Consider the following 44,861-nt stretch of genomic DNA (forward strand, 5'->3'; position numbering starts at 1 on the left):
GCAACTAATTCCTCCAGCACAAAATTCGTTAATTGAGCATTTTTAATCACACAGAAGTGGTTATATTTTTTTCATCATTTAAAACATACGGCAAATAATGACGTATCATTTCCCCGGATCCATAGTTTTTAGCTTCCAGCAACCAGGTAATCTTCTTCCAATCTAAAATACCTTCATCCGTTTTCCGGGGAGTTTTATAATGAAAATCTTCCCCCATATGAACTAAAAACACATGCATCCCGTCGTTAAAAGCAGCATTATCCACGTTCCAGGTAATTATTCCTTTATCAAGAATGGCGTATCCGCTAATATCAATATCTGTTTCTTCTTTTACTTCATGAATGACGCATTCCAGAGCAGTTTCCTTCTCTTCCATCTTGCCGCCCACGCCGTTCCATAGCCCTTGTGTCGGCTTATACTCTCTGTTTAACATAAGCAATTCATCGTTTCTTTGAATAAAGCATAATGTCTGATTATACATTTTAATCCGCTCTTCCATTTACGATTGTATTCATCGCTGCTTTTGATTAAGAAAAAATTGAACACCTGCCTTATCAACAAAGCTTAATTGATCTTCTTTCAATAAAATAGCTAACTCGTCAATGTTTATCCATGTTATATTATCTGTATCATCACCTTTATTGAGAAGCTCCCCAGCAGCTTTACATTTAAAATATACTCCAAATGAATCTACTGGCCCTTCTATAGTCTGGTATACTGCATAAGGAGCCATACATTCGACGGTGAATCCTTCATCTGTAGCCGTTTCTACTCTATCAGTTGGATCTATTACTTCTTTCAGCTTAAGACCTGTTTCCTCTTTTATCTCTCTTTCTAAGCAATCCAGCAAAGTCTCGAACTGCTCCAGTCTTCCACCGGGCAGTTCTATTGGAGTGCTGTGTTCATTTGCTCTGACCCGACGCTGAACTAGTATTTCTTCTCCTTGTTCAGTTTCCCTTATAATAAAAGCCCTAACATTTGTATGAATCATTATTTTCCTCCCTATCTGCTATAACCATTTTTTCATTTATTCCTATCGTCCCAAACTAAATTCTTATCTAATCGATAAAAACAGGTATACCTATCTTTCAACCATTCTAACAGTGGGTTGACTACAGCCGGATTTTTTATATAGTTCTCGATTTCTCTAATAGGAACCCATTTAACGTCTGTAATTTCACCATCTGGATCGTTTATTTTAAGAACTTCTCCTTTCTTAACTGATACATTGCAAACTGTCACGAAACTATGGGCAGCATGCTCCTTGATAAAACTTTCATGAATATAAGCTATTTCAAAATGTGTGACGTTTAACCCTGTTTCTTCCCGAACCTCTCTGGATAGCGCTTTTTCAATGGTTTCTCCTTGTTCTATCTGACCACCAGGCAGACTCCAAATATAATTCACATAAGCATCTTTATTCTGTACTAAAAGAACTTTTTCATTTTCTAATATAATTGAGGACACGATTCGATATAATTTAAAATGATTGAAGTCTTTCACCCCATTCCACCTAACATTTATTATATTTGAAATATTCGTCCACTTTCATGTTATTTATTATTGTATCCAATAATAAATAGCATTTCTAATTGGATAGACCCTATAATGAAAGCCCTTTCTCTATTCTCACTAGTTTCCAATCATTTAGCAACTTCTGTTAAACTCCTTACTTTTTCTCTCTTATACATCAGTCTTCTTTTCTATAAATATAAAATATCTCTAGGCTTATAGCTTCATTTTAGGTGATTCTCCATATTCCGCTTAAAACCCCACTTGACCAATTGGATTTCTTGTATTATTGTATAATCCAAGTAATCAGTCAATTTAGAATCAAAGTATTTTTATACTAATTCAAACAATTATTGATCTGACAAACTATTAAGTAAGATAGGTGTACAAGAATACATAACGAAAGGAGGAAGATATTGTGGAAAGAGTTTTAAGTCGAGAAGAGATAAGTAATTCAATAACAAATTCTCCTTTCCATCGTTTTTTAGGTCTTGAATTAGCTGATACAACAGATGAATCGCTTACCCTTAAGCTTTCATTTAAAGACTCATTTATAGCTGGAGATAAAGTAGATTATATTCATGGCGGTATTCTGGCAAGTATTATTGATGTCGCTGGATATTTTGTACTTTTTCAAGTCTTAAATATACCAGCCCCAACACTTGATCTTCATATCAATTACTTGAGGGCTGCTAAAAAAGAAAACTTATATGCGGAAGCAACTATTGTTAAATTAGGAAGATCCGTCAGTACTGCAGACATTGTGGTTACAAACGAAGATGGAAAAAAAATAGCTGTCGGCAGAGGGCTTTATAGTACAAATCAATCATAAAGGAGGAACCAGCAAATGGATAATTATAATTTCGCCCAAATTATTCATCGTTCAGCAGATCGCGCTCCTTCTAAGACAGCACTTATTACAAATGAAAAGACATTAACTTATTTGCAATTAAAAGAACGCGTTAATCAGGCTGGTAATTTTTTTAAATCATTAAATATTCAAGCTGGTGACCGAGTAGCTGTCATGTTTCCAAATGATCATCGTTTTTTAGAAATTAACTTTGGGTTAATGGCCATTGGTGCAATCCCTGTTCCAATGAATATCAATCTTGGGGCTGATACGCTGGGTTATATATTAAATGACAGCGGAAGTAAACTGCTTATTTATCATCATTCTTTGGAGTCAAAAGCTCGTTTGCTTCATGAAGAAAATGATTTGAATCACTATATTATTGCCGGCGAGAATGTAGAAGGAACTGTCTCTAATTTATATTACGATAAGGAAATAAAGGCGCAGTCAACAACCCTGACTATTTATCACGCTGGTTCTGATGAACTCTGCTATTTGCCGTATACATCCGGATCAACAGGAAATCCCAAAGGCTGTAAGCTAACACACAAAGGCCAGTACTGGAATGTTCAATCTACTGCAGAGGTTAGAAATCAAACTTCTGAAGATCGATCGCTGGTTGCAGTACCCCTTTTTCACAAAAATGCGATGGCCGAAATTAAAAGAACCTTTTACCTGGGAGCATCAACGGTTGTTTTACCAAAAGTCGATATTGTCGCTATGCTACAATCCATTCAAAAGCATCAGTGTACATTTATGACAGGGGTTCCGGCAGTCTATCGTTCCATTGTCAACCACTTGAGAGACAGCTCTACGACGTATGATCTGTCTTCCTTACGATTTGTATTATGCGGTTCCTCTGATGTACCAAAGGAATTGCTGGATGAGATCCATAAGCGAATGGGTACAGAAGTTTATGAAGGTTATGGACTTACAGAAGGCGGACCGATTGTGCTTGCTTCCAGGAAAGGATTTTCAAAATTAGGTTCAGCAGGCCTTCCTGTCCCGGGGTGCAGTATCAAAATAATGAGCGAAGAAGAAAAACCTCTTCCCGCCGGAGAAATTGGAGAATTATGGGTGAACAATCCTGGTATTGCAGATGGTTATTGGAATTTACCTGAAGTTTCAAAAAAACGTTTTACAGCGGATGGCTGGCTGAAAACAGGTGATTCTGCCTATCAGGATGAAGACGGATTTGTTTATATCATTGGCCGGAAAGATGACATGATTAATATAGGCGGCGAAAATGCCTATCCAAAAGAGATAGAAAACATTTTACTTAAGCATGAAAAAATCAAAGATGTTTGTGTACTTGCTATTTCCCATGAGCAAAAAGGGCAAGTTCCCGTAGCGTTTGTCGTACCAAGCACTGCCCTTGAAGAAGAAGAGATAAAATCTTTCTTTATCGATAATGGTCCAGCATATGCTCATCCAAGACATGTCTTTTTCCTTGATGAACTACCATTAACAGGACCAGGAAAAATAAACCGAACTGAGTTAAAAAATAAATTAAAGGCACTATTTGCGGAAAGGAAAATCGAAAAATGAAAGCAGCTTTAATTACAAAACATGGTGATATTGAAAATGTAATTGTTGGAGACTACCCAACACCGGAGGCAGGAGAAAATGAAGTCCGAGTAAAGGTAGAAGCAGTAGCTCTTAACCATCTTGATATTTTTGTCAGAAGAGGAATTCCTGGAAGAACATTAGAACTTCCCCATATTTCAGGAGGAGATATTACGGGAGTTGTTGATGAAATTGGGTCAAATGTAACCAATGTAAAACCAGGAGACAGAGTTTTGATAGACCCTGCTATCCCGGGTCATGGAGCTTTAGGCGAAGATTTAACAGGAGGACTTGCCGAATATATCTCGGTACCTGCAAGTAATTGCCTGCCGCTGCCGGATGAAATCTCTTTTGAAAAAGGAGCCGCACTTCCAATCGCATACGGAACTGCATGGAGAATGTTAATTACAAAAGGAAAGCTGCAAGCTAATGAAACAATTGTTATCTTAGGTGCCAGCGGCGGAGTTGGAAATGCCGCTGTATTAATCGCAAAATTAGCAGGCGCCAATGTTATTGTTGCTGCAGGTTCTGAGGAAAAACTTCAAAAGTTAAAAGAATTAGGTGCCGATCATCTCATTAATTATAATGAAGTTGACTTCGGAAAAGAAGTTTGGATGTTAACCAATAAACAGGGAGCAGATGTGATCGTTGATTATACTGGTAAAGCTACTTGGCCAAAAAGTATTCTCGCTACGAAAAAAGGAGGAAGAATACTAACATGCGGAGCTACAACCGGTTTTGATGCTGTGACAGATTTACGTTACGTCTGGACACGTGAAATCACTATTCAAGGATCCAATGGCTGGGAGCAAAAAGATTTAGAAACACTATTAGATTTAGTGAAAAAAGGAAAGCTTGACCCAATTATTGACCAGGTCCTCCCTATTGAAGATATCCAGAAAGCACATCAGTTGATTGAACAACGGGAGATATTCGGAAAAATCATTATTAAACCTTAGTAAAAGATTTTGAGGGAAAGATCCGAGGTGAGATTCAATTGCGTAACTGGAAAATTAGAGTTTTACAAGCTTTAACGATTATCTTTTTTATAGTACTTTGTGAATTTGTTGTTCAACGTGGAATAATTTCGGATCTTTACTTAGCAGCACCTTCGAATGTCGTTGTGACTTTATATGAGCTAATCATAAGCGGCGAATTAACAGGACACTTTTTAACGACTGTTCTTGAATTTGCAATTGGTTTTGGCGCAGCTATATTGCTGGGGGTAGGACTCGGATTTGCGATGGGTCTATCTAAACCTTTAGAAGGATATTTCACACCGTTATTATCCGCTTTAATGGCTGTGCCGACAGTAACCATTATCCCCTTATTGATTTTATGGCTGGGGATGGGGCTTTTAAATAAGATTGTTGTTGTCTTTTTATTCACATTTTTCCTAATTGTATTTAATACGATTACTGGTGTGAAGGCTACCCTTCCTAACCATATTAAAGTTGCCAGAGTATTTGAAGCATCCCGTGCACAACTTATCACAAAAGTTATTATCCCTTCTGCGGCCCCGTCTATTTTTGCAGGGCTACGGGTAGCTGCTGCGACTGGACTTGTCGGGGTTCTGTTTGCTGAAATGCTCGCTTCTCGTGAAGGGCTCGGCTATTTATTGAACATGGCTACACAGTTCTATGATACTGGTCAACTTTTTGCAATTATTTTAGTTGTTACAGCTTTATCCGTTTTAATTATTGAATTAATCAATCTGATCGAACGGATATTTTTCACAAAATGGAAATCGTTATAATCGGAGGGTTCGACAGCATATGGAAAATTTCAAAAAGAAATCTATATTAACAGTAGTTTTACTGAGTTTATTGACATTAGGATTAGCAGCCTGCTCCGATTCAGATTCAAGTGAGGATAATGACGGTTTAGACCAGGTCACCTATTCCGCTTTTGATGGACTTAATGGAATGGCAGTCCGTTTTGGAGGAGAAAAAGGTTTCTTTGAGGATGAAGGAATTGACATTGAATTTGTCGTTGCAGAAGATGAAGTTTCTGCATTAACAAGCGGCGATGTAGATATTGCCGATGGTTCTACAACCCGTGTTATCGTCGGCGCCGGTCGTGGAGCACCAATAAAAATGATTGCTTCCATGTACCGTACACAAGGTCCTTTCTATTTACAGGCAGGTAATGATATTGATTCTGTTGAAGATCTTAGAGGACAAGATATTGGAGTAGGTATTGTAGGATCAGGAATGGACGTTTATGCAAGATATATTTTAGAAGAGCATGGAATAGATCCTGATAATGATGTGAACCTGATTGATAACGGAACGTATCAACAGGGATATGCCACACTGCAAAATGAACAAGTAGATGCAACCATGATTCACGAACCATTCGTAACAATGGGAGAAGAAAGTGGAGAATCGCATTTACTGGCTCAAGGTTGGGATTACTTGCCAGACTTCCATACAGGTGTTATTGCCGCTTCGGATTCTTTTATTGAGGAAAGTCCTGAAGTTATTGAACGCTTTTTAGAGGCTTATCATACAACCCAGGAATATGCGAAAAACAACCAGGAAGAATATATTGACTATGTTGTAGAGCATATGGATATTGACCCGGAAGTGCTCGAGCAAGCATTGGATCGTGAAGATGAATTATGGACAAATGACATGCCGCTTGATGTTGAGCGTTTGGTAGAAACACAGAATATCCAATTAGATCTCGGATTCCAGGAAGAAGAATATGATATTGAATCCATGATTGATACAAGTTTTGTTCCAGAGGAGTAGATTTAATAATGAGTAAAGTATTCGATATCCAACATGTTTCTAAGGTGTTTGACAATGAAACAGTGGCGCTAAAAGAGATTGATTTATCCATTGAAGAAAATGAATTCGTTTGTTTTCTTGGACCAAGCGGATGTGGGAAAAGTACACTTTTAGAACTCTTATCAGGGCTCGAAAAACCTTCAGAAGGAAAGATTTCTTTTAAAGAAGAAGCGCTGAACAGCCCCAATAAAAAAATTGGGTTTGTTTTCCAGGATGCTTCTCTTTATCCATGGAGAACTACCATGAAAAATGTGGAATTTGGAATGGAGTTAAATGGTGTCTCCAAAAAGGAACGCAGAAAAAGAGCTCAGCATTATCTCTCTCTTGTAGGTCTGGAAGGATTCGAAAAAAAATATCCTCATCAATTGTCCGGCGGGATGCGTCAGCGTGCAGGGATTGCCCGGGCATTCGCCAACCAGCCGGATGTACTGCTAATGGATGAACCCTTTGGTGCACTTGACCATCTGACACGGATACAATTACAAAAAGACTTACTCGAGATGTGGACAAAAGAGAAAAAAACAGTCGTATTTGTCACCCATGATATTGGAGAGGCAATCTTCCTGGCAGACCGTATTGTTTTGTTTTCACCTAGACCAGGAAAAATAAAAGAAATCATCACTCTAAAGCAGGAACGGCCGAGGGATACACAAGATCCAGAGCTTATTCATAAGCAAAATGAAATATACGCCAGTCTTCAGGGGTATGAAGAAAATAAAGGAATTGAATACAATATCTAAAAAAATAATTACTTCACGCCCAAGGAGGCTAAATAATGAGTATATTTTCAAAAGATGCATTAGCAGATAAATCGATTATCGTAACTGGTGCTTCTGGAGGAATAGGCAAAGCAGTTGTTCATACATTAGTAAATATGGGAGCAAATGTTACAGCAAGTGGACGTAACGTGGATAAACTGGATTATCTAAAAGAAATAGAAACTGGTTCTATTCAATTTGTTCAGGCTGATATTCGAAAGCCTGATGAACGTGAACATCTCGTTGAAAAAGCATTGGAAGCAAACGGCTCTCTATATGGATTAGTAAATGCGGCAGCAGCTTCAGGATCTTTTGGCGGTGATCATTTAGAGACCATTGAAGAAGACCAGCTTACAAATATCATGGAGACTAACTGGTCAGCAACTGTCTTACTCACTCAATTGGCATATAAAAAAATAGCCTTACAACGTGAAGGTGCTATTATAAATATTTCTTCCCTTTCCGGTATCCGCGGAGTGAAAGGAAATATTCCTTATTCCAGCAGTAAGTTTGCTTTAATTGGCTTTACTCAATCACTCGCTGTTGAAGCCATTGAGCATGGGGTAAGAGTAAATGCGATATGCCCGGGATATGTTGACACAGAAATGGGTTACCATGCTATCCTTTCCCAAGCTAATGCTGCCGGCAGGTCCTACGAAGAACAATTGAAGCTTATTGAAGAGCAAATTCCATCTGGCCATATAACACAGCCGGCGGAAGTTGCTAATATAACTGCTTTTTTATTAACAGATGCTACCCGCAACATCGTCGGAGAATCTGTGAAAATGAGCGGTGGGGTTTATATGTAACAGCCCCACACCCGCTATAAAACGAAACTTCACTCAGTGGGAGTTTTCGACGCACAACTCTTTACGATGGGACGAGTAACCGCAAAAGCTCTTCGGTGGGACGAGTAATCCCAGTCCCAGGACGTGCTAGTGTAGACGTTGCGACAATGGTTTTCGATGGGACGAGTAATCGCAGTCCCAGCCCCAACCCCAGGAGGTCGCGAACTTAGTCTGCCGTTCTTCTCCCACTGAGTTAGCCTAAGTGATTCAGGGAGGTAGCTCACCTGATCTCCCGCCTAAATAAGTTTATTTTTACGCTTTATTTTGAGACGGGAGTTTTACGGACGGTTCTCCGTGATAAACTTAAAAATCATCCTTGCGTTACATCACCTGAGATGCAGCAAGGATGATTTTTTTATATTCATCGCTATCCAATTATCTGCTTTCCATCTTTATTTCTTAGATAACATGACGTACGAAATTATTTGTCACGCTTTATGATTTCTTTTTCTAGCAAAATAGAGAAATATTAATTGACCTATCAGCACAAAGATAAAAAATGCCCCTAACACAATAAATGCAATTAATCTTAACTCTGGGGTCTGTACTACTCCGGCTCCATCCACATTTCGAACACTAATCACAATGGAAGCCGCTGCAAATAATAGTAACCAAATTATATTTGTGATCCACCACAGTTTCATCATCCATATCACCTATTCCATTTCATACTTAAATCTGCCCTGTAACTATGTAAAATAACCCGTTCCCTTTTATTTGTAAAGTTCTTTAGAAGAAACCCACTCCATAAATTGTGCGTATGGGTAATAGGTTGTTCCGTTCAGCTCTACCTTGGGAGCATCCGGATATTTTCTTAATAAGTCTTCTATCTCATCTTTATTTAAATTAACATAAAACTCCAGATCACTCTTTTTGATAAAGGTATTATAGTGTTTATTGGTTTCTGGCCGGCTAAAATGCTGCAGACCTTTTCCGATAAAACGAAACTTCACTCAGTGGGAGTTTTCGTTCTTCTCCCACTGAGTGTTAGTTGAGTGATTCAGGGAGGTAGCGTCCGTTATCTCCCGCCTAAATATATTTATTTTTACGCTTTATTTTGAGGCGGGAGGTTTACGGACGGTTCTCCGTGATAAAATATCCCATCGATGCTAACCCGATAGCCAGCATAAAGAAACCAAAACCTAAACCTGACAGCTCTATTTCCATTTCATTCTCTCCCAACTTTTTTTCAAATCTACTGTGATTCTCCCTGGTCTTGCAAACAAGCATCGATCAGCGGAAAGGCATCTTCATTTAAGAACAACTTTATTAATAGGATTTTTGTTTGTTCCCCGCCGCTTAAAACATGGAAGTTCCTGTCTAAAACTTCCGCAGGCAATTCCATATAAGACAACTCCAGTTCTAGTTCCCAACGCTCTATCATCGGGTTTTCTTTCCGTAATATTTCTTCTGCAGTAAGCTCGATACCTGTTTCGGGATATACTGGGAAGTACTTAAAAGTAAGTGAAGACTGTATGGTGCCTTTATAATCCAGTTCACCTAACAGGATTTTGAGTAAAGTTGTTTTTCCACGACCATTTCTTCCCAGCAATCCTAACTTCCAATTTTCATTGATATTCACTGTTATGTTTTCGAATAAAGGGTGTATCATAGACGGATATTTAAATGTCATATTGCTGATAAGAATATTTCCTGCCATATCAGTCACCTCTTTCAAAGCCTTTATTACGCTTCAACTGCAGGTTATTTTTAAGAAATTGAAGCGGCTATAGTTCTTGCGGTTTACATCTGTTCCCCTGTTTTCAAATAGAGAACAATACGTTCTGCGCTCACTGTCTCCGCCCTCGATGTATGTATTCTATTTATTCTGCAAAAATCCTGCAATTTGACTGTTAACCAGTAAAAACTAACTATCTTCTACTGAAATATTCTCATCTAAGCACAGGCGATGTTCTTTTTTCTGTCTATTCATTTTTCTTCTCCATTATTTCGCCACCTACCGCAAATATCCTCCATTATTTAAATCCAACGTAGCTCCGGTATAATGTTTGGATCTATCTGATAGTAAGAATATGACTGTTTCAGCAACGTCTTTAGCAGTTACGGGCGTATCAATCAATTCGTTATGTAAGTATTCTGCTTTTCTCCACGAAGGAATTACCTCCATCATCGAGGTATCTACCATTGTCGGAGCCACAGCATTCACTCGAATATATGGAGAAAAATTCATTGCACAGCTTTTTGTCAACCCTAATATAGCAGCTTTCGAAGTTCCGTAAATGGCATCTGAGCTTCCTTCCATCCCTGCCACAGAAGACATATTGACAATTACTCCCGGCTGCTTATTCTGAAGCAGCTTTTCTCCAAACAGCTTGGAAAAATAGATCGCTCCTTTTACATTAACATCCAGCACCTTATCCATTTCATCAATTTGATAGTCTCCTATATTTTTTGCTAAATAAATGCCAGCATTATTCACCAGCCCATCAAACCGGGAATGTTCTTTATCTACATATTGAAAAAATGCAGATACTTCTTCATAATTGCTTATGTCTAAAGGATAGGTAACTAATCTGTCCGGGGAAGCAATTGTCTGCTGTAAATGGACCAGCCCCTCTTTATTTACGTCACATGCTATGACGGTCGCTTCTTCCTCTATACATTTTTGAACAACTTCTTTTCCAATTCCAGAAGCGGCACCTGTTATAATTATCGTCTTATTTTGAAGCATGTTAAATCTCCTTTGAAAGTATATAATTTTCTGATATATAATCGGATGGTTCTCTTTTCAACATTCCTTATTCCATTCCTACTCTTACAAGACGATTATATCCTATTTAGATTATGTCAATAACCCACCTCCATAAACCTCTTAATGACCAGAAAATAAGACGGATTGGAAATATTAAAACTTCAGGAATCCAGAATAAGATATCTATTAATAAATCGCCCTTTGTATAATGCTCCTTTCTCTTCCTGCTTTTTCTTGTTTTTGATTTCTTCTTTCTCCACCAGTCATTCATCCGGTTTATTCCCCTCTCTTTTCTCACTATCTTTATTTACGAATACTGGATGGTAAAAGTTTCAATTATTCCATTATTTGAAAGGGAAATGATTATCAAAGAAAAATAGATTGGTATCTTCTCATTTTCCCCCTTGCAATTCCTACTAAATGCAATAAAATTATTAACGAGTAGAAAAATCAAGTTAACTATGTCGGAGGGATAAAATGAGTGAGTTGAAACAGATGGATTACTCTAATCTGCAAAGTCTTCATCGTAAAGCAAAGGAAGACTTTGATGCGATTAAACAAGAAAATCTATCTTTAGATATGTCCAGAGGAAAACCTAGCGCGGAGCAACTTGAATTATCTTTAGGCCTATTAAATACGGTTAATGCTGAAAATATTGGTGATAACTTTTCTGTCTTAAATTATGGTTTGGTAGATGGCATACCTGAAGCAAAAGCGTTATTTAAAGAAATATTAGAAGTAAATACAGAGGAAATTTTAATTGGGGGAAACGCCAGTCTCAATTTAATGCATGATATTATTTCCAAAGCCTTAATTAAAGGCGTTCTTGATAGTGAAACACCTTGGGGCAAACAAGATAAAATTAAATTTATCTGTCCTGTTCCAGGCTATGATCGGCATTTTAAGATTTGTGAACAGTACGATATTGAAATGATTTCTGTTGATATGCTTGAAGACGGGCCGGATATGGACAAAGTGGAAGAACTCGTTCGTGATGATGCATCCATCAAAGGAATATGGTGTGTTCCAAAATATAGTAATCCTGACGGCATTACATGTAGTGATGAAGTAGTGGAACGCCTAGCTAAAATGGAAACAAAAGCACAGGATTTTAAAATATTCTGGGATAATGCTTATGTCATTCATGACCTGACTGACAATCCTCCAAGCTTAAAAAATATTTTGGAAGAATGTAAAAAACACGGTAATCCGAACAGAGTGTTTATGTTTGCATCTACTTCGAAAATTACTTTCCCAGGGTCCGGTGTTGCTGTAGTAGCAGCAAGTAAGGAAAATATTGATTTTATTAAAAGTCAATTGAGTGTACAGACAATTGGTCCCGATAAAGTAAACCAGCTCCGTCATGTCCGCTTTTTTAAAAACTATGATAACATCCTGGAGCATATGAAAAAGCACGCTGAAATTATGAAGCCCAAATTTGATGCGGTTTTAAACATCCTGGATTCCAAATTAGGTTCTTATGGTATTGCTACATGGACGGAACCTGAAGGCGGCTATTTTATTAGCCTGAATACATTAGATGGTTGTGCTGCAGAAGTAGTCAGCCTGGCTGCAGAGGCCGGTGTGAAACTGACAGGTGCCGGAGCAGCCTTTCCATATGGAAAAGATCCAAGGGACAAAAACATTCGTATTGCACCATCCTTCCCATCCTTAGCAGAAGTGGAAAAAGCAATAGAGGTTTTAAGTATCTGCATTATTCTGGTAAGTGTAAATAAATTATTGTAAAATCCGTAAAATGGCATTTGACGAGTCACTCGTCAAATGCCATTTTATAATATAAACCTTTATCGCCGGCTGCTCTTCCTGATCATTTTGCCGGTAAATAGCTACAGTATATATAAGAAAGCAATATGACTTTATTCTGTTGGACTGTATGCCTTCTTTGGGGCTAATGTTGTGCTTTCTTTTTGCATTTTTGCTATTAACTTCGCACAATTGGTCTTATATTGTACAATGCACTATTCAAATTGTTAGCTTTATAATCCGAGTCTGGCACCTACTTCTGCATACTCTATATCTTTTCTTTCTGCATTCCAATTATCCCCTGTTTGTCCGTCCCATATCGCTCCTGTTTCAACAAAACCGACAGACGCAAACAACTTCCGGACGGCTTCGTTTACCATCCAATACGATGTAGCAACTGCATCGGCATTTCCTTGTGGAAACGACTTTATGTAATCAATAACTTTCATCATTGCTTGTTTGCCAAATCCTTTGCCTTGATGCTTTTTATCAATCATAAAGCGATTAAGTCCATAAGTAGATTTATCTCCATATTTTTCACATAAAAATGCACTTTCCGCCAGTTCGAAAAATCCAATATCGACATATCCTATGACTTCATCATTGTTGCATATAGCGAAGATCATCGGAGGTTTTTCGTCGTTGAGTATCTTTACATAGGCTTTAGCCAAACAATATATGCTGGAATCCACATTTCTTTTCTGCTCGTCTGTTATGCTTAACTTCAACACTGCCTCAAAATTATCGTGGGTAATTTTTCTTAATTCAATCATTTTTCTTCCCTACTTCCGAAAAATATATTCGCTGCATCTGCCCGTAACGCCGTTCCCGCCCTCAAGGGTAAGGACGAAGCGCAGCAGCCGGACAGCGTTCCCCGTCCTCCGTGCCTTAACGACACCAGTATAGCATAATAACCCGGATGTTCCCACATAAAACGAAACTTCATTCAGTGGGAGTTTTTCGACGCACAACTCTTTACGATGGGACGAGTAATCGCAGTCCCAGTCCCAGGATGTGCTAGTGCAGACGTTACGACAACGGTTTTCGATGGGGTGAGTAATCGCAACCCCAGGACGTCGCGAACTTAGTCTGCTTCCTTCATTCTCCCACTGAATTAGCCTAAGTGATTCAGGGAGGTAGCGTCCGTTATCTCCCGCCTAAATATATTTATTTTTACGCTTTATTTTGTGGCGGGAGTTCTACGGGCGGTTCTCCGTGATAAATATTCCAAGCCCTCTGCGGTCTGCTCGCCGCCGAGGGGCTTTTCATATAGAAAGCCAAAAATACGAAGGAGGTTTTTTCATAGCAGACAAGCAAAACGATTTGAAGCTGATTCGCATGAACGAGGTGGAAGCCACCGAGATACGCTGGCTGTGGTATCCCTATATCCCCTTTGGGAAAATCGGTATAAATTACAATAGTGTGTTCCGAGGACTTGTAAAGAAGTACAACAAGGATAATGATAATGAAACAGCATTGCCAAAGGTAGTGACATCACATATCCTAAGACATACATTCTGCACCGATAAAGCCAATGAAGGCATAAATCCAAAAGCATTGCAATACATCATGGGACACTCCAACATTACAATGACTCTCAACTATTACCCACACGCAACATTCGATTCTGCAAGTGCAAAAATGGAACGATTGGAAAAAAGAAAGCAACAAGAATAGTGGATACAAAAAATATAAAAGGCATGATAATATACATTTTGTCCTACAGTGGATGCTTTAAGAATGTGCTGCTCTTCTTGGTTTGAAAATACATCAACAGACTTAATAAACCAATTACAGCAACCAGAAACAAAAAAGCGATGACCATCGATCCATTTGTTTCTGTTCCAGAAGATATCGGGATGGTGACCTCTGTCCTGAACATATCTGCCAGGAATGCGAAAACTTCCAAAAATATAATTGTTATCCATTGAAACAACGTCCAGCGTGATAAAAGCATGATTCATACTCCTTATTCGATTTCACCAAAATAACTAAGAGGAAAAGAATTCAAATCTCCTATCTGGTTTCTTCTACAGCCGTCATTTAATACGTATAACTGCCCTACCTGTCAAACCAATAAGCCAAAAATTTAAACTCTCCCCATTCTTTATAGAGCTGCTGTAATTGCGATGCAGGAGGAAGTTCACCTGCAAAATATTTATTCTTTACATGCTTCTTAAATTCACTGTCCACTGGTAAAAAATCGTACCTTCCCAATAACATCAGAATGTTGCTGAGCGCATAAGGCCCAACACCTTTGATTTCTTTCAGTTTTTGAACTACTTCACCGGTCGGGACTTCAGGGTTTTTAAGTACATCTAAATCATACACTCCATTAGATACATTCCATGCAAGCTCATAAATATAATCACTTCTATAGCCTAATTTAACGTCCTGATTTAAAAAATTCCTGTCCTTTTTTAAAACTGCTTCCGGTGAAGGAAACGCAAAGAATTCCGAATCCTCCGAATACCTTTCTCCTAAAAGCGTCACAAAATTTGTTGTCATGGCAATCGTCCTGCTCCAGGTGGTATTTGTGGTGAGAATCGTCTTGACAATATCTTCAAATATGCTTGGAGAACGCAGTAGTCTTCCTTTATTTTCCTTTACAACTTCCTGCATATCCTGACTGTCACTGCACATTTTATGAAATACGCTGAAATCTTCATCCAAACGCAGCATCCAATTCACTTTATGAATGATTTCTTCCCATTCTTTATTGGTTAACGTTTTCTTATCACCAATTTCGATTATTAACTGATCATGATTTTGGTGAATATGAAGTTTTACAATATTACCATTTGATAATGCTTCCACTCTGTTTAAAATACTTTCATTATGATGAAAAGGCGGCAGCATATACCAGCCATGATCCGTAGTCGCTGCGTTGAAATTAAATTTCTCAGGTAATGCAATCACTTTTTTCATTAGCCTTGCCTCCCTTCTAAAAAGTCTTTTAAAGAACCCTTAACTTGTGATTTTAAAAGTTAAGGGTCCATTATTAAAAAGTATGATACGAATGCTGCTTCTTTTGTTTACTAAAGAAAAACAAATAGCTTATTTCAAATGCAAAGAACGCAATCAGCAGACTTGCTGAGACTGGCGCAGGGGAATCGATTGCTAAAAATAAAAGATGCTGTAAAAAGAACATTGTTATTCCCAGTCTGGATTTCCAATATGTTTTTTACATACCTCACTCTTTTAACGAATTATTCTCAATATTAGTTATATGATACCACGAAATTCCCACGTTAAACAATGGGGTGCTAGTACTCCGTTTTTCATGCTTAAATGACAGAGGATGTTCAAACAAGCACTTATAGTTATTTTTCTTGCATCATAAGTACCTTTTTCACAAAGCTCTCTTTTTCATTCGTATATTTAATAATTTCCATACCTTTCTTTTCCGCAAGAGCACGTTTTAATCTCTCATACTCCTGTCTTAATGAAGCATCTGCATTTAAAGCATCTCTAAAATAAAGAAGTTTTCTCCATTTCTCCCCATTTATATCCGTCATATGAATATAATGTGTTTTTTCAAGAAACGTATTATCTGTAAATCTCGCCAGAACAATCTCCTGCTCCCTTTCTACCTTTAACCGGTAAAATCCAATTGCCTGCAGCGCCTGAAAGGTTTCTGCTTCCACTTGGCTGATGTTTTCAACACCCAGCAAAATATCAATGATTGGTTTAGCTTTTATTTCTTTTATTGCTGTGCTTCCGATGTGCTGGACAGCCTCTCCATCGATGCCCAACGCATCTTGCACCTGCTTTTGTACACTTAAAAACTCCATCGTCCATGCTTCGTCATGCGGAACTAGCTTCACTTCATCTCTTTTTAATCCTAAACGCATCATACATCGCTCTCCTCTGCTTTTAGCGGCTATTCGGGAATCGGGAAATACATGATTCATTTTCTGCTTTCAGCTTATGCTATTCATATAAATTTTAACTCTTCAAAATATGCACTGGTATATTAGATATTTTTCTTCTTAAAAACAAGATAGACCTTCCTTTAATACGGGATAAAAATTCCATTCAATTTATGTTTATACCGCTCCACCCTCTTTATCTTCCTGAAAGTAATCAACGATAATAATGCAACAGCGATCAGCAGCCACTCATGAGTTTCTCCTCTGTTATCCACGATTTCCATCAAAAATAATCACTCCTTGATATTCATCGTATGCAAGAGGTATTTTCCCAACTTATCTATCGTTTTTACAACCTTTTAGAAAGAAGGATTTCATCACGAATCGGAATCCCTTCATTCCCCGTTTGCGGAATTTCCGGTTTCCATTCTCTTGCTTTTTTAACAGCTCCTTTAAAAAGAGCTGTTAAATCATATCCTCGCTTCTGATAAAAACCTAATGCATGTAAATTATCATTTGTCGTTATCAGTTTCACTTTTTGATAGTCTTCCGCTTTTGCAACAGCTTCTACTTTTTGAACTAAAGCTGTCCCAATACCTTTACCTTCCTCTAAACTGTCTAGAGAAATGATTTCACATTCCGTATCAGAAATGATAAATGTGATATAGCCAACTATTTCTCCTTCTGTATTCAACACTGCAAACCCTTCTAATTTTGTGCAATCAAAAATCCCACTCGAAATAACCATTTCTGGACTTCCCCATTGCTTCAAAAAATAGTTATTGATCCTGTCTTTCGATAATTGTTTAGATGATGTAATTTCCATACTATTTCTCCTTTGGCGATATCCATACCCGACAGATAGACTTTGCTGCCTTCTTCTTAATAAATCTCTAGTTTTCCAACACAACCTCAAAATCTTCCACAAAAACAGCGTTTCCCGTAACTTGAACATCATAGGATTTATCATTCTTAGAAACCTGAACACCTACTCTGCCATCTTTACCAATTTCATTTCCCTGTTCCACCACAAGATTCATCACATCTTTCTTGTCTTCACTTATGTATTCGGCATAGTAAGCTCCCATCACTCCTGAAGCAGTACCTGTTACCGCATCTTCAACAGTCCCCGAATATGGAGAGGAAAAGTGCCGGGCGTGCATATCAGCTTCTTTATCATACGTTTCGATACAAAATGGATGAACAGATGACTTAGGCATTTCCTTTAAAATTGCTGGAAAATCTTTATTGTTTGGATTCATTCTGTGAAAGGCTTCCAAACTGTTTATTGGGATCAACAACGTCCATGTACCTGTGCTTCCGTAAAAAATCGGTAAATTAGCATGAATGTCTGTCTCTTCTAATCCGATCGAATGCGCTAAATCCTTTTTAGAACCATGGAATGCCTCAAATTTCGGCGCTGCCTGATTCATCGTTATCGTTATTTCTTTTTCAGCGGCAGAATGCAGCTTCACAGGTAAAATCCCTGCTCTTGTTTCAATCGTTAATTCTTTTTTTCCGCCTAACATTCCCTTTGTTTTTAACGCATACACCGTTGCCATCGTTGCATGACCGCATAAGTTCATTTCATGTCCTGGTGTAAAAAAACGTATTCCCAGGTCCGCTTTTTCCGATTTAACTGGAAATGCGGTTTCATTAAACCCTACTTTAAACGCAACTTCCTGCATTTGTTTATCTGTCAGCTCATCTCCATTCAGTACGACTCCAGCAGGGTTACCTTTATTTGGTTCCTTACTGAACGCATCATAATGATATACTTTGACCGATGTCATAGTATCCCTCCCAAAATAATATGGAAATTCCCGATAAAAAATCTATTTACTCACCGGGAATTTCATTTGCTGTTCCGCTTACACTTCTCTTTTCCTGTAAATGGGCTCCACTTTGTTCAATTTCACACCGAATTTTCCATAGCTGATCAAAATGAAAGCCGGTATTAAAAGAATACACGCACCGATAATCAATGCAATTTCTCCATTAAATAATTCTGGAAGAGCTCCTGCCAAAAAAGTACCCAGCATCGTAAATATACCGCCAATAACATAAGTGGAACTTCTGACTCTTGTTAAAAATTCATTCGGAGTAATCCCTTGATGGACAGCTCCCTGTACAATAAATGCCATAGAGAGTGCACAATCAAAAACGCCCATTCCAATACACATGATCATGAAAGAATTTGTTGCCGTAATCATTAATATACCTATCCCAGAGATAACCATTAATAAACTGATCAGCGTCACCCAATTTTTATGTTTAAATGTATTTATCAAAAAGATGCCTATAATATTACCAACACCGGCACTTGATAGTAAAATACCAATCAACCCTTCTGATAATTCCATCGTTATTTGAGCATAAAATATAATGGTTAATGTGATAAATACTGTTGTGAAACCCAATATACACATTGCCACTGTACTGATCAGCTGCTGTGGATTATCTATTAAAATTTTCAAGCCATCTAATGCCTTTCTTAAAAAAACATTCCATTTCGTTTTTTCTGACGCTTCCTTTTCTACTTCGATACCATCTTTTTCATTGCGAATAAAAGCAATAAATAAACCAGAGAAAAGGGATAAAGAAGCGCAAATAATCAACGTGAGTACCGATCCTGTTTTTGCTAATAATATCCCACCTAATGCAGGACCGATTACGGTAGCAATAGCATCAGCAGCTTCTATATTTGTATGCGCTTTTAATAAATTTTCTCTGCCGGCAATATTAGGTATCATCGCAGTAAAGGCGGTTCTGCTAATTAGTGCGACTAATCCCATTATGAATAGTAAGGAAGCAATAATCACTGCATTTACATTATTTGTTGCCAGCAGAAAGACAAGGATAAAAATAGCAGCTCCATATAGAAAATGGCAGGCAGTCCCAACCCTGACCTTGTTCTTATTTTCAATCCATGTCCCTATTGGTATCGCAAATAAAATCGTACCTACTTGCTGAGATAAGGCGACAAGTGCAGTAACCAGCGGTGAACTGGTTAATCCTAATACAATTAATGGAATCACTAATTCTCTAAATCTGCCATTTAAAATAGAGAAAAACTCTGCTCCCCACATCCATCTAAAATTTCTATTAATCAGCATCGTTTTCAATTTTATTCTCTCCTCTATTGGGAGATACTACTTCCAGGAAACACGTTCCACTCTGCTTAACCGTTTTCTGTCAGCAAAAGTTCTTATTTCGTTGTATAGCTATCTCCCTGTTTGATATTTATTACATATTCGAACAGAGAGAATTCTAAATTGGACGATCCATTTTATTTAGCTCCTTATGGTTAGTAAAGATTTTTTACATATCAGACTATATTGATTTTCAGCCTCTTTTTTGTATCTTTACCTATTTATTCTGTGAAAGTAAGCATGGAAGAGATACATATCCAAAAAAATCAAACGAATGATTATCGCTCATTCCATATTTACGTATTTTCTTTACATGCCCATGCATCAATCTCCACTTTAAATTGCGGACCGGCGAGCCCGGCAACAAAAACCATGGTAGTACATGGCAGGTGATCACCTAAGAACTCCCCAATGACGTCTCTTCTCCGATCCGCATCCATCTCTCCAACAATATAAAACACAAGCTTCGTTAGATTTTCGACGTCCATATCTGCTTCTTGTAAATTAATACGAATGTTTTTAAAAGCCATTTTTAATTGTTCAACGGAATCTTCTGAAACATTTCCTTCTACATCCATTCCCAGCTGTCCTGATAAGGTTAACCATCTTATGTCTCCAGAAGCTTCTATTTGATGAGTATATGGAGCTAATGGTTTATGTACCCCTTTTGGATTTCTCGATTCTATCAATTTCATTCCTCCATTCCGTTTTATAACTTAATGATAAATTAGTAATGATGATTATTCAATTTGAACTACTTATCATACAAATAAAAAAACTTGCGAGTTTCTATTCATAAGTATTTTCTTCTTATGACCATTTTTATATAACGGTCATAAAAATTGCGAAAACACTCCTTTTATGTTATCTTTAAATGACTAAATAAAATTTTTAGTCAAAAGGAGCAACTATGCCAAAAAAATTCAGTAATACTACTAAAAATGAGATCAGAAAGACGATACTAGACGAGTATAAGAAACACTTAATTAATAATGAAGCTTCTAAAATCAGCGTTGATAGCTTGGTTAAGAAAGCCAATATTGCTAAGGGAACGTTTTACTTTTTCTTCGATAATAAGGAGGAACTATTTCTTGAAGTTACAATAGAAATTCTTACTGCAATCGAAAAACAAATCGAGCAAATTAATCGGTCAAGCTCCAATAGCTCTATTTTTCTATTTGAAGTTTTGTTGTATTTGAAGCATGTGGCTAAAGAATATCCATGGGTTATTAAAATGACTGGAAAAGAATTTAGTTCCATGTTAAATAAGCTTTCCTTGGAAGGTAAAAATCAAATTTATTCTAAAAAAGAACGGATATGGGGAAAAGTTTTTAAATCGATTGCCGACGATTTAGTGGTTAGTAAATCAATTTTTCAAGGTCTCGTATCGATATTATTGCTTTCTATTTCTGATGGCGACGAAATTACGAGCTTTGATGAAGTATATAGGGAATTTGCTTCAATGATTACAAATAGAAGTATTAGAGAGGATAAATGAAATGAATAAATTACTGCGTGTTATGTTTATCATTTTAATTGCTGCCATGAGTGGTGCTGCAATCATGCAGTTATTTTTTCCTGAAGTGATGGGTTCTCATTCAGAATATGGTATCGCACCGGGCTGGCAGAGAGAAATTGGATTTTGGAATTTAGCAATATTACCTATTTTAATTGGAATCAACTTAAAATATGACTATTACTTTTTAAAAATCGTCGTAATCTCTCTGATTATTGGTGGATTGGGATTTGGGACGAATCATCTGCTAGGATTTATAGAGGACGAAAGCAAAACGATCAGTTTAATTGGTGCGGTTGAAAATTATCTATTGGTTTTATTTTGGATTCTAGGATTATGGATTGAGCATTCTAAAAATAAATTAGATCCTAACATACAGTAAGTTGTTAACTATAGTAATCTAGAGAATTAGCCACCTGACCTCTCGTCTAAATAGACTTACTTTCATTTACTATTTGGAAACGGGAGATTTATGGACGTATCTGAGCGATAACTATTTCTCACTCTATCACTACACTTCCTTCTCATTCCTATAATCCTCTATCCTTTCTGGTGATGAATAGCCACTGGTCAAAAACGCTGAAACGATCTCTTCAAACTCTAATTGCTCCAGAAAGTTTAAAAAGGGTGCTATATCATACCATTGATTATGTTGATAAAGAAGTTGAACCAATGTTAATCCAAAAAAACTGTCTTGATGAAAAAAGCAGTCTAATTCTTTTTTTGTCTCATTTGATAGTAAAGAAAATGAATCCTGTATAAACTGGTTAAAACTTTCTTTTGTGCGATGCTTTTCCGATTGTATATATTCATAATTATTTAGACGAAACTTGAGTGCGAGTAATTCAAATACATCGGATTGTTCTATGTAATAGTTATCAGATACGTTTCCCACAACATTCAACCTCCATCTAATATGTTGTTTAAAATATGTCTAATTAACGGATAATTGCAACCTTTATTTTTGCTTAGCTATTTCTTCATATTGAAAATTATTTGGACGTTCTTTTATTTTTATCACTCCTATTTTTTTATTGTTACTTTTGGTGATTTTTTGTAACCTCTACATATTAGCAATCTATAAGAAATATTGTATTTCCTGTTGTGCTAAGATATGGTGGAATCTAGTTCAGAGCCCATATTATAAATACGTTGTGTTCAACTTAAAAGGAGGATAAAAAATGTTTCAAAATTTCCAAGCTATGAGTAGCTTTCCAGTAAACGATATTGACAAAGCTCGTCTATTTTATGAGGATACACTTGGTATCCAAACGACAGATGAAGCAATTGGTTTCACCCTCCATTTCGCAGATACAAAAGTTTTTATCTACTCAAAAGGTCAAAATCATTATCCAGCCAACTATTTTGTATTGAGCATCACCGTGCCGGATATTAATCAGGCTGTTGTTCAGCTCAATGAAAAAGGAATCAACCTCGAAATAATAGAAGGTATGGAACATGATGAATATGGCATCATCCGTGGAAAGGCAATTCATAGAGGACCAGACGTGGCTCTGTTTAAAGACCCAGCCGGGAACTTATTAGCGGTAGAAGAGAATTAAGATGAATTACTATTAAAAACACGCAAAAAGGAGGTTAAATAAATGAAAACGACTCAATCAAAAGATGGCACCATGCTAGCATATGATATATATGGCGATGGAGCCCCACTTCTATTTATAACTGGTGCAACTTGCTTTCGGTCATTTAAACCGGTTCTATATGATGCAAATGTATTTGCAGAACAATTTACCGTGTATAATTATGACCGGCGCGGTCGTGGTGATAGTGATAACACACTACCCTACTCTATAGAACGTGAACTCGAAGATATTGAAGCTATGATTGATGAAGCAGGAGGCGAGGCAAATGTATACGGGCATTCTTCGGGAGCTATTCTAGCACTGGAAGCTGCTATGAAGCTTGAGAGCAAGATAAAAAGAGTGGCACTGTATGATCCAGCATATGCTGATAATGAAGCAAATTTGAAGGAGTTTAAATTGTTGAGTCAAGAATTATATAAAATGCTGGCGCTTGGCAAACAGAATGAGGCGCTTCGTTCATTCTTGCAGGGCATCGGAACACCTATCGAAATAATTGATGAGATGTTTCAGAAGTCCCCTCAATGGGCAACAATGCTGGATCTCGCACCAACACTTGCATACGATACAATGCTGGCCAGCCACTTGCCGCCGATTTCAAAGGCCTCCCAGCTAAAAACGCCAACACAAATAATCATTGGAGAAAAAAGCCCTGCTTCGGTACATGAGGTTGCAAAGCAATTGGATAAAGCAATCCCAAATACGATGTTCAACATTCTCGAAGGACAAGATCATATGCCTGACCCTAAAACAGTGCTGCAGGCCTTCGCTCCTTTCTTTACACGTTAGTATAAAGAGGAAGTATAAAACTTTAGCGACGGTTTTCGATGAGGCGAGTAATCGCAATCTCAGTCCCAACTAAGGCAGTCCTACGCCTTTCAGGCTTGACTTGCCAAGTTTTCTTAAAAAAAGAATCATTTTAAACTTATTAACCAGGCCTTTAATAGCTATTAAAGACTGGTTATTTTGTGTAATCCAATCAAAATTCAATGAAATATACTATTCGTTTTTATTATACTTTCTTATTCTCCTATTGAATTTATTTGGACGTTTATATAAAACGTTTATATAATAATAAATAAATATGGAGGTTGTCCAAAATTATACATAACAATAATTTTTGGAATGCTACAGTTGAAGAACTTTCAAATGGCTATGCTTTTGATAAAAATACCGACAGCTATGTATGTCTGTTGTGCAACGAGCATTTCGAAGATGGGATTATCTATCCATCGGACGGAATATTATACGAAGCAAAAAAAGCTGTTATTCAGCATATCAAACAGGAACATGATTCTGTATTTGATTATCTCATTCATCTTGATAGGAAATACACTGGATTAACAGATCATCAAAAAGAACTGCTTACCCTTTTCTATCAAGGGTTAACTGATAAAGAAATTGTCCAGGAACAAAATGGCGGAAGCCCTTCTACAATTCGAAGTCATCGTTTTAATCTAAAGGAAAAGGAGAAACGCGCGAAAGTTTTTCTGACATTAATGAATCTATTAAATAAAGAAGTATGTCAGGAGAGTGATCATAAGTTTGTTCCCTTTCATAAGGGAGCGAAAATGGTGGATGATCGTTATGCCATTACAGAAGCGGAGAAAAAGAAAACTTTATCAACCTATTTTAAAGATGGATTAGATGGACAGCTGGATAAATTCCCAAGCAAAGAAAAAAGAAAATTGATTGTCCTACAAAATATCATTACCCATTTTGAACTTCATAAGGTTTATTCAGAAAAAGAAGTAAATCAAATTCTTGAGCCTGTCTATCATGACTTTGTCACAGTTAGAAGATATTTAATCGAGTACGGCTTTATGGAACGAAATAGGGATGGTACGGCGTATTGGGTGAAAAATTAAGGAGATTTTATATTATGAATAAAACGAAAGCTTTGCTAAATAACATTACTTTTCAATTCAATATTTCTAAACAGCTGCTGGAATATCATCTCACTTCTCTGGGACAGGAAGAATATAGGTGGTGCTCTCCGAATGCCGGGCTCTATCTTAAAGAGAAGAATGGAAAATGGGTTGCTGATTTACCTGAATCAGAAAATTATCATATTGGAACTCCCAGTATTGCCTGGACTTTATGGCATATCACGTTCTGGTGGGAAATGGTGTTGGATCATTCTTTCGGGGAAGGAACACTGACCAAAGAAGAAATTAAGGTTCATGAAGATGTTGCATCCGTAAAGACAGCTATTCATTCCCTGATTGTAAAATGGGAAGAAATTTTGGCCAATTTAAAAGAAGAGGAACTATACAGCAAAGCATATACTGCATTTCCATTTAACAATGAAGTAGCATTCCATCATTTAGCTTCATGGCTTAATCTGGAATTAATGAAGAATGCTGCTGAAATAGGTTATGTCCGTTTTGAATATGCCTCTGCTGAGAAATAAGCTTATTATGGAGGAGAGCTCCGAGGTAAAGCTCTCTCCCTCAATAGCCTTCAAATGAATCAAAGTGAGCTAAAAATTTAATTAACCTCTGCTCTATTAAATAATTTAACATTATCAATATCCGGGAGCTTACGTAAAACTGTACTGCATAACCAAAGAATGCTGAAGACGATCATGGAAATACCACAAATCAAAACCGGAATTTCCGGTGTTAATGCTTCTCCCAAAAAGCCGCCAATCAACGCCCCCACCGGCATTCCCAGTGATGCTGCACTTGTTAACAGCGTAATAACCCTTCCTATGAATGCTGTTTCTACCTGCTTCTGAATGGATGAAAAGATAAGGATATTTAGTACTCCAATCGATATGGCACCAATACCGAATAAAATCATGGATGCTATTATTGGCAGGGTGGCTGTTCCTATCCACATGATTCCTGTGCCAATAAATAAGAATATAATTAATTTTCCGAAATCAAAATGTTTGAGTTTTGGAGTAATCATTGTACCTATCATGACTCCAATGGACATAGAAGCAAGATAAAATCCATACATAGCTTCTGTTCCGTTCCCTTTTATAAGCGTAAATGCAGGTAAATTTGTTGTCATGATGATCATAGCTATATTTACGAAGACAATTGAAAATATCATTTTAGGAACTAAAGATTTTCTAATATAATTAAAGCCTGCTTTCAGATCTAAAAAATAAACATGAACTGCAGAACCAATTGACTGAGATGTCCCACTAGAATTAACGGGCTTCCCAAAATTAAAAAATGCATAGGAGAGACTTACTAGTAACAGGCATATAGCGGTAATCGAAATAGCCGGAACTGTACCAATAAATGTTATGATAATACCTGCTCCTGCAATGAAAGCAATGTCCATCGCTTCACGAATCGTTTGTAAATAGGCGTTTGCTTCTACGATATTATCTTTTCCAACAATAATGGGTAATATGGTCGATTCAATGGGATACGTATATTGTGTAATTAAAGCAGTGATAAATAGCAGACTAATGACGTACCAAATATTTAATCCAATGGTGTAGTGTAATAAAGGTATCGTAAATAAAATAATTGCTTTGATAAGGTTACTATATACCAGACCATTTTTATATTTAGTATAGTTAGCTAACGGGGCAATTAAAAAAGACAATACGCCGGCTGAGGTTATCGCGAAAAACGCAAATCCAGAATAGAGAACGCTGCCACTAATATTTAAAACAAGCAGCATTCCTGCAACGGAGTATATACCATTTCCTAATCCATTAATAAAAACACCGGTCATCAATATTAAATAATTTCTTTCCAATACAAATGGCTTTATTCTTTTCATTCCTCTTCCCCCTCATTAAATTCTTTGATAAGAAATTCTACAGAATAAGATGACTGCTCTTCGCTATCCTTTTCTTTATATGATAAATGACCGTATTTAAAGAAAAGGTCCTGCAGCTCTTCTCCCAACTGATCTACAAGTTTTTTAGACAGATATATATTAGTACTTCCACTATTTACATGCCCGGCCGGAGATATTTGCTCCGGATTTTTAAACAATACTGCTTTTGCTCTATAAAACTTCTCAACAATTCCTTTTTCTGTCCGAACACTTTCTACTTCTAAAATATCGTGCTTAACAAGCTGCTGAATATGATAATAAATCGTCCCGGGATTCTTCCCCATTAAATCTGCTGCTTGTTTCGGTGTCATCGCCTGTTCAAAAAGCAAGGCGATTAACCTTGATCTTAACGGGTTAGAGATTACTTTCTGCTGTTCCCAATTTATTTGCATCCTTTTATCCTTATGAAATTCATTCCAGTCCATTGCTATCACCTTCCATTTTAATATTTATATTTATAAATCAATTTGGAAATCCAAATCATATATTTGTATTCATCATACGATTTGGATTTCCAAATGTCAATGTTTTTTTTCTGACTTTTTAAAAATTAATACGTAAATACATACTTATTTTATCAACGTTGGTTAGGAACTACTTTAATAATCAGTGGCTTTTCTGATCCAGGAAGGAATTAAAAGAAGTTGATATTGATAGTCAGCTTAAGTATGGGAGAAAATTTAGCAATTGTTATACTTTTACAGAATCGTACAGGTGTTATACTTGAATACATACAGATGTTCCATAACAAAATGGTAAAAAAGAAAGGATGCTGAAAATGCCAATCACCTCGGAAAGACTATTATTTCGCCGATATCATGATGACGATTTTAACTTTCTCATGTCTTTATTATCAGATGCTGAAGTAGTAAGATTTATAGGGGATGGAAAGACAAGGGATGAAAACGAAGGAAAAAACTTTTTAAAGTGGATATATAGCAGCTATGAATCGGGAGAAAATTTAGGGCTAAGGCTTTTAGTACATAAAGCAGATAATACACTGGTTGGACACGCAGGCATCGTTCCGCAAACCATTGACGGTAGAGAGGAAATGGAGATAGGCTATTGGATTTCCCGTAAGCATTGGGGTAAAGGCTACGCAACAGAAGCTGCCAAAACATTATTACACTTTGGCAGCGAACAACTGGGTATACAAAGTTTTATTTCCCTGATTCAGCCGAATAATCTTTCTTCACAACATGTAGCAAAAAAGATTGGGATGGCGTTTGATAAAGAAATTTTGTTAGGCGGGCAGAGAGTATATTTATATTCCATTGACACGTCGCGATAAGATTCTGATCTCTCTATTTTCATTTCAAAGTTAACCCTATTGATGCAATAACAGGCGTGTTTGAGCTTCTTTTAATGTATCTGACCATAGCTTTATATATTTCTCCTGCACCGGAAAATCTTTTACTTCCAGCCAGTTTTTTATTTCTCTGGACGCTATTAGTATTACATCTCTGTACAGCTCCATCCGATCCCGGCAGCTATCTAATTTATCAAATTGGGATAAACGCTGCAGAGGAGATCCCGAAAATAACATAAATAGTGCTGTATCATACGAATCCGGACGCAAACCAGCCCATTCCCAATCAATGATATAATATAGTTCTCCTTTTTTTATTATATTTGGCGGAATAAGGTCGCCATGGCTGAAAACAAGCTTTACATTTTGATTTAATGTTCCGATTAACCGTTCTGTATTTTGTCTTGTTTTTGTATCTAATTTTTTATAAATGACTTGAAAGTATTTCTCGAGCTTGCTATCCCTGTTTAAAACATTAATATCTTCAGGATATTCCTTTAGCTTTCCAATCTTTTTAATCTCCTTCAGAATATCTTTTGAATCGATGTTCTGTTGTATTGTAAAATCATTCCTGCTTGCACCCAGTGCACTTCCCGTAATTCTTTCCAAAATGAGTAAGACGTACCTTTCATTCTGAAAATAATCCACTAGTTTAGGCGTATGTAGAATATCGGAACATAGAAACTTATAAATCTTTATTTCATTTAATAATGAACTGTGGAACTCCTTTTCTTTAGCTGTGCCAACCTTTATAAAATATTTATCTGTTAAAAGGAATGCACGCTGCCTGCTTTTTAGCTTGTTTTCTAAATCCTTTATCTCCTGTTTATTTATATAAGAATGTATTTTAGGTATATCAGATAATTTATTAGATATATTCATTTTATATCCTTTCTGCCAATGACCTGATTTTATCACGTATTTATACAAGCATTTATTAATAGATACTTCTTAAAATAATCTATTGGCCTTGATGAACCATCCGTAATATCACTTGTAAAAACAGCTGTTAATTTATAGTCCGGGACCACAAAGATATATTGTCCATTTTTACCAAGAGCAAAAAATGTTTCCGGTATTGGAGACTCTTGATCCTCCCCTGTTAAAACCCACCAGTGATATCCATAGGAAAATGTATTATCCATTTTAAAAATGGCAGCAGTGGAGTCCTCAACCCAGTCACTTGGAACGATTTGTTTGGAATTCCATTGGCCCTTGTTCATATACAATACCCCTATTTTTAATAAGTCCTCCGTTTTCATGTTTAATCCAAAGCCGCCAATTGCTATTCCCTGAGAGTCAGAATTCCATTTATACGCTGTTATACCCAGCGGCAAAAATAAATACTTTTGCGCAAAGGTTACAGTATCTAGTCCAGTTGCTTTTTGTAAGATGGCACTTAATAATTGGGAAGATCCGCAGCTGTATTCTCTCTCTTTCCCCGGCTTATATTCAACCGGCTGACTGAGTACAAATTCAACCCAATTTTTCGTCGGTATCATTACGGCATTTCCTGGCCAATGTAATCCTGAAGTCATTGTTAATAAATGCCTGATCGTAATTTCATCACTAATTGATTCCTTCCTGTATTCTGGAAAGTATGTTGCAATCGGCGTATTCACATGCGGTATATAACCTTTATCTATTGCAATACCGACTAAAGCAGATAAGATACTTTTTGTAACAGAATATATCTTATGCTGCCTCACCTTCATTTTTTTATTTCGATAATATTCAAAAATCAGTTTGTCATCATGCTGGATGAGACAGCTGTCAATTTTATCTTTCATTACTTCTTTTTCAAAGTTCTTCATCCATTTTTCGCTCATATTGTCCCCCTAAAAACTGGCATTCATTTAGTATAAGTCCATCCAATATCTTTTCTCTTCCTTTATAATTTCAAAGCTAAGAGATCTATAAAACGAAACTTTATGCAGCCGGAGTTTTACAGCGCTTTTCCGTGATAAATAATATCTGAATGGTAATTAATCCCATGATAATACCATTGAATTGCAGCTGCTTTATCTCCATCCTGATAGTTTCTAATTATATAACTGCTTTTCAGAACCTGCTCCCCACAAATATATTAGTTTTATGGTTTATTTCCACAAAACCTTATAATTGTTTACTCGACATCACATCTACTGTTTTAAAATAATTTATAATTTCCGTATTATTTTTAAAAAGAATGAGCTTATAATTATAAGGTCTTAACATTTTAAAAATTTCTTGCTTACTTTCATGTTCAAAAACAGTATTATAGTTATATAGATTTTTTAAAATTCTTAATGTCGGCTTATAGTTTGACCCTTCTAAGCCTAACTTCTGTCTAATAAACCTTTTGATGATTCTAAATCTCCTAATCGATAATTTAGTATCTAAAAACATAATAATATCAGCATTTTGAAGACATGGAGCAATCCACTTATGATGGACTCCTTCAATAATCCACTTATCAGAATTAACGATAGTTTCTAAGGTTTCATCTCTTTCTGCCTGGGATCTTTTAATATCTCCTGTATCCAATCTTTCCCAAACAACATTATCCAATTCATAATAGGGAATTTGTAGTTGAATAGAGGGCCTCTTGGCCATAGTCGTTTTCCCGCTTCCAATTGAACCTATAATATGTATTTTTTCCGGAAGCTTTTGATTCATTTATTCACCCCAAACTATCCATCTGTTTTAATTCTATATACACGCAGATCTTATAATTACATACTAACATAATACTTCATGCTTTCATTGCGAATTTTTGAAATTATAATAATTTGAGTACATTGCAGAAAACGCACAGATAATGAACCAAATTACCGGAATTATATATGTGACTTAAATGTGCTCATAAAAAAACGGGCGTACTTCTGCCCGGTTTTTTCCCCCTATTTCAATGACTGTATCGCTTCTTTAACAGGTGTCTCTCCCCCTCCACCTACTGCACGAAATCTTTTGCCGATGATTGTATCATTTTCCAAGCTGATTTAGATTACTTTCGCAATATCTTCCCAGGGGTATTTCTCTTCGTTTCACATTGTCCAACTACTAAGATGTTCAAAACACGCACTCTTCTGTTTTGACTTTTCTCTTTTTATTGCAAAAATTCCTGCTATTTTCTACAGATTTCAACATTTGAATGTCAGAATATGCGCTTTCCCGGGAAATATTTCAAAGCAGGAACAGAAATATTACTGTTCATTTATGATTAAAATGCTGCTAATGATTCCTTTCACCGCGGAGCTTTAAGAAATCATGTTAATAATATTTCTTTTCTTGGAAATATACTTTGCAGCTGCTTTATCCTATTTTTTAATTTCTGATCATTCTTCTTTAATAAAATAACTTTTGTCCATTTGAAAGGATTTAATACACCCTTGTATTCTCTGTTATGAAAGAACGATTTTCTTTTATATCATGAAACACCCAACCCCATATCATTTGAATCATCTTTACGCTGTTTCTGAATAAACCAAATACCAAGTAAGAAAACCAGACCAATAAGGCTGATTACAATATTTGGAATAATCAGCATTAACCCCGCAGCAAACAATATAAGACGTTCCCAATAATATGAATGACGTATAAAGAAACCTATCGTTGAACTACTTACTGCCGCCATACCAACTAAAGCTGTAATAATAGCTAAGATAATGCTGACTAGTGTTACATCCACCATAACAAGAATCGGGTTATAAACCAGTATATATGGAACAATAAAGGCAGCAATCGCCAGCTTTACCGCAGTCATCCCAGATTGAAATGGATTTGCTCTTGCTATACCGGCGCCGGCATAAGCTGCCAAGCAGACAGGCGGAGTGATATCGGCAACAATCCCAAAATAAAACACAAACATATGTGCAGCAATTGGCGCCACCCCAAACTCATTAATCAAAATTGGAGCTGCTACAGTAGCCGTAACAACATAATTTGCTGTTGTCGGAAGCCCCATTCCTAAAATGATACATGCAATCATTGTAAAAAAGAGAGCAAAAAATAAAACGCCCCCAGACAAAGCAATTACTCCAGCTGCAAACTTCGAGCCAAGACCAGTAATACTAACAGCACCAGCAATAACACCTGCTGTACCTACTGCCGCAATTACAGGTAAAGCCACACGGGCACCTTGTTCAAGCACATATAGTATTTTTCTGAAACCCATTCTTGTATCTTTTCTTAACAAACTAATAATAAAAGCAGCAACAATCCCCATTAAAGCAGCACGTTGGGGTGTAAATCCAATCATGATAGTACCAATAATCACAAATATTGGTGCTATCATATAACCGTCTCGTACAATTAATTTTTTGAAGCTGGGAAGATCTGCTTTTGGCAACCCGATAACCCCAAATTTTTTTGCTTCAAAGTGCGTACCAATAAATATACCACTAAAATATAAAAGAGCCGGAATGACCGCTGCCAGCATAATCGTACCATAGGAAACTCCAATATATTCCATCATTATAAATGCAGCCGCACCCATAATCGGGGGCATAATTTGTCCTCCAGTTGAAGCAGTCGCTTCTGTTGCAGCAGCAAATTCCGGTTTAAATCCTGAGCGTTTCATCATTGGTATCGTAAATGATCCTGAAGCAACCGTGTTACCAACCGAACTTCCGGATACCATCCCCTGTAAGGCACTTGCAACTACAGCAGTTTTAGCAGTACCTCCTGTAAATCTTCCTGTTATTGCCAAAGCTAAATCATTAAAAAACTGCCCTATTTTCGTATGAACGAGAAGTACCCCAAAGAATAAAAACAGAAATATAAATTTGGCAGAAATCTGAATAGGTGTTCCAAAAACACCACTTTCCTGATACCAAAGATTCGTAGCTATCTGATTTGCCGAAAAACCAGGATGAGACAGGATTTTCCCCGGAATGAAATTTCCAAAATAAGTATACAAAATAGCTACACTCGCTACAATAACTATAGGCAACCCAACAGTTCTTCTTGTAGCTTCCAGGAGTAATAATATCCCTAAAATCGATATAAAAATATCAGTCGTTGCATATCCGGAAATCCTGCTTTGAAGAATCGAATCGAAAAATATTATTTTATGATAAGTCACATACATAGCAGTAAATGCAAATATGACATCATACCAAGGAACGGTTGTTTGCTTTTTTTGTAACCCTTTCTTTACTGGAAATAGCAGAAATATAATCCCCAAAGCAGTGCCTAAGTGAATTGCTCCTTGCTGTTGAGTTGGTAACGTTCCAAAATAGGCAGTGTATAAATGAAAAAGGGTCAAGGAAATCCCAAGGAATGTAACAACCCAAGCCCACTTTCCGATTTTCTTTCTATATGTACTTTCCCTGTCATATTTTTCAAGAATGTCATTAGCATTTTCTTTTTTTGGCATTTAGTCTCCCCCTTTGTTCATTTGTATAATTATCATTCTTCAATTACTCTTTAAAATCATAGATTAAGAAAACTCACGGTAATTACTCTAAATTGGGGAGGAATAATCTTTGTCCTCCCCTGATATGACGTAAATTTCAATTACACAAATTCACTCGACCATCACTCAATAGCTCTACTTCGCTATTTCTTCAAATCCTTCAATACCGCTATCCTCAAGGGTAACGATTTGAACAACTTCCGGATAAATATGACCAATAAAGGCAGCATTTGTCACTTCATTATCTTCAAAGTCTCCGTCTCCATTTATTGCATCTTGTGCCGGTACATGTACAGTCATACCTAAATCCATATTTCCATCACGGATGCTGACAAGATTTTCTATAGAGGCGCCGGTTTCTGTATTAGTTACGCTTATACCATCAATAGTATTATTCCAAATTGTTGCCATTTCTCCTCCAAGCGGATAATATGTTCCACCTTGACTACCTGTTCCTAAAATAAAATCACTTTTCTCTTCATTAACATTTAATTCAGCAACTGGGTTATCCACTGTTAACCCCTGCTCTTCATAATAACGTTTTGCTCCCGGATGAATCGGTAAGCCTTCTGAACCCGATAATGCATTTTCAAGTATCATATGTTCCGATTGCGCATGCGTATTATCTTCTGCATTTTCAATCATGCTTTTTGCTAATTCATAACCCATTTCTTCATCAATCGTATCCGTATTTCCCATTAAAACAGCATAAGCAGTTACTGTTTCCACATCCTCTTCAAGGAAATCATACGTTTCTGCAGGGATAGTATATCTTAAATACCCACTATTTTCTTCCATATAATTAATTGCATCCTCTGTTAAACTGATCATCTTTACATTCCCTGCAGAAGCTTGTAAACTTTCAATACTACCTGCAGGAACTCCTAGAATACCAACGGAAATATCAATATTTCCATCCTGCACCATGTCTGCTGCATCACCAAAGCCTTCTTGATACTCACTATAGTCATCTTCAGTGATTCCATATGCTTCAAATATCAACTTGGAAACTGAATTTGTTTCACTTGCTGGAGGGCCAATTGCAATACTTGTATCTCCACCTCCACAAGCTGCGAGCAACAATACTCCAGACATCACGATAAACAAAATTATTTTCTTCATTTCTCTCTCCCCTTTTATTATTTTTATGAAATCAGTCATGAATTCCCCATGATTTGATTATTTCCGAATATATTTCCCATATGTTATTCTCTGTCTATAAACATAAATGGTACATGCAGTTACATTTTGTATATAATAAACTTGATATAATCATATTAGATAACCTATTTTGATTAATGTCGAACCATGAAACCGCTATCATTATATAAGAGGAAAAATAAATGACATGTAAAGGCACTTCCATTTTTGTTCTCCTGCACATCATGCGGGTTTTACTAGAGTTATTGCAATCGCCATTAGTTTTGGCTCACGAACCATTATTTTTTGTATTTAAAACAGTATAAAATAAAATCTTTTAAAAAAAGAGAAAAAATTACATTTCTTAAAATATATTGAATATTAATTTGATAAGACTTATTACGAACTGAATGTCATTATCAACAATTCTACAGTCATTTACATCAAAGATAATTTTCAAACTCTTACTCATAGTAACTGAACTTTCCTTGCTCTATAATTATTAATAAAATACATACTTTATTCCAGAAATAATTTAATTTCCGGAATTCCTTTAGTAGTTGGGGATGCTGTTTATGAAACTGTCCGGTATGATTATCATTTTTAAAGTTCCAGATAATCCTAATAATTTTTTGACGGAAATAATATGATTTTAGTTCAAGTTTTTTTATATTTCTGCGTTCTTTCGCAATCATCCCGTTTAAAGTAGAGAGCGATCCTGTATATCCTTGTTCATACAATGTTGTACTTGTTGCATTCTTTCCCGTCTCCTCTTTTCGTTTACATTCGACGGACCGCACCCTCGAGAGCTGGACTTTTTGGAACATCTTCCTTAGAAAACGGCTGTTCCAGATTAGAAGGCTGCTATTTCACAGGTATAACACGAGTAATTATATTCTTTATTACCTCCAAAAGTTGATGAAGAATATGCCCTCGTTCATTTCTTTGAATGATAGACGAAGGTGCTTCTGTAACGGCCTTTGCATACGGTATAGAAGAAAAGCAAGTTAACAAAAGACACAAGCGACATGAGAAAGGTGATTCTTGTACCAAATTTGTCCCCAAGAAAAAAAGACCTATGCACATCTTGTCACATAGATCTTTAACAGGTTAGAAAAAACGAGGCGTGAGTCAGTTCACTCGAACCTCTTATTATTTCACCGACTGTATCGCTTCTTCAACAGATGTCTCTCCACCTACTGCCCGAAATCTTTTGCCGATGGTTGTATCATTTTTCAAGCTGGTATAAATCACTTTCGCAATATCTTCCCGGGATACTTCTCCCCGTTCCACATTAGCTCCAAGATTGACCTGATTCGTACCAGGTTCATTCGTTAATAATCCCGGATGAATAATGGTATAGTCTAAATTGGTATTTAATAGCCACTCATCTGCATAGTGTTTCGCTACGACATAAGGCGCAAACGATTCGGGAGCAGATTGAATAGCTTCGCGGCTGGTATCAAAAGAGCTGATCATGATAAAGCGTTTGACATTCGCTTTTTCTGTTGCTTGAATGGTTTTCACAGCGGCGTCCAAGTCAATCATCAGGGTTTTATCTTTTCCTGTTTTAGGACCAGAGCCAGCTGTAAACACAACCGCATCAACTCCTTTTGCCGCTTCAGCAATTGCGTCGACTTCATCCTCCAAATCAACTACGGCAGTTTCAGCACCTATACCTTTAAAATAATCCGCTTGTTCCTGCTTGCGAATAAGTGCACGTGCCTGATCACCATTTTCTTGAATCAATTTGACCAGATGCTTTCCTATTTGTCCGTTTGCTCCAACTACTAAGATATTCAAAACACTCACCCTTTCCTTTTGACTTCTCTCTTTTTATTGTAAAGGTTTTGGGTAGAGTTGTTAAATAATAGGATTGTGTTAGAATGCTCTGAGGGTATGCCTAGCCATGTTATTCGTTAATTTATTAGTTAGACATGGTAAAGGCATCTATTGTTCTAAATAAAATTGTCAATCTTTCTTTTTTACAAGAACAGAAAGTTTATTTCTGAGGTTTAATATATTCCCATACTATCAATACTATTCCAAGTATTAATGAGATTACAGTAAAGATCATTAATCCACTTGGAATGTAAGTGAGATAAAGTGAATACTCTTCTTGACTCCACTCTCCTGAGTTAATCATTAATATGGAACCGCTTATATATCTAGTTGCATAAAAAATTGCAGATATTAATAATAATAAACTTCCAATTAAAGACTTATCCATAATTTTAATTTCTCCTTTTCACTTATAAAACTATCAGAATTTAACAACACGATATTGACGTTCAACCCACTGTTTAGGGTAAACATATTTTGTAGCATATGATTTACCTTTTGAATCATATCTTTGGTCTTGCCTTACTTTATATTTTTTATAAACATGCCTATACTCTAAACGATAATTTCCACTTTTATAAGAATAGCTTGTGTAGCCTACAGTTTTATTATATGTTGTACTTATATTAAAACCTACTAAAGCGTCAACAGCAGATTTACTGGCTTTTAGTTGACCGGTATAGCTAGTGCTAACACTCTTTGAATGAGACGCAGATAAACTGTGTCTCCACTCGTAGTAGATGCTCCTGCATACTGCCAACTGCCATAAGTAAGCCCTTGATATGTTTTACTAGTGGCAAACCATCTTTTGGAGCGAGCAAATGGTGTAATTTCGTTTTCATATTGATCATCATGTAAATCCGAAATATTATCAGTAAAAGATATCTCCACTCCAATCGCTTCTTCTTCTCTAGCGGGAATTATTTCAGTATAAAATCAACTATTTCTTCCCCTTCTTCAAGACCTTCACTAAAATATTCACTTGTTTCATCATTAACACCTAGTTCTGACATCTACTCCTCTACATCTTGCCATTCACTTGAAGATTGATTATCAATACTGAATGCACTAGTTTCGCTGGAATTAATAAGGCTTATAGAAGATAATACTACAAATAACCCGACATATAAAGCAAACTTTTTCATCTTTTGTTGCACCTCCCAGTAATTTTTCAAAAATTATGGATATTTTGTTGATATTATCATTTCATAATTATACCGATATTATTTTTCTATTTTTTAAAATTTTCTGTAAAATAATAATGAATTTTAATCATTCAGACACAATAAATCATATAAGCCTAAATTGCAATAGTAAATGCAACACTTTATCTGAAACCACTATATAGGGCTGGAATGGCATTCAGCCAATTCTCGACTTGTGTAATGTACGTATTCGAATAGATGTTCATCGTGCTTTCTTTTTTGATAAATCTTCTGATGAGCCCATTATGTCGCTCGTTTGTTCCTCTTCCTCAAGAGGAGTATGAATGGGCAAAATACGTATCTATATCGTTTTCTTTTCCTCATTCAGCCAGCTCACTGAATTTGGATCCATTGTCTACTGTACTTTTGCTTTTGAATGTATTTCGAAGCTCTGGAGCGCCCTCGAATAAGCTATCTAAAGCCTTTGTTACTTCCGATGCTTGTTTTCCTTTTATTTTCCTAATGATTTCATGACGTGTTGCCCGTTCTGTCAACGTGAGCAACGCCTCCTCTTTGGACCGTTGACCAACAACTGTATCAATCTCCCAATGGCCTATCTCTTCTCTTGTATCAACGGATTTCGGACGCTCATCGATGCTTTTTCCGAGCAGCTTTTTATGTTTTCGATTCGTTTTCTTTTTGGTGGAACGACGAAGCTTTAGCTCTAAGTCTATATTTCTAAACTTAAGTAATCCGGCATCAATGCGGCTGCTTTTTCTATCTTTGGTTCGGACACACATTTTCCCATGATAACTCCGCAAAATAAAAAATGCTTACAAACGTTGTTATATCAACGCTTATAAGCATATCGAAAATTTCTTAAATCATCCTAAATTAACTCACTGATACCGGTGGTCGGGGTCGAACCGACACTCCTTACGGAACACGATTTTGAGTCGTGCGCGTCTGCCAATTCCGCCACACCGGCATGTTTTGGAGGCGGTAACCGGATTTGAACCGGTGATAAAGGTTTTGCAGACCTCTGCCTTACCACTTGGCTATACCGCCATCTCTTCTAGAGCGGAAGACGGGATTCGAACCCGCGACCCCCACCTTGGCAAGGTGGTGTTCTACCACTGAACTACTTCCGCAAAATGGCTGGGCCACTAGGATTCGAACCTAGGGTACACGGGATCAAAACCCGATGCCTTACCGCTTGGCTATGGCCCAAAGATTCATTATTAATGTATGTATTAAATATAAAAGGGGCGACCGGTGGGGATCGAACCCACGCGTGCCGGAGCCACAATCCGGTGCGTTAACCACTTCGCCACGGCCGCCATATTGGCAGGGGTAGTAGGAATCGAACCCACATCAAAGGTTTTGGAGACCTTCGTTTTACCATTAAACTATACCCCTATAATATTTTATAAATGGTGGAGGGAGTAGGACTCGAACCTACGAACCCGATGGGAGCGGATTTACAGTCCGCCGCGTTTGGCCAACTTCGCTATCCCTCCACTATTACTTTTAAAAAGTGGTGGCTCGGGACGGAATCGAACCGCCGACACAAGGATTTTCAGTCCTCTGCTCTACCGACTGAGCTACCAAGCCATGAACTATTTTAAAAGTTTAAATGGCGGTCCGGACGGGACTCGAACCCGCGACCTCCTGCGTGACAGGCAGGCATTCTAACCAACTGAACTACCGGACCATTTTGGTTGCGGGGGTAGGATTTGAACCTACGACCTTTGGGTTATGAGCCCAACGAGCTGCCAGACTGCTCCACCCCGCGATATAATTTTATGAAACTTACATGGTGGAGGATGCAGGGCTCGAACCTGCGACCCCCTGCTTGTAAGGCAGGTGCTCTCCCAGCTGAGCTAATCCTCCGAAGTACAATTTGGTGACCCGTACGGGATTCGAACCCGTGTTACCGCCGTGAAAGGGCGGTGTCTTAACCGCTTGACCAACGGGCCGTGTAAAAGTTTAAATGGCGGAGAGCGAGGGATTCGAACCCTCGAAGCCGCGATAGCGGCTTACACGATTTCCAATCGTGCTCCTTCGGCCTCTCGGACAGCTCTCCATATGGCTCCACAGGTAGGATTCGAACCTACGACCGATCGGTTAACAGCCGATTGCTCTACCACTGAGCTACTGTGGAATAATCCATAATATTAAAGAAAGAAGTAATTCGCTTGTCCTTAAGGACTTAATAAGAGAATAACTCTCGCCTGGCGACGTCCTACTCTCGCAGGGGGAAGCCCCCAACTACCATCGGCGCTGAAGAACTTAACTTCTGTGTTCGGCATGGGAACAGGTGTGACCTCTTCGCTATCGTTACCAGACAAGGTTGTAAAAATCAGTAACAATCAATATTATAATCGTTTTTGAGAAAAAATCAAGTACTAATTTTAAAAATATGTATGATTTTATACCTCAAAAACTAAATAAGAGTAACGTGACATGAAAAAACTTAGATAAGTCCTCAATCGATTAGTATCCGTCAGCTGCACGTGTCGCCACGCTTCCACCTCGGACCTATCAACCTCATCGTCTCTGAGGGATTTTACTCACTTTAAGTGATGGGAAGTTTCATCTTGAGGGGGGCTTCATGCTTAGATGCTTTCAGCACTTATCCTTACCACACGTAGCTACCCAGCTATGCTCCTGGCGGAACAACTGGTACACCAGCGGTGTGTCCATCCCGGTCCTCTCGTACTAAGGACAGCTCCTCTCAAACTTCCAACGCCCACGACGGATAGGGACCGAACTGTCTCACGACGTTCTGAACCCAGCTCGCGTACCGCTTTAATGGGCGAACAGCCCAACCCTTGGGACCGACTACAGCCCCAGGATGCGATGAGCCGACATCGAGGTGCCAAACCTCCCCGTCGATGTGAACTCTTGGGGGAGATAAGCCTGTTATCCCCGGGGTAGCTTTTATCCGTTGAGCGATGGCCCTTCCATGCGGAACCACCGGATCACTAAGCCCGACTTTCGTCCCTGCTCGACTTGTAGGTCTCGCAGTCAAGCTCCCTTCTGCCTTTACACTCTGCGAATGATTTCCAACCATTCTGAGGGAACCTTTGGGCGCCTCCGTTACCTTTTAGGAGGCGACCGCCCCAGTCAAACTGCCCGCCTGACACTGTCTCCGAACCGGATAACGGTCCTGGGTTAGAATGGTCATACAGTTAGGGTGGTATCCCACGGATGCCTCCACGTAAGCTGGCGCTCACGTTTCAAAGGCTCCCACCTATCCTGTACAAACTGCACAAACATTCCATATCAGGCTACAGTAAAGCTCCACGGGGTCTTTCCGTCCTGTCGCGGGTAATGCGCATCTTCACGCATAGTATAATTTCACCGGGTCTCTCGTTGAGACAGTGCCCAAGTCGTTGCACCTTTCGTGCGGGTCGGAACTTACCCGACAAGGAATTTCGCTACCTTAGGACCGTTATAGTTACGGCCGCCGTTTACTGGGGCTTCGGTTCAAAGCTTCGCTCCGAAGAGCTAACTCTTCCCCTTAACCTTCCAGCACCGGGCAGGTGTCAGCCCCTATACTTCGCCTTTCGGCTTCGCAGAGACCTGTGTTTTTGCTAAACAGTCGCTTGGGCCTATTCACTGCGGCTCACTCACAAGTGAGCACCCCTTCTCCCGAAGTTACGGGGTCATTTTGCCGAGTTCCTTAACGAGAGTTCTCCCGCTCACCTTAGGATTCTCTCCTCGCCTACCTGTGTCGGTTTGCGGTACGGGCACCTATGATCTAACTAGAGGCTTTTCTTGGCAGTGTGAAATCAGGAACTTCGGTACTCTATTTCCCTCCCCGTCACAGCTCAGAAACATGTCAGACGGATTTGCCTATCTGACTTCCTCGCATGCTTGGACGCACATCCATCGGTGCGCACTCCTTATCCTCCTGCGTCCCCCCATTGCTCAAACAATCATGAGGTGGTACAGGAATATCAACCTGTTGTCCATCGCCTACGCCTATCGGCCTCGGCTTAGGTCCCGACTAACCCTGAGAGGACGAGCCTTCCTCAGGAAACCTTAGGCATTCGGTGAAAGAGATTCTCACTCTTTTTTCGCTACTCATACCGGCATTCTCACTTCAAAGCGCTCCACCAGTCCTCACGGTCTGACTTCACAGCACTTTGAACGCTCTCCTACCATTGTTCGTAAGAACAATCCGCAGCTTCGGTGATACGTTTAGCCCCGGTACATTTTCGGCGCAGCGTCACTCGACCAGTGAGCTATTACGCACTCTTTCAATGATGGCTGCTTCTAAGCCAACATCCTGGTTGTCTGTGCAACGCCACATCCTTTTCCACTTAACGTATACTTTGGGACCTTAGCTGGCGGTCTGGGCTGTTTCCCTTTCGACTATGAACCTTATCACCCATAGTCTGACTCCCAAGTTAAAGTAACTGGCATTCGGAGTTTGACTGAATTCGGTAACCCGGTAGGGGCCCCTAGTCCAATCAGTGCTCTACCTCCAGTACTCATGATCTTGAGGCTAGCCCTAAAGCTATTTCGGAGAGAACCAGCTATCTCTGTGTTCGATTGGAATTTCACCGCTACCCACACCTCATCCCCGCATTTTTCAACATACGTGGGTTCGGGCCTCCAGTCAGTGTTACCTGACCTTCACCCTGGACATGGGTAGATCACACAGTTTCGGGTCTACGACCGCATACTCCTTCGCCCTATTCAGACTCGCTTTCGCTACGGCTCCGTGTCTTCCACTTAACCTTGCATACAATCGTAACTCGCCGGTCCATTCTACAAAAGGTACGCCGTCACCCATTAACGGGCTTCGACTACTTGTAGGCACACGGTTTCAGGTTCTATTTCACTCCCCTCCCGGGGTGCTTTTCACCTTTCCCTCACGGTACTGGTTCACTATCGGTCACTAGGGAGTATTTAGCCTTGGGAGATGGTCCTCCCGGATTCCGACGGAATTTCACGTGTTCCGCCGTACTCAGGATACACTCCGGAGAAAACGCTTTTTCGATTACAGGGCTGTTACCTTCTATGGCTGACCTTTCCAAGTCGATTCATCTAAAGCATTTTTTTGTAACTCCAATGGAATGTCCTACAACCCCAAGAAGCAAGCTTCTTGGTTTGGGCTCTTTCCGTTTCGCTCGCCGCTACTTGGGAAATCGATGTTTCTTTCTCTTCCTCCAGGTACTGAGATGTTTCAGTTCCCCGGGTATGCCTCATCTACCCTATGTATTCAGATAGATGTCCTGTTCCATTACGAACAGTGGGTTCCCCCATTCGGAAATCCTCGGATAATAATGTTTACTTACAACTCCCCGAGGCATATCGGTGTTAGTCCCGTCCTTCATCGGCTCCTAGTGCCAAGGCATCCACCGTGCGCCCTTATTCACTTAACTAAAGTTTTTGAATAAGCTCGTTGATTACAACATGTAATCATTTGTGTCGCTATATTATAGCTTCTTTGCCTTATTTCTAAAGTTTGATGTCGTTGTTACTCTTATTTAGTTTTCAAGGTACAAATAGAGAGAATTACTCTCTCAAAACTGAACCAAACAAACCAGTACAAATTCCGTTAATTATCCTTAGAAAGGAGGTGATCCAGCCGCACCTTCCGATACGGCTACCTTGTTACGACTTCACCCCAATCATTCGTCCCACCTTCGGCGGCTGGCTCCAAAAGGTTACCTCACCGACTTCGGGTGTTACGAACTCTCGTGGTGTGACGGGCGGTGTGTACAAGACCCGGGAACGTATTCACCGCGGCATGCTGATCCGCGATTACTAGCGATTCCGGCTTCATGTAGGCGAGTTGCAGCCTACAATCCGAACTGAGAACGGTTTTATGGGATTTGCTTCACCTCGCGGATTCGCTTCCCTTTGTTCCGTCCATTGTAGCACGTGTGTAGCCCAGGTCATAAGGGGCATGATGATTTGACGTCATCCCCACCTTCCTCCGGTTTGTCACCGGCAGTCACCTTAGAGTGCCCAACTAAATGCTGGCAACTAAGATTAAGGGTTGCGCTCGTTGCGGGACTTAACCCAACATCTCACGACACGAGCTGACGACAACCATGCACCACCTGTCACTTTGTCCCCGAAGGGAAAACTCTATCTCTAGAGCGGTCAAAGGATGTCAAGACCTGGTAAGGTTCTTCGCGTTGCTTCGAATTAAACCACATGCTCCACCGCTTGTGCGGGTCCCCGTCAATTCTTTTGAGTTTCAGCCTTGCGGCCGTACTCCCCAGGCGGAGTGCTTAATGCGTTAACTTCAGCACTAAGGGGCGGAAACCCCCTAACACCTAGCACTCATCGTTTACGGCGTGGACTACCAGGGTATCTAATCCTGTTCGCTCCCCACGCTTTCGCTCCTCAGCGTCAGTTACAGACCAGAGAGTCGCCTTCGCCACTGGTGTTCCTCCACATCTCTACGCATTTCACCGCTACACGTGGAATTCCACTCTCCTCTTCTGCACTCAAGTCCTCCAGTTTCCAATGCACGTTTGCAGTTGAGCTGCAAGATTTCACATCAGACTTAAAGAACCGCCTGCGAGCGCTTTACGCCCAATAATTCCGGACAACGCTTGCCACCTACGTATTACCGCGGCTGCTGGCACGTAGTTAGCCGTGGCTTTCTGGTCGGGTACCGTCAAGGTACGATCAGTTACTATCGTACTTGTTCTTCCCCGACAACAGAGTTTTACGATCCGAAAACCTTCATCACTCACGCGGCGTTGCTCCGTCAGACTTTCGTCCATTGCGGAAGATTCCCTACTGCTGCCTCCCGTAGGAGTCTGGGCCGTGTCTCAGTCCCAGTGTGGCCGATCACCCTCTCAGGTCGGCTACGCATCGTCGCCTTGGTGAGCCCTTACCCCACCAACTAGCTAATGCGCCGCAGGCCCATCTGTAAGTGACAGCAAAAGCCGCCTTTTAACTTATCATCAGGTGATGTTAAGTATTATCCGGTATTAGCTCGCGTTTCCGCGAGTTATCCCAGTCTTACAGGCAGGTTGCCTACGTGTTACTCACCCGTCCGCCGCTCGTTCCACGAACGTCCCTCCGAAGAGTTCTGTTCGCTTCCCGCGCTCGACTTGCATGTATTAGGCACGCCGCCAGCGTTCGTCCTGAGCCAAGATCAAACTCTCCATAAAAGTGTTTGAATACTTTAGCTTTCAGAAGTCTACTTCTGACTTAAATGTTTAAGAAAAACGAGGTTGTTTTTCTTCTTTCGTACTGGTTGTTTTGTTCAGTTTTCAAAGAGCAATTTGTT

Annotated in this window: 46 protein-coding genes, 14 tRNA genes, 3 rRNA genes and 1 pseudogene; 16 read left to right on the plus strand and 48 right to left on the minus strand. The window is 38.6% G+C overall.

What is annotated here, in order from left to right:
• Positions 1-46: 46 nt before the first annotated feature.
• Genes BN986_RS18365 through BN986_RS18375 form a run of 3 tightly spaced genes read right to left on the minus strand, consistent with a single transcriptional unit; the run spans position 47 to position 1,503 of the window.
• The gene (locus BN986_RS18365) at positions 47-499 is read right to left on the minus strand and encodes an NUDIX hydrolase (protein WP_244445040.1); all 453 of its coding nucleotides are present in this window, start codon (positions 497-499) and stop codon (positions 47-49) included.
• Positions 500-511: 12 nt separating this feature from the next.
• On the minus strand, positions 512-991 hold the full coding sequence (locus BN986_RS18370; protein ID WP_040982825.1) for an NUDIX hydrolase: 480 nt from the start codon (positions 989-991) through the stop codon (positions 512-514).
• A gap of 32 nt (positions 992-1,023) precedes the next feature.
• The gene (locus BN986_RS18375) at positions 1,024-1,503 is read right to left on the minus strand and encodes an NUDIX domain-containing protein (protein WP_052400910.1); all 480 of its coding nucleotides are present in this window, start codon (positions 1,501-1,503) and stop codon (positions 1,024-1,026) included.
• A 427-nt stretch (positions 1,504-1,930) separates the two neighbouring features.
• On the opposite strand from BN986_RS18375, the gene BN986_RS18380 reads away from it, so the two are divergent.
• The 7 genes from BN986_RS18380 to BN986_RS18410 are packed head-to-tail and all read left to right on the plus strand — an operon-like array spanning position 1,931 to position 8,290.
• Positions 1,931-2,344 (plus strand): PaaI family thioesterase, encoded by a 414-nt coding sequence (locus BN986_RS18380; RefSeq protein ID WP_040982827.1) that lies wholly within the window; start codon positions 1,931-1,933, stop codon positions 2,342-2,344.
• Positions 2,345-2,359: 15 nt separating this feature from the next.
• Positions 2,360-3,910: a class I adenylate-forming enzyme family protein gene (locus BN986_RS18385; RefSeq protein ID WP_040982830.1), complete on the plus strand. Its 1,551-nt coding sequence runs from the start codon at positions 2,360-2,362 to the stop codon at positions 3,908-3,910.
• Entirely contained in the window at positions 3,907-4,887 is a 981-nt protein-coding gene (locus tag BN986_RS18390) for a zinc-binding dehydrogenase (protein WP_040982831.1), read from the plus strand. Before BN986_RS18385 ends, BN986_RS18390 begins: the two co-directional genes overlap by 4 nt.
• 38 nt (positions 4,888-4,925) lie before the next feature.
• Complete coding sequence (locus BN986_RS18395) at positions 4,926-5,684, plus strand: ABC transporter permease (protein WP_244445041.1); 759 nt, start codon at positions 4,926-4,928, stop codon at positions 5,682-5,684.
• 19 nt (positions 5,685-5,703) lie between these two features.
• A complete protein-coding gene (locus BN986_RS18400) occupies positions 5,704-6,684 on the plus strand; it encodes an ABC transporter substrate-binding protein (RefSeq protein ID WP_040982833.1) in 981 nt (326 codons plus the stop codon).
• Between the two features lie 8 nt (positions 6,685-6,692).
• On the plus strand, positions 6,693-7,463 hold the full coding sequence (locus BN986_RS18405; RefSeq protein ID WP_040982835.1) for an ABC transporter ATP-binding protein: 771 nt from the start codon (positions 6,693-6,695) through the stop codon (positions 7,461-7,463).
• Positions 7,464-7,498: 35 nt separating this feature from the next.
• On the plus strand, positions 7,499-8,290 hold the full coding sequence (locus tag BN986_RS18410) for an SDR family NAD(P)-dependent oxidoreductase (RefSeq protein ID WP_040982836.1): 792 nt from the start codon (positions 7,499-7,501) through the stop codon (positions 8,288-8,290).
• 467 nt (positions 8,291-8,757) lie between these two features.
• On the opposite strand, the gene BN986_RS18415 is transcribed toward BN986_RS18410, so the two are convergent.
• The 6 genes from BN986_RS18415 to BN986_RS18435 form a co-directional block, all read right to left on the minus strand.
• Positions 8,758-8,973, minus strand: a complete 216-nt coding sequence (locus BN986_RS18415; RefSeq protein ID WP_392392303.1) for a DUF3923 family protein — start codon at positions 8,971-8,973, stop codon at positions 8,758-8,760.
• 69 nt (positions 8,974-9,042) lie between these two features.
• Positions 9,043-9,282, minus strand: coding sequence for a hypothetical protein (locus BN986_RS18420; RefSeq protein WP_040982840.1), 240 nt, complete (start codon positions 9,280-9,282; stop codon positions 9,043-9,045).
• 242 nt (positions 9,283-9,524) lie between these two features.
• The gene (locus BN986_RS18425) at positions 9,525-9,989 is read right to left on the minus strand and encodes an ATP-binding cassette domain-containing protein (protein ID WP_040982842.1); all 465 of its coding nucleotides are present in this window, start codon (positions 9,987-9,989) and stop codon (positions 9,525-9,527) included.
• Between the two features lie 83 nt (positions 9,990-10,072).
• Positions 10,073-10,204: a hypothetical protein gene (locus BN986_RS28120; RefSeq protein WP_392392308.1), complete on the minus strand. Its 132-nt coding sequence runs from the start codon at positions 10,202-10,204 to the stop codon at positions 10,073-10,075.
• Positions 10,205-10,286: 82 nt separating this feature from the next.
• A complete protein-coding gene (locus BN986_RS18430) occupies positions 10,287-11,021 on the minus strand; it encodes an SDR family NAD(P)-dependent oxidoreductase (protein WP_040982844.1) in 735 nt (244 codons plus the stop codon).
• 106 nt (positions 11,022-11,127) lie between these two features.
• Positions 11,128-11,313, minus strand: coding sequence for a hypothetical protein (locus tag BN986_RS18435; RefSeq protein ID WP_040982845.1), 186 nt, complete (start codon positions 11,311-11,313; stop codon positions 11,128-11,130).
• 206 nt (positions 11,314-11,519) lie between these two features.
• On the opposite strand from BN986_RS18435, the gene BN986_RS18440 reads away from it, so the two are divergent.
• The gene (locus tag BN986_RS18440) at positions 11,520-12,788 is read left to right on the plus strand and encodes an aspartate aminotransferase type Ic (RefSeq protein ID WP_040982847.1); all 1,269 of its coding nucleotides are present in this window, start codon (positions 11,520-11,522) and stop codon (positions 12,786-12,788) included.
• Between the two features lie 251 nt (positions 12,789-13,039).
• Here the strand turns inward: BN986_RS18440 and BN986_RS18445 are convergent, their stop codons facing one another.
• Positions 13,040-13,579: a GNAT family N-acetyltransferase gene (locus BN986_RS18445; RefSeq protein WP_040982849.1), complete on the minus strand. Its 540-nt coding sequence runs from the start codon at positions 13,577-13,579 to the stop codon at positions 13,040-13,042.
• 619 nt (positions 13,580-14,198) lie between these two features.
• Between BN986_RS18445 and BN986_RS26340 the strand changes: the two are divergent.
• A pseudogene (locus BN986_RS26340) lies at positions 14,199-14,483 on the plus strand (tyrosine-type recombinase/integrase); the annotation flags it as partial.
• Positions 14,484-14,526: 43 nt separating this feature from the next.
• Here the strand turns inward: BN986_RS26340 and BN986_RS18455 are convergent.
• The 8 genes from BN986_RS18455 to BN986_RS18485 all read right to left on the minus strand — a co-directional run bounded on the left by BN986_RS18455 (position 14,527) and on the right by BN986_RS18485 (position 20,519).
• Positions 14,527-14,763 (minus strand): hypothetical protein, encoded by a 237-nt coding sequence (locus tag BN986_RS18455; RefSeq protein ID WP_040982854.1) that lies wholly within the window; start codon positions 14,761-14,763, stop codon positions 14,527-14,529.
• A gap of 104 nt (positions 14,764-14,867) precedes the next feature.
• The gene (locus BN986_RS18460) at positions 14,868-15,734 is read right to left on the minus strand and encodes a DNA-3-methyladenine glycosylase family protein (RefSeq protein ID WP_040982856.1); all 867 of its coding nucleotides are present in this window, start codon (positions 15,732-15,734) and stop codon (positions 14,868-14,870) included.
• 395 nt (positions 15,735-16,129) lie between these two features.
• Positions 16,130-16,663, minus strand: a complete 534-nt coding sequence (locus BN986_RS18465; RefSeq protein ID WP_052400914.1) for a GrpB family protein — start codon at positions 16,661-16,663, stop codon at positions 16,130-16,132.
• Between the two features lie 158 nt (positions 16,664-16,821).
• A complete protein-coding gene (locus BN986_RS27440; protein ID WP_187378585.1) occupies positions 16,822-16,965 on the minus strand; it encodes a hypothetical protein in 144 nt (47 codons plus the stop codon).
• 62 nt (positions 16,966-17,027) lie between these two features.
• On the minus strand, positions 17,028-17,504 hold the full coding sequence (locus tag BN986_RS18470; protein ID WP_040982858.1) for a GNAT family N-acetyltransferase: 477 nt from the start codon (positions 17,502-17,504) through the stop codon (positions 17,028-17,030).
• Positions 17,505-17,571: 67 nt separating this feature from the next.
• Positions 17,572-18,471 carry a PhzF family phenazine biosynthesis protein gene (locus BN986_RS18475; protein ID WP_040982860.1) on the minus strand — a complete coding sequence of 300 codons (900 nt, stop codon included), beginning with the start codon at positions 18,469-18,471 and terminating at the stop codon, positions 17,572-17,574.
• Between the two features lie 78 nt (positions 18,472-18,549).
• Positions 18,550-19,794 (minus strand): MFS transporter, encoded by a 1,245-nt coding sequence (locus tag BN986_RS18480; RefSeq protein WP_244445045.1) that lies wholly within the window; start codon positions 19,792-19,794, stop codon positions 18,550-18,552.
• A gap of 332 nt (positions 19,795-20,126) precedes the next feature.
• Positions 20,127-20,519 (minus strand): RidA family protein, encoded by a 393-nt coding sequence (locus BN986_RS18485; RefSeq protein ID WP_392392305.1) that lies wholly within the window; start codon positions 20,517-20,519, stop codon positions 20,127-20,129.
• A gap of 221 nt (positions 20,520-20,740) precedes the next feature.
• Here BN986_RS18485 and BN986_RS18490 point away from each other — a divergent pair, with 221 nt between their 5' ends.
• A complete protein-coding gene (locus tag BN986_RS18490; protein ID WP_040982866.1) occupies positions 20,741-21,328 on the plus strand; it encodes a TetR/AcrR family transcriptional regulator in 588 nt (195 codons plus the stop codon).
• 1 nt (position 21,329) lies between these two features.
• The gene (locus BN986_RS18495) at positions 21,330-21,728 is read left to right on the plus strand and encodes a hypothetical protein (protein ID WP_040982868.1); all 399 of its coding nucleotides are present in this window, start codon (positions 21,330-21,332) and stop codon (positions 21,726-21,728) included.
• Positions 21,729-21,857: 129 nt separating this feature from the next.
• Here the strand turns inward: BN986_RS18495 and BN986_RS18500 are convergent, their stop codons facing one another.
• Positions 21,858-22,241, minus strand: coding sequence for a hypothetical protein (locus BN986_RS18500; protein ID WP_040982870.1), 384 nt, complete (start codon positions 22,239-22,241; stop codon positions 21,858-21,860).
• A gap of 286 nt (positions 22,242-22,527) precedes the next feature.
• Between BN986_RS18500 and BN986_RS18505 the strand changes: the two genes are divergently transcribed.
• The 4 genes from BN986_RS18505 (at position 22,528) to BN986_RS18520 (ending at position 25,360) form a co-directional block, all read left to right on the plus strand.
• Positions 22,528-22,908, plus strand: a complete 381-nt coding sequence (locus BN986_RS18505; RefSeq protein WP_040982872.1) for a VOC family protein — start codon at positions 22,528-22,530, stop codon at positions 22,906-22,908.
• Between the two features lie 42 nt (positions 22,909-22,950).
• Positions 22,951-23,736: an alpha/beta fold hydrolase gene (locus tag BN986_RS18510; RefSeq protein WP_040982874.1), complete on the plus strand. Its 786-nt coding sequence runs from the start codon at positions 22,951-22,953 to the stop codon at positions 23,734-23,736.
• 311 nt (positions 23,737-24,047) lie between these two features.
• Positions 24,048-24,815 carry a DUF2087 domain-containing protein gene (locus BN986_RS18515; protein ID WP_148417169.1) on the plus strand — a complete coding sequence of 256 codons (768 nt, stop codon included), beginning with the start codon at positions 24,048-24,050 and terminating at the stop codon, positions 24,813-24,815.
• Positions 24,816-24,829: 14 nt separating this feature from the next.
• A complete protein-coding gene (locus BN986_RS18520; RefSeq protein ID WP_040982878.1) occupies positions 24,830-25,360 on the plus strand; it encodes a DinB family protein in 531 nt (176 codons plus the stop codon).
• Between the two features lie 77 nt (positions 25,361-25,437).
• Here BN986_RS18520 and BN986_RS18525 read toward each other — a convergent pair whose 3' ends face one another.
• Both BN986_RS18525 and BN986_RS18530 read right to left on the minus strand, forming a co-directional pair.
• Positions 25,438-26,697: an MFS transporter gene (locus BN986_RS18525; RefSeq protein WP_040982880.1), complete on the minus strand. Its 1,260-nt coding sequence runs from the start codon at positions 26,695-26,697 to the stop codon at positions 25,438-25,440.
• The gene (locus tag BN986_RS18530) at positions 26,694-27,182 is read right to left on the minus strand and encodes an ArsR/SmtB family transcription factor (RefSeq protein ID WP_040982882.1); all 489 of its coding nucleotides are present in this window, start codon (positions 27,180-27,182) and stop codon (positions 26,694-26,696) included. The genes BN986_RS18525 and BN986_RS18530 overlap by 4 nt, the downstream gene beginning before the upstream one ends.
• A gap of 353 nt (positions 27,183-27,535) precedes the next feature.
• Between BN986_RS18530 and BN986_RS18535 the strand changes: the two genes are divergently transcribed.
• Positions 27,536-28,048: a GNAT family N-acetyltransferase gene (locus BN986_RS18535; protein ID WP_040982884.1), complete on the plus strand. Its 513-nt coding sequence runs from the start codon at positions 27,536-27,538 to the stop codon at positions 28,046-28,048.
• A gap of 36 nt (positions 28,049-28,084) precedes the next feature.
• On the opposite strand, the gene BN986_RS18540 is transcribed toward BN986_RS18535, so the two are convergent.
• The 27 genes from BN986_RS18540 to BN986_RS18670 all read right to left on the minus strand — a co-directional run bounded on the left by BN986_RS18540 (position 28,085) and on the right by BN986_RS18670 (position 44,742).
• The gene (locus BN986_RS18540; protein ID WP_040982886.1) at positions 28,085-28,948 is read right to left on the minus strand and encodes a phosphotransferase; all 864 of its coding nucleotides are present in this window, start codon (positions 28,946-28,948) and stop codon (positions 28,085-28,087) included.
• A gap of 32 nt (positions 28,949-28,980) precedes the next feature.
• The gene (locus BN986_RS18545; RefSeq protein ID WP_081922262.1) at positions 28,981-29,895 is read right to left on the minus strand and encodes a serine hydrolase domain-containing protein; all 915 of its coding nucleotides are present in this window, start codon (positions 29,893-29,895) and stop codon (positions 28,981-28,983) included.
• Positions 29,896-30,181: 286 nt separating this feature from the next.
• A complete protein-coding gene (locus BN986_RS18550) occupies positions 30,182-30,724 on the minus strand; it encodes a P-loop NTPase family protein (RefSeq protein ID WP_040982888.1) in 543 nt (180 codons plus the stop codon).
• A gap of 751 nt (positions 30,725-31,475) precedes the next feature.
• The gene (locus BN986_RS18555) at positions 31,476-33,425 is read right to left on the minus strand and encodes a TRAP transporter permease (protein WP_040982890.1); all 1,950 of its coding nucleotides are present in this window, start codon (positions 33,423-33,425) and stop codon (positions 31,476-31,478) included.
• A 174-nt stretch (positions 33,426-33,599) separates the two neighbouring features.
• A complete protein-coding gene (locus BN986_RS18560) occupies positions 33,600-34,586 on the minus strand; it encodes a TAXI family TRAP transporter solute-binding subunit (protein ID WP_040982892.1) in 987 nt (328 codons plus the stop codon).
• A 1,170-nt stretch (positions 34,587-35,756) separates the two neighbouring features.
• Positions 35,757-36,407: an SDR family oxidoreductase gene (locus BN986_RS18570; RefSeq protein ID WP_040982896.1), complete on the minus strand. Its 651-nt coding sequence runs from the start codon at positions 36,405-36,407 to the stop codon at positions 35,757-35,759.
• 199 nt (positions 36,408-36,606) lie between these two features.
• Positions 36,607-36,834, minus strand: a complete 228-nt coding sequence (locus BN986_RS18575; protein WP_040982898.1) for a hypothetical protein — start codon at positions 36,832-36,834, stop codon at positions 36,607-36,609.
• Positions 36,835-37,112: 278 nt separating this feature from the next.
• Positions 37,113-37,337 carry a hypothetical protein gene (locus BN986_RS18580; protein ID WP_040982900.1) on the minus strand — a complete coding sequence of 75 codons (225 nt, stop codon included), beginning with the start codon at positions 37,335-37,337 and terminating at the stop codon, positions 37,113-37,115.
• A 122-nt stretch (positions 37,338-37,459) separates the two neighbouring features.
• The gene (locus BN986_RS27145) at positions 37,460-37,603 is read right to left on the minus strand and encodes a hypothetical protein (protein WP_211198903.1); all 144 of its coding nucleotides are present in this window, start codon (positions 37,601-37,603) and stop codon (positions 37,460-37,462) included.
• A 368-nt stretch (positions 37,604-37,971) separates the two neighbouring features.
• Entirely contained in the window at positions 37,972-38,391 is a 420-nt protein-coding gene (locus BN986_RS18585; RefSeq protein WP_052400916.1) for an IS30 family transposase, read from the minus strand.
• A 106-nt stretch (positions 38,392-38,497) separates the two neighbouring features.
• Positions 38,498-38,579: transfer RNA gene (locus BN986_RS18590), tRNA-Leu, on the minus strand.
• Positions 38,580-38,585: 6 nt separating this feature from the next.
• A tRNA-Cys gene (locus BN986_RS18595) sits at positions 38,586-38,659 on the minus strand.
• A gap of 11 nt (positions 38,660-38,670) precedes the next feature.
• Positions 38,671-38,742, minus strand: a tRNA-Gly gene (locus BN986_RS18600).
• Positions 38,743-38,746: 4 nt separating this feature from the next.
• Positions 38,747-38,821, minus strand: a tRNA-Gln gene (locus tag BN986_RS18605).
• Positions 38,822-38,858: 37 nt separating this feature from the next.
• A tRNA-His gene (locus BN986_RS18610) sits at positions 38,859-38,931 on the minus strand.
• Between the two features lie 5 nt (positions 38,932-38,936).
• Positions 38,937-39,010 (minus strand) — tRNA-Trp (locus BN986_RS18615).
• Between the two features lie 15 nt (positions 39,011-39,025).
• A tRNA-Tyr gene (locus tag BN986_RS18620) sits at positions 39,026-39,111 on the minus strand.
• 18 nt (positions 39,112-39,129) lie between these two features.
• Positions 39,130-39,205 (minus strand) — tRNA-Phe (locus BN986_RS18625).
• Positions 39,206-39,228: 23 nt separating this feature from the next.
• Positions 39,229-39,305: transfer RNA gene (locus tag BN986_RS18630), tRNA-Asp, on the minus strand.
• 4 nt (positions 39,306-39,309) lie between these two features.
• Positions 39,310-39,386 (minus strand) — tRNA-Met (locus BN986_RS18635).
• Between the two features lie 22 nt (positions 39,387-39,408).
• Positions 39,409-39,484 (minus strand) — tRNA-Val (locus BN986_RS18640).
• An 11-nt stretch (positions 39,485-39,495) separates the two neighbouring features.
• A tRNA-Glu gene (locus tag BN986_RS18645) sits at positions 39,496-39,570 on the minus strand.
• Between the two features lie 15 nt (positions 39,571-39,585).
• Positions 39,586-39,677 (minus strand) — tRNA-Ser (locus BN986_RS18650).
• Between the two features lie 3 nt (positions 39,678-39,680).
• Positions 39,681-39,755: transfer RNA gene (locus BN986_RS18655), tRNA-Asn, on the minus strand.
• A gap of 68 nt (positions 39,756-39,823) precedes the next feature.
• Positions 39,824-39,939: ribosomal RNA gene (rrf, locus tag BN986_RS18660) — 5S ribosomal RNA — on the minus strand.
• Between the two features lie 128 nt (positions 39,940-40,067).
• Positions 40,068-42,990 (minus strand): 23S ribosomal RNA (locus BN986_RS18665).
• A gap of 190 nt (positions 42,991-43,180) precedes the next feature.
• Positions 43,181-44,742: ribosomal RNA gene (locus BN986_RS18670) — 16S ribosomal RNA — on the minus strand.
• The 16S, 23S and 5S rRNA genes sit together here with 14 tRNA genes alongside, the layout of an rRNA operon.
• Positions 44,743-44,861: the final 119 nt, after the last annotated feature.

It is taken from the genome of Oceanobacillus jeddahensis, from assembly GCF_000750635.1.
Classification (GTDB): Bacteria; Bacillota; Bacilli; order Bacillales; family Amphibacillaceae; genus Oceanobacillus; species Oceanobacillus jeddahense.

What these genes read in the sequence shown, in the direction of transcription:
- BN986_RS18365 (WP_244445040.1), bottom strand. Translation starts at nt 499, where the DNA reads ATGGAAGAGCGGATTAAAATGTATAATCAGACATTATGCTTTATTCAA.
- BN986_RS18370 (WP_040982825.1), bottom strand. Translation starts at nt 991, where the DNA reads ATGATTCATACAAATGTTAGGGCTTTTATTATAAGGGAAACTGAACAA.
- BN986_RS18385 (WP_040982830.1), top strand. Translation starts at nt 2,360, where the DNA reads ATGGATAATTATAATTTCGCCCAAATTATTCATCGTTCAGCAGATCGC.
- BN986_RS18390 (WP_040982831.1), top strand. Translation starts at nt 3,907, where the DNA reads ATGAAAGCAGCTTTAATTACAAAACATGGTGATATTGAAAATGTAATT.
- BN986_RS18400 (WP_040982833.1), top strand. Translation starts at nt 5,704, where the DNA reads ATGGAAAATTTCAAAAAGAAATCTATATTAACAGTAGTTTTACTGAGT.
- BN986_RS18405 (WP_040982835.1), top strand. Translation starts at nt 6,693, where the DNA reads ATGAGTAAAGTATTCGATATCCAACATGTTTCTAAGGTGTTTGACAAT.
- BN986_RS18410 (WP_040982836.1), top strand. Translation starts at nt 7,499, where the DNA reads ATGAGTATATTTTCAAAAGATGCATTAGCAGATAAATCGATTATCGTA.
- BN986_RS18415 (WP_392392303.1), bottom strand. Translation starts at nt 8,973, where the DNA reads ATGAAACTGTGGTGGATCACAAATATAATTTGGTTACTATTATTTGCA.
- BN986_RS18425 (WP_040982842.1), bottom strand. Translation starts at nt 9,989, where the DNA reads ATGGCAGGAAATATTCTTATCAGCAATATGACATTTAAATATCCGTCT.
- BN986_RS18430 (WP_040982844.1), bottom strand. Translation starts at nt 11,021, where the DNA reads ATGCTTCAAAATAAGACGATAATTATAACAGGTGCCGCTTCTGGAATT.
- BN986_RS18435 (WP_040982845.1), bottom strand. Translation starts at nt 11,313, where the DNA reads ATGAATGACTGGTGGAGAAAGAAGAAATCAAAAACAAGAAAAAGCAGG.
- BN986_RS18440 (WP_040982847.1), top strand. Translation starts at nt 11,520, where the DNA reads ATGAGTGAGTTGAAACAGATGGATTACTCTAATCTGCAAAGTCTTCAT.
- BN986_RS18445 (WP_040982849.1), bottom strand. Translation starts at nt 13,579, where the DNA reads ATGATTGAATTAAGAAAAATTACCCACGATAATTTTGAGGCAGTGTTG.
- BN986_RS18455 (WP_040982854.1), bottom strand. Translation starts at nt 14,763, where the DNA reads ATGCTTTTATCACGCTGGACGTTGTTTCAATGGATAACAATTATATTT.
- BN986_RS18460 (WP_040982856.1), bottom strand. Translation starts at nt 15,734, where the DNA reads ATGAAAAAAGTGATTGCATTACCTGAGAAATTTAATTTCAACGCAGCG.
- BN986_RS18465 (WP_052400914.1), bottom strand. Translation starts at nt 16,663, where the DNA reads ATGATGCGTTTAGGATTAAAAAGAGATGAAGTGAAGCTAGTTCCGCAT.
- BN986_RS18470 (WP_040982858.1), bottom strand. Translation starts at nt 17,504, where the DNA reads ATGGAAATTACATCATCTAAACAATTATCGAAAGACAGGATCAATAAC.
- BN986_RS18475 (WP_040982860.1), bottom strand. Translation starts at nt 18,471, where the DNA reads ATGACATCGGTCAAAGTATATCATTATGATGCGTTCAGTAAGGAACCA.
- BN986_RS18480 (WP_244445045.1), bottom strand. Translation starts at nt 19,794, where the DNA reads ATGCTGATTAATAGAAATTTTAGATGGATGTGGGGAGCAGAGTTTTTC.
- BN986_RS18490 (WP_040982866.1), top strand. Translation starts at nt 20,741, where the DNA reads ATGCCAAAAAAATTCAGTAATACTACTAAAAATGAGATCAGAAAGACG.
- BN986_RS18495 (WP_040982868.1), top strand. Translation starts at nt 21,330, where the DNA reads ATGAATAAATTACTGCGTGTTATGTTTATCATTTTAATTGCTGCCATG.
- BN986_RS18505 (WP_040982872.1), top strand. Translation starts at nt 22,528, where the DNA reads ATGTTTCAAAATTTCCAAGCTATGAGTAGCTTTCCAGTAAACGATATT.
- BN986_RS18510 (WP_040982874.1), top strand. Translation starts at nt 22,951, where the DNA reads ATGAAAACGACTCAATCAAAAGATGGCACCATGCTAGCATATGATATA.
- BN986_RS18520 (WP_040982878.1), top strand. Translation starts at nt 24,830, where the DNA reads ATGAATAAAACGAAAGCTTTGCTAAATAACATTACTTTTCAATTCAAT.
- BN986_RS18525 (WP_040982880.1), bottom strand. Translation starts at nt 26,697, where the DNA reads ATGAAAAGAATAAAGCCATTTGTATTGGAAAGAAATTATTTAATATTG.
- BN986_RS18530 (WP_040982882.1), bottom strand. Translation starts at nt 27,182, where the DNA reads ATGGACTGGAATGAATTTCATAAGGATAAAAGGATGCAAATAAATTGG.
- BN986_RS18535 (WP_040982884.1), top strand. Translation starts at nt 27,536, where the DNA reads ATGCCAATCACCTCGGAAAGACTATTATTTCGCCGATATCATGATGAC.
- BN986_RS18540 (WP_040982886.1), bottom strand. Translation starts at nt 28,948, where the DNA reads ATGAATATATCTAATAAATTATCTGATATACCTAAAATACATTCTTAT.
- BN986_RS18545 (WP_081922262.1), bottom strand. Translation starts at nt 29,895, where the DNA reads ATGAGCGAAAAATGGATGAAGAACTTTGAAAAAGAAGTAATGAAAGAT.
- BN986_RS18550 (WP_040982888.1), bottom strand. Translation starts at nt 30,724, where the DNA reads ATGAATCAAAAGCTTCCGGAAAAAATACATATTATAGGTTCAATTGGA.
- BN986_RS18555 (WP_040982890.1), bottom strand. Translation starts at nt 33,425, where the DNA reads ATGCCAAAAAAAGAAAATGCTAATGACATTCTTGAAAAATATGACAGG.
- BN986_RS18560 (WP_040982892.1), bottom strand. Translation starts at nt 34,586, where the DNA reads ATGAAGAAAATAATTTTGTTTATCGTGATGTCTGGAGTATTGTTGCTC.
- BN986_RS18575 (WP_040982898.1), bottom strand. Translation starts at nt 36,834, where the DNA reads ATGGATAAGTCTTTAATTGGAAGTTTATTATTATTAATATCTGCAATT.
- BN986_RS18585 (WP_052400916.1), bottom strand. Translation starts at nt 38,391, where the DNA reads ATGTGTGTCCGAACCAAAGATAGAAAAAGCAGCCGCATTGATGCCGGA.